We start from the raw sequence: 56,187 nt of genomic DNA on the forward strand, positions 1-56,187 counted from the left end.
ACGCTCGATGCCACGCTGGTGAGCTGATTCGCGTTACTGTTGCACTCGATGGCCCGCAATTGCGGGCCATCTTCGTTATGGACGCGCCAGAACCGGCGTGCGCCCCCACGGTCACATGCTAGGCCGATGCGTATCGCACGGTGCCGAAGGAGTCGAATATGAAACGTATCGCCGCAATCCTGATTCTTGGTGCTCTGACCACCAGTGCCTTCGCTGCGCCCAAGCCGTGTGAAGAGCTTAAAGCTGAAATCGAAACGAAGATCCAGGCTCAGAGCGTCAGCTCATATACGTTGGAGATCGTGGCCAATAAAGATGTCACCGACCAGAGCATGGTCGTCGGTACTTGCGAAAACGACACGAAAAAAATCATCTACCAGAATAACGGTCGCTAGTCCGGGCGTGAGCTGAAGTAGTTCGTAGGCTGTGTGTAAGCCATCTTGTGTGGGTGGCGAGGCCGAGATAACGCGTCACGGAATACAGAAAATGTCCCCCTCCTCCGCGAGCACGTTGCGTTGCTCGTCCCGCAACTGTGCGTCGATGCTGTTGGTAATATTGCGCACGTCGAGACGGTAGCGGTGGCCGGCTTCGAAGCGGTCGTAGTTGATCGTTACGTAGCAGGTTCGCTCGTTGTAGATGTCCATCGACAAGCCCATCGCGCCGGGAGCGTAGTCGTAGTCATACCGCACTTCGAGCTTGTGTTTGCCGGGCGTCACCTGAAAGAAGCGTCCGTCGTAGGTGCGCACGCCGTCCAGCTTGTCCGCCATCAGGGTTTTGCCGGTAAAGGTATGCAGATCGACCCACGCCTGCTGGGGATCAACCGCAGGCAGCGGCCCCGCGCATCCGGCCAGAAGACTCAGGGCAACGAGGGACAGAGGCAAGCGCATGATGAACTCCGCAGCAGGACAAATGGCGATGATGGTTGCGTCAGAGGCAGGCTGTCCGGCATAACGCTGAATGTTTGGACTTCATGAATATCGACGTTAAGGCTGCTGCATGATTCGATCGAAAAAGGCCTGGTTGCAACGCGGCCTGCCGGTGCTGGCGACTTTACTCCTCGGCGGCTGCTCCAGTCTTTCCTATTACTTGCAACTGGCCGGCGGCCAAATGGCCCTGTTGCGGGCGCGCGAGCCGGTTGCCGAAGTCATCGCTGACCCGAATCGCGACCCTACGCTGCGCGATCATCTGCGCACATCTCAGCAGGCCCGTGCCTTTGCCACCGAGCATCTGCATCTGCCGGATAACCGCAGCTATCGCCTTTACGCCGATATCCATCGGCCGTTTGTCGTCTGGAACGTATTCGCGACCGGCGAATTTTCCCTTGATCCTGTCACCCATTGCTTCCCCATCGCCGGGTGCGTGGCCTATCGCGGCTACTACACCCAGGGCGCCGCGCGGGGGGATGCGGCTGTTCAGAAGCTTGAGGGTAAAGACGTGTATGTCAGCGGCGTGGAAGCGTATTCGACGCTCGGCTGGTTCGATGACCCGATCATCAGCTCGATGATGAACTGGGGCGATGAGCGACTGGCCACGCTGATCTTCCACGAGCTGGCGCACCAGCGGTTTTACGTGAAGGACGACAGCGAGTTCAACGAGTCCTACGCCAGTTTCGTGGAGCAGGAAGGCACACGTCAGTGGCGCGCGGCGCGGGGTTTGCCTGCGGACGGCGGGTCTTCGGAAGCGCAACGACGCGATCAACTCACACAGTTGGCGCTCGACACCCGGGATCGGCTGAAGGCGCTGTACGCCGAGCCGCTGAGTCCGCAGGTCATGCGCGCACGCAAGGCCGCTGAGTTCGAGCGTCTGCGTAGCGAGTATCGGCAGCTGCGCGACAGTCAGTGGGGCGGCGACAAGCGCTTTGACGGCTGGGTGTATGCACCGATGAACAACGCCCGGCTGCTGCCCATTGGTTTGTATGATCAATGGGTGCCGGCGTTTGAAGCGTTGTTCAGGCAGGTGAACGGCGATTGGCCCGCATTCTATTCGGCGGTGGAAAAGCTGGGCGGACTGCCCAAGGATGAACGCAAGGCGGCGCTGCAGCGGCTGGCCCAAAAAGCCTAAGCGTAATGATCGTTCCCCTGCTCCGCGTGGGAACGATCATCGCTTGCCTGATTGAGTGCTCTCAGCTTTTGAGAAACGCCTGATGCAGTGCGCTCACCGAATCAAAATGATAGGTCGGCGCCTCGGCCTCCAGCTCTTCGCGACTGCCAAACCCGTAACCCACCGCTACCACATCCAACCCGTTGCGCTTGCCGCCAATCAAATCGTGTTTGCGGTCGCCGATCATCAGAGTCTGTTTCGGGTCGAGCTGCTCTTCATCCAGCAAATGCCGAATCAGCTCAACCTTGTCAGTGCGGGTACCGTCCAGCTCGCTGCCGTAGATCAGCTTGAAATGGCGCGCGAAATCGAAATGCCGGGCTATTTCATGGGCGAACACCCAGGGTTTGGACGTCGCGATAAACAACGTCCGGCCCTGATCCGAGAGCATGTCCAGCAATTCGAGCACGCCATCAAACACCAGATTCTCGTAAAGGCCCGTCACCTTGAAACGCTCGCGGTAAAAGCCCACGGCCTCCCAGGCCTTCGCTTCGTCGAAGTCGTAGGCGCGCATGAATTGCTGCAACAGCGGCGGGCCAATGAAGTGCTCAAGCCGGGTGATGTCGGGTTCGTCGATGCCCAGCTTGCTCAAGGCAAACTGGATGGACCGGGTGATGCCTTCGCGCGGATCGGTCAGGGTGCCGTCCAGGTCGAACAGAATATTCTGGTAATGCATGGGTGCTCTCAGCAGGGTTTGTCGAAGCCTTCGGCCAGGTGCTGGTCTTTCAGCTTTACGTAATTGGTCGCGCTGTAGGGGAAGAAGGCGATCTCTTTCTCGGTCAGCGGACGCATTTGTTTCACCGGACGCCCGACGTAGAGGAACCCGCTCTCAAGGCGTTTGCCGGGCGGCACCAGACTGCCCGCGCCGATGATCACCTCGTCCTCCACCACCGCACCGTCCATGATCGTGGTGCCCATGCCGATCAGGATGCGATTGCCGACGGTGCAGCCGTGCAGCATGACTTTATGGCCGATGGTCACTTCGTCGCCGATCAACAGCGGAAAACCGTCCGGGTTGAACGGCCCGGCGTGGGTGATGTGCAGCACGCTGCCGTCCTGCACGCTGGTGCGCGCGCCGATGCGGATGCGGTGCATGTCGCCACGGATGACGGTCAGCGGCCAGACCGAACTGTCGACGCCGATTTCGACATCGCCGATCACAACCGCCGAATGGTCGACAAACGCCCGCTCGCCAAAGGTCGGGGTGTGTTGCTGGAACGTGCGAATGGCCACGATAGGCTCCTTCTCTGGCGCCGATAGCTGCGGCCGACGCCGATTGTAATTAAGATGCGTGGGTGTTTCTTTTAGCCAAGGTGCCAAACCGTGAGCGCGAACAACCCTCTGTTGCAATCCTACGACCTGCCACCTTTCTCGGCGATTCGCGCCGAGCATGTAAAACCTGCCATCGAACAGATTCTCGCCGACAACCGCGCCGCGATTGCCGACATCCTCGCCAAGCAAGGTTCTCAGCCTACATGGGCTGGCCTGGTGCTGGCGATGGACGAACTCAATGATCGCCTGGGCGCCGCCTGGAGCCCGGTCAGCCACCTGAATGCCGTGTGCAACAGCCCGGAACTGCGCGAGGCCTATGAGTCTTGCCTGCCGGCACTGAGCGCCTATTCGACCGAAATGGGCCAGAACCGCGAACTGTTCCAGGCCTTCGAAGCCTTGGCCAACAGCCCGGAAGCGGCCAATTTCGACGTTGCCCAGAAGACCATTCTTGAACAATCGCTGCGTGATTTCCGCCTGTCGGGCATCGACCTGCCGCCAGAACAGCAAAAACGCTACGCCGAGGTGCAGAGCAAGCTGTCCGAGCTGGGCAGCCAGTTCTCTAACCAACTGCTCGACGCGACCCAAGCCTGGAGCAAGCACGTCACTGACGAAGCTGCCCTCACCGGCCTGACCGATTCGGCCAGGGCGCAAATGGCCGCCGCTGCCCTGGCGAAAGATCTCGAAGGCTACCTGATCACGCTCGAGTTCCCGAGCTACTACGCCGTCATGACTTACGCCGAAGACCGCGCGCTGCGCGAAGAAGTCTACGCCGCGTACTGCACCCGCGCGTCTGACCAGGGCCCGAACGCTGGCAAAAACGACAACGGCCCGATCATGGAGCAGATTCTCGATCTGCGTCAGGAACTGGCCAAACTGCTGGGTTTCGCCAGCTTCTCCGAGCTGAGCCTGGCCACCAAAATGGCCGAGTCCAGCGATCAGGTCCTCAGCTTCCTGCGTGATCTGGCCAAGCGCAGCAAGCCCTTTGCTGTTCAGGATCTGCAGCAGCTGAAAGCCTATGCTGCCGAACAAGGCTGCCCGGACCTGCAAAGCTGGGACAGCGGTTTCTACGGCGAGAAGCTGCGCGAACAGCGCTACAGCGTTTCCCAGGAAGCGCTGCGCGCCTACTTCCCGGTCGACAAAGTGCTGACCGGCCTGTTCGCGATCGTACAAAAACTGTACGGCATCGAAATCGCCGAGCAGAAGGGCTTCGACACCTGGCACCCGGACGTCCGCCTGTTCGAAATCAAGGAAAACGGCCAGCACGTCGGGCGCTTCTTCTTCGATCTCTACGCCCGCGCCAACAAGCGTGGCGGTGCGTGGATGGACGGTGCCCGCGATCGTCGTCGCACCGCTGAAGGCACGTTGCAAAGCCCGGTGGCCAATCTGGTCTGTAACTTCACCCCGGCGGTCAGCGGCAAGCCGGCGCTGCTCACCCACGATGAAGTCACCACCCTGTTCCACGAATTTGGTCATGGCCTGCATCACCTGCTGACCCGCGTCGAACACGCGGGCGCGTCGGGCATCAATGGCGTAGCGTGGGATGCGGTCGAGCTGCCGAGCCAGTTCATGGAAAACTGGTGCTGGGAGCCGGAAGGCCTGGCGCTGATCTCCGGCCATTACGAAACCGGTGAGCCGCTGCCTCAGGACCTGTTGGAGAAAATGCTCGCGGCGAAAAACTTCCAGTCCGGCCTGATGATGGTCCGCCAGCTGGAATTCTCGCTGTTCGACTTCGAACTGCACGCCACCCACGGCGACGGCCGCACCACGCTGCAAGTGCTGGAAGGCGTGCGTGACGAGGTGTCGGTGATGCGTCCGCCTGCGTACAACCGCTTCCCGAACAGCTTTGCCCACATCTTTGCCGGCGGTTACGCGGCGGGCTACTACAGCTACAAATGGGCCGAAGTGCTGTCTGCCGATGCATTCTCGAAGTTCGAGGAAGAGGGCGTGTTCAACGAGCAGACCGGCCGGGCGTTCCGTGAAGCCATTCTGGCGCGGGGCGGGTCACAGGCGCCGATGGTGCTGTTCGTCGACTTCCGCGGACGCGAGCCTTCGATTGACGCACTCTTGCGCCATTCGGGCTTGAGTGAGGAAGCGGCAGCATGACCGAGACACTACGGGTGATTACCAAGAAGCGCTTCATCGCCGGGGCGGTCTGCCCGGCGTGCAGCGAGCCTGACAAGTTGATGATGTGGAACGAAGACGACGTGCCGCACCGTGAGTGCGTGCACTGTGGTTATTCCGACACCCTCAATGCACAGGGGCAATCGATCCCGACAGAACTTGGCACCCGGGTGAACAAGCCTGTGGTAAAGCCGGCCGATCCCAAGGTGCAGGGCGTGCAGTTCTTCCCGAATCCGAAGCTGAAGAAGCCGGTTGATCCAAGCTGATATCGCTGCATTTCAGTGGGACCGGCTTTAGCCGGGAAGAGGCCGGTGCGAACACCCTCAATTTTGCGGCGTGGCGCGCGACGTCTTCCCGGCTAAAGCTGGTCCTACAAAATGCCTGCTAACGCCAGCCATACAATGTGCAAACTGTCCGGCTTCACAACCGCCACAGGATCGTCTGCACTCCCACCCCATCGGTTTTCTCGAACCAGCCCTTGACCGAGCACCGGGCAAACACGCTGGTGCTGCATGCGCCCGTGTCCATTGCCGACTTCAGCGCCGCCACATCGACGTTGTTGATGTAGGCAATCCCGCGCTTGAGGCTGTCTTCGTCGCCGTAACCGCCATGCTCCATCTCATCCAGCGCCGCCTGTTTGCTCCAGCCCTGAGCGACGATGCGGTACATCGCCGCCACCAGACCGGTCCGGTCCAGGCCATGCTTGCAGTGAATCAGCACCGGTCCGTTTTGCTGGGCCGCCTGGATGGCGCGCAGGCTTTCGATCACGTCCGCGTCGTCGATGTGGACCACCTGCAACGGAATCTGCACTTGCACGACGGAGGCGTCGGACAGCCATTTGCTGTCACTCTCCTTAAGGAAGTTGATCACCGTGTGAACGCCAAGCCGCTGCAGAAGCGGCTGTGCTGCGGCGTCCGGCTGGCGACTGCGGTAAAGCGTCGGCGTGATCTGGTAGAGGTTGTAGTGCGGGTCGACGAGTTGTGCCCACTGCGCCGGGCGTGACGATTGCGCCGGTGAAACATCCTCGGCTTGAGCGAGAGAGGCAGATGACACGACCAGCAGCAGGAGGAGTTGAGCAGCGAGCGGGCGAAGGCGCATGGAAGACGTACCGTGGAAACCAGCCATTTATCGATGGCGCAAGTTTTCGCTCCCCAGGGTCAAGGCGCTGTGAGGCGCGTGTCAAAAGTTGGTGAAAGCCATTGATCGGCGCCGAGGTGTTTTTCCGAATCCGCGCGTGAAGGCCATGAGTATTTCGCGATACTGTATGCATAACCAGTTATCAAGGAGTCGTCATGTCCAGTCAGTTGCCCCCACGCGGGCGCGGCACCGCGACCAATCCGCATAACCGCTTTGCGCCCAACCGATCAGTCGCCGAAGACGACGGCTGGTATCAGGAAGTGCCGCTGACCCAGGGCACCACCGTCACGCTGGAAACCGCCAAGAGCATCATCGCGCGCAACTCATCGCCCGACATTCCCTTCGACCGCTCCATCAATCCGTACCGGGGTTGCGAGCACGGTTGTATTTATTGCTACGCCCGGCCGAGCCACGCGTATTGGGACATGTCGCCGGGGCTGGATTTCGAGACCAAGCTAATCGCCAAAACCAATGCTGCTGCCCTCCTGGAGCAGCAGCTGTCCAAGCCTGGCTACACCGTTGCGCCGATCACCCTGGGCGCGAACACCGATCCGTATCAGCCCATCGAGCGCGAATACACATTGAGCCGGGCGACGCTGGAAGTGCTGCTGCGGTATCGCCATCCGGTGACGATCATCACCAAAGGCTCGCTGATTCTTCGGGATCTGGACCTGCTGGCCGAGCTGGCAAAGCTACGGCTGGTGTCGGTGTTCATCAGCCTGACGACGCTGGACGATGAGCTCAAGCGCATCCTTGAGCCCCGGGCTGCCGCGCCCAAGGCCAGGCTGCGGGCGATCAAGGTTCTGCGTGATGCCGGTGTGCCGGTAGGCGTTTTGCTGGCGCCGATGATTCCAATGATCAATGACATGGAGCTGGAGAAGCTGATGGCCGAGGCCAAGGCCGCCGGCGCGTTGAGTGCGAGCTACGTGATGCTGCGTCTGCCGCTGGAGGTCGCCCCGTTGTTCGAAGAGTGGCTCCAGGCGCATTATCCGCAGAGGGCCGAGCATGTAATGAGTCTGGTACGGCAGAGCCGCGGCGGGGAGGTGTACGACAGCCGCTTTGGCTCGCGAATGCGCGGTGAGGGGGTGTTCGCTGAACTGCTGGCCCAGCGTTACAGCCTCGCGATCAAGAAGCACGGCTTGAACCGGCGGGAAAGTTTTCAGCTGGACTGCACCGCGTTTTGCCCGCCTGGCGGTCAGATGTCGCTGTTGTGACTTGAGCGGCGTCTTAAGGGTGTTACGCCACGACAGGCGCTTGCGCTTTAGATTTTCTAACGCAAGAGCCCCGATCTAGAGCCACGCATTCAGTTTCAATTAAGTTTGCGTCGTTAAGGTGAGTCGGAAGTGACCGATTGGTCTTGTAGGAAAATTAACGCAAGAAGACCAGAAAAAAGTGGGTCATCCACAGGATTCGCCGGAAAATCCACTTAAATCCGTCAGAGAGGATGAAACATGAGTGACCAGGATAAGCAGCCCAAGGCTGCGACGACAGGCGTAACGCCTCAGGTGGAAACCGCCGAAATGGCGCTGAAGCAAATTGTTGATGGCTTCAAGCATTTCCGCCATGACGTCTTCCCTCAGCAGGAAGAACTGTTCAAGAAACTCGCCACCGCCCAACATCCCCGGGCCATGTTCATCACCTGCGCCGACTCGCGCATCGTCCCGGAACTCATCACGCAAAGCTCGCCAGGCGACCTGTTCGTCACCCGTAACGTGGGCAACGTCGTCCCGCCTTATGGCCCCATGAATGGCGGCGTTTCGACGGCCATTGAATATGCCGTCCTGGCCCTTGGCGTCCAGCACATCATCGTTTGCGGCCACTCCGATTGCGGGGCGATGCGCGCCGTTCTCAACCCCGACACCCTGGAAAAGATGCCGACGGTCAAAGCCTGGCTGCGCCATGCCGAGGTCGCCAAGACCGTTGTGCAGGACAACTGCAACTGCACCGGCGAGCACGAAACCATGCACGTGCTCACCGAAGAAAACGTCATCGCGCAGCTGCAACACCTGCGCACGCACCCTTCCGTGGCGTCCAAACTGGCCAGCGGTCAGTTGTTCATTCATGGTTGGGTCTACGACATCGAGACCAGCGAAATCCGCGCCTACGATGCCGAGCAGGACTGCTTCCTGCCGTTGGATGGCGACCATCCGGTGCCGATGGCGTCGATCCCTCGCGGTCGATATTGATCGCTGGCTGACCCGCTGCGCCTGAGTGCAGCGGCGTCGGCCCTGACGCTTCCACCCTCATACAAGCTCGTAGCGGCCGCGTTCAGCGCGTGCCGCCGGGCGTTGTCACGTCTGAATTCCGGAGAGTCGTCATGGCTACTACTGATCTGAAAGCGTTGTTACCACGGGAGCTGCTGGCTTCCGTGGTGGTTTTTCTGGTGGCCCTGCCGCTGTGCATGGGGATCGCCATTGCGTCCGGCATGCCGCCGTCCAAGGGTTTGATCACCGGCATCATCGGCGGTCTGGTGGTGGGCTGGCTGGCAGGTTCGCCGCTTCAGGTCAGCGGCCCGGCGGCAGGTCTGGCGGTGCTGGTGTTCGAGCTGGTCCGTGAACACGGCATGGCCATGCTCGGGCCGATTTTGCTGCTCGCCGGTGCGCTGCAGTTGCTGGCCGGTCGCTTGAAGCTCGGCTGCTGGTTTCGCGTCACGGCGCCGGCGGTGGTGTACGGCATGCTGGCGGGCATCGGCGTACTGATCGTGCTTTCCCAGGTCCACGTCATGTTCGACAGCGGGCCCAAGCCTTCCGGGCTGGACAATCTAGTGGCGTTCCCGCAGACCGTTATCGGTGCGATGGGGATGGGCAGTGCCATGCAGGCCGGTCTTCTCGGGCTGGGCACCATCGCCGTCATGTGGCTGTGGGAAAAGCGTCGGCCCCATGCACTGCGGTTCGTGCCAGGCGCGTTGCTCGGCGTCGGTATCGCGACGGTGGTGAGTCTGGTGATGAGCTTGCAGGTCAAGCGCGTCGAGGTCCCGGCGAACCTTGCCGAGGCCATCGACTGGCTGCGCCCTGCAGACCTGCTGAACCTGGCGGACCCTGCCATCCTGATCGCGGCCATTGCCGTGGCCTTCATTGCCAGCGCTGAAACCCTATTGTCAGCAGCGGCGGTGGATCGCATGCACGACGGCCAGCGTTCGGACTTCGACAAAGAGCTCAGCGCCCAGGGCGTGGGTAACATGTTGTGCGGTCTGGTCGGCGCGCTGCCGATGACGGGCGTGATCGTGCGCAGTTCGGCCAACGTGCAGGCGGGTGCGAAGACGCGGCTGTCGGCGATGTTCCACGGTCTGTGGCTGCTGGCGTTCGTACTGTTGCTGTCCAGCGTGTTGCAGAGCATTCCTGTGGCCAGCCTGGCCGGCGTGCTGGTCTACACCGGCGTGAAGCTGGTAAATATTCAGGCGCTCAAGGGGCTGGGGCGTTATGGCCGCATGCCAATGTTCATCTATGGCGCGACCGCCAGTGCGATTGTCCTGACCGACTTGCTGACGGGCGTGTTGATCGGCTTTGGCCTGACCCTGGTGAAGCTGGCGCTGAGCGCATCGCGCCTGAAGATCAATCTGGTCGACCTGCCAGCCGAGGGGGAAATGGAGCTGCGCCTCAATGGTTCTGCCACGTTCCTCAAGGTGCCGGCGCTGACGCAGACTCTGGAAACCGTGCCGCCTGGCACTACGCTGCATGTGCCGCTGGGCAACCTGAGGTATATCGACCATTCCTGCCTGGAGCTGCTGGAGGAATGGGGCCGTGCCAATGCCGCGCAGGGCTCGCGTTTGCTGCTGGAGCAACGGCTGCTCAAACGTCGCGTGGAAGGGCGGATCCGCACGTCGATCGGAGGGGCAGCGTTGCACTGAGGCGGGTGAAGGGGGTGCGGGGTCAGTCTTTCCCGCGCTCCAGTTCCAGCCCTACGCCCAACTGACGTGACAGGCTAGGCCAGCGTTTCCACGCCGCATCGGTGTCCGGGCTGGCGAGGCGCTCGCGGTAGGCTTCCACCGATTCCAGCGAGAAGCTGTCGTCATTGAGCATTTCGTCGATGGCGTGATGCACCACTTCGTCCAGCTGATTGGCAAACGATTCGCCGATCAGTTGGTGGGCGATGACGCTCGCCACCGTGGTGTTCATCGGGATCAGCGGCTGGCCGAAATGCTTGATGTACAGATCATTCACTTCTTCCACCAGCCGGTGGGCCAGATAGGCTTCGTCCAGCAGACCGTCCAGCCCTTCGTGGCCCGCCATGATGGCGGGAGGCGCGCTGAAGAATTGCTCGGCGATTTTCAGGACCGGCTTGATCTGGCTTTCAATGCCCGCCTGCAACGCCACGTCATGGGCGGCGTCAAGCAAGTCCGGCACCTGACCGATGTAGGCAATGACGAAACGCGTCAGCACGCCTCGCGCGTCTACGTCAGGCAGGTGAATGGAGGGGTGCAGATGAGGAAGTTGCGACTCCAACTGGCGCGCTAGCTGACCGGATTGGTTTTCGTGTTCCTGAGCTCGGGTGATCTGCTCGCGCAATGCGGCGGTGTTCATGGATGCTCCATAGGCAGTAAAACCAGACGGTGATTATAGGGAAGTCCATACCTTAGCTTGCCCACAAATGACGCTAAGACGTATTTGTCATAACAGTTTCATGGTTATGTGCATAATCGCGCGACCGTGGAACACTCATTGTGCTGAAGTCATGACCCGAACCCAGAAAACCGTTTTCATCCTGGCGGCCATCGTGGCGCTGGTGCTTGGCCTGACCGTCTACCGTGTGCTGTCCGGTCCCGATCAGGGCGACCAGACCGCGCTCGTCGACGCAGGCATTATCCTTCTCCCGCAGAGCCGCACTGTGCCGGATCTCTCGCTCACCGATCAGGACGCCCAACCCCTTTCACTGAGCCAATTGAAGGGCAAATGGACGGTGCTGTTCTTCGGTTACACCTTCTGCCCGGACATCTGCCCGACCACCCTCGCCCAGTTGCGTCAGATCAAAAGCGAGCTGCCCAGTGAGGCCGTCGACAAACTGCGCATTGTGCTGGTCAGCGTCGATCCCGATCGCGACACCCCGCAACAGCTCAAGCAATACCTGGGGTATTTCGACAAGCAGTTCATCGGCCTGAGGGCGCCGGTGGATACGCTGCAGAAGCTGGCGAATGCCGTGAGCATCCCGTACATCCCGGCGGACACCAGCAAGCCGGGCTATACGGTCGACCACAGCGGCAACCTCGCCCTCCTGGGCCCCGACGGTACCCAGCGCGGCTTCATCCGCGCGCCGCTGAACAGTCAGAAGCTGGTAGCGCAGTTGCCGGGGCTGGTTGAGAGAAAGTAAGGACTGATGATCTCGGCGTTGCGCCGAGATCATTGGTGTGTGGCGATCAGAACGCCGGAACCACGGCGCCTTTGTACTTATCAACGATGAATGCCTTGGTTTCCGGGCTGTGCAGCGCGGCGACCAGTTTCTGGATGGCCGGGGCATCCTTGTTGTCTTCGCGGGTCACCAGGATGTTCGCGTATGGCGATTCCGCCCCTTCGATGATCAGCGCATCCTTGGTCGGATCAAGCTTGGCGGTCAGGGCGTAGTTGGTGTTGATCAGCGCCAGGTCCACCTGCGTCAGTACCCGTGGCAGGGTCGCGGCTTCGAGTTCGCGGAATTTCAAATTCTTCGGATTCTGCTGCACGTCGCTCGGCTTGGCGGTGATGCTGGTCGGATCCTTCAGGGTAATCAGACCAGCCTTGACCAGCAGCAACAGCGCGCGGCCCTCGTTGGTGGCGTCATTCGGGATGGCGACATTGGCGCCATCCGGCAGCTCGGCCAGGCTCTTGAGCTTGTCCGAGTACGCGCCAAACGGCTCGATGTGAACCTTGGCCACGCTCACCAGATGGGTGCCCTTGCCCTTGTTGAACTCATCCAGATATGGCTGATGCTGGAAGAAGTTGGCGTCCATGCGGTTCTGGTCGACCTGCACGTTCGGCTGAATGTAATCGTTGAACACCTTCACGTTCAGCGTCACGCCTTCCTTCGCCAGCATCGGCTTCACGAACTCGAGAATCTCGGCGTGTGGCACGGCGGAGGCCGCGACGGTCAAGGTCTCATCAGCATGGGCAGACAGCGCCGCCACAGCCGCAAATACAGCCAACAACTTCTTCATTTCTACTACTCCTGAAATGCACGCGCAGCGGCGTGCACCTGCCGGTCAGTGACCGGCGAATTCGGTTAACGGTGTGAAAAGTGCGCGACCAGTCTGTCGCCAACGGTTTGCAGGATCTGCACCAGCACCAGCAGCAATACGACCGTCACAAACATCACATCGTTCTGGAAGCGTTGATAGCCGTAGCGAATCGCCAGATCGCCCAGACCACCGGCGCCGACCGCACCGGCCATGGCCGTGAACGACACCAGCGCAATCGCAGTCACAGTGATCGCCGCGAGGATGCCCGGGCGTGCTTCAGGCAACAGCGCCTTGATCACGATCTGTCGAGTCGTGGCGCCCATCGCCTGAGTAGCCTCGATGATGCCGCGATCCACTTCCCGCAGGGCGGTTTCCACCAGGCGCGCGAAGAACGGCGTAGCGCCTGCGATCAATGGCGGCAGCGTGCCGAGAATGCCCAGCGAGGTGCCGGTGATGACTTCCGTCAGCGGCATCATCACGATCAGCAGGATGATGAACGGCAGCGCTCGCAGCATGTTCACGATCAAGCCGACGGTGGTGTAGACCGGCTTGTTCTCAAGCAACTGACGCGGCGAGGTCAGGAACATCAGCACGCCGAGCGGCAAGCCCAGCAATACGGTGAAGGCAAGCGAGACACCAAGCATGATCAGGGTGTCGCCGGTCGCCAGCCAGATTTCGTACCAGTCGACGTTGGAAAACAGGTTGAGAAAAGTGTCCATCAGCGCAGGACCTCCATGTGAACGTCGGCTGCGGTGAAGCGGGCGAACGCGGCGTCCATGTCACCACCGGTGATGGCCAGCGTCAGTTGCCCGTAAGGCGTGTCTTTGATGCGGTCGATACGGCCGGCCAGAATGCTGTAGTCCACGCCGGTTTCCCGCGCGACCGTTCCCAGCAATGGCGCGTAGGTCGCGTCGCCCTGAAACGTCAGGCGCACGATACGGCCCTGAACATGGGCGAAATCGCTGTTCAGCTGGTTTTCGTCGACTTCTTCGTCTTCCTGCACAAACCGGCGAGTGGTCGGGTGCTTGGGATGCAGAAACACATCGGCCACAGCGCCCTGTTCGACGATCACGCCCGCATCCATGACCGCCACCTGATCGCAGACGCGACGGATCACGTCCATTTCGTGAGTGATCAGTACGATGGTCAGCTGCAGTTCGCGATTGATCTCGGCCAGCAGCTGCAGCACCGATGCCGTGGTTTGTGGGTCGAGGGCGCTGGTGGCCTCGTCGCACAGCAGAATCTTTGGCTTGGTCGCCAGCGCTCGGGCGATGCCGACCCGCTGCTTCTGACCGCCAGATAACTGCGCTGGGTATTTTTTGGCGTGATCGGAAAGACCCACGCGGGCGAGCAGCTCGGCCACGCGCTGATCGATCAGCGCGCGGGACATGTCCCCGGCCAGCGTCAGCGGCATGGCGACGTTATCGGCCACCGTCTTGGACGACAGCAGATTGAAGTGCTGGAAGATCATGCCGACCTGGCGGCGGAAGCCGCGCAGACCGTCGGCGTCCAGTGCGGTGACATCGACGTCATCGACCAGGATCTTGCCGCCGCTCGGCGCTTCAAGGCGGTTGATCAGGCGCAGCATCGTGCTTTTGCCGGCGCCGGAGTGGCCGATCAGGCCAAACACCTGGCCGTTTTCGATGCGCAGGCTGGTGGGGTGCAGCGCGGGAATTTCCCGGTCGGCGACCCGATAGATTTTGTGGACGTTTTGGAACTCGATCACGGAGCGAACCTTGTGGGGCGCGTTGAAAAATCAGCGTGGAGACTCGGGCCTTCATCACGCTGCTGAGCGATGCCATTTCGGCTTCGGCTGGGTAAACCGGGCGCGCATTTTAGCCTGTGAAATCCGGGTTGGGCCCAGCCTTCTTAGCATTTATTTCGCACTGCACCTGCCGAATGGTCATATGGATGGCCGCCTGTCAGTCTGGCGATGGAAATCGAAGAATCGGAAAAACAAACGGAACGGCTGATTTCATCGTCAGTCATTTACTTAGCGCCTGAATATTGCCTGGCTGCATGTCAGGCATTTCCGCCTACGAGCTTCTGCTGCCTCCACGTCGTTGGAGGCTAAAAAAGGAGCCGTCCGAACTGAGGAGTTTTGCCTGATGAGTAAGAACACCAATCCACCTGTTAGCCCCAACGGCAACAGTGAACTGGCTGGCACTGACACGCTGGACCGTGGCAACACCAACGCCAAGATCGAAAGTCTTGAAACGTTCCGCTCCGACGCTACCGGCGAGGCTTTGCGCACCAATCAGGGCGTTAAGATCTCCGACAACCAGAACACGCTGAAAGTCGGATCGCGCGGCCCTTCGCTGCTCGAAGACTTCATCATGCGCGAGAAGATCACCCACTTTGACCATGAACGCATTCCGGAGCGCATTGTTCACGCGCGCGGTACCGCGGCCCACGGTTACTTCCAGACCTACGAGAACCATTCGGCGCTGTCCAAGGCGGAATTCCTGCGTGACCCGGGCAAGAAAACCCCGGTGTTCGTACGCTTTTCCACCGTTCAAGGCCCACGTGGCTCCGGCGATACCGTCCGTGACGTACGTGGCTTCGCGGTCAAGTTCTACACCGGCGAAGGCAACTACGACTTGGTCGGCAACAACATGCCGGTCTTCTTCATCCAGGACGCCATCAAGTTTCCCGATTTCGTACATGCCGTGAAGCCAGAGCCTCACAACGAAATCCCTACCGGCGGCTCGGCCCACGACACCTTCTGGGACTTCGTTTCCCTGGTGCCGGAATCCGCGCACATGGTGCTGTGGACCATGTCGGACCGTGCGATCCCGAAAAGCCTGCGCTCCATGCAGGGTTTCGGCATCCACACCTTCCGCATGATCAACACCGAAGGTAAGTCCTCGTTCGTCAAATTCCACTGGAAGCCCAAGTACGGCACCTGCTCCCTGGTGTGGGACGAAGCGCAAAAGCTTGCCGGCAAGGACACCGACTTCCATCGCCGCGACCTGTGGGAGTCCATTGAGATGGGCGACTACCCGGAATGGGAACTGGGCGTACAGATCGTCGCCGAGGAAGATGAGCACAAGTTCGACTTCGACCTTCTGGACCCGACCAAGATCATCCCGGAAGAGTTGGTGCCGGTAACGCCGCTGGGCAAAATGGTGCTTAACCGCAACCCGGACAACTACTTCGCCGAAACCGAGCAGGTTGCGTTCTGCCCAGGCCACGTCGTGCCGGGTATCGACTTCTCCAACGATCCACTGCTGCAGGGTCGTCTGTTTTCCTACACGGATACGCAGATCAGCCGATTGGGTGGGCCGAACTTCCACGAGATCCCGATCAACCGTCCGGTGTCGCCGAACCACAACAACCAGCGTGATGCGCAACACCGCACCACCATTGACAAGGGCCGTGCTTCCTACGAGCCTAACTCGATCGACGGCGGCTGGCCGAAAGAAACCCCTGCGGGTCCGCAGGATGGTGGCTTCGAGACTTATCACGAGCGCGTCTCGGCAGAGAAGGTGCGTGAGCGCAGCCCTTCATTTGGCGATCACTTCTCCCAGGCCACGCTGTTCTTCAACAGCATGAGCGAGCACGAGAAAGAGCACATCATCGCGGCGTACAGCTTCGAGCTGGGCAAGGTTGAGCGTGAGCATATCCGCGCACGTCAGGTGAACGAGATTCTCGCGAATATCGACCTCACCCTGGCTGCACGTGTGGCTGAAAACCTTGGCTTGCCGGCGCCGAAAGCAGCGACTGTTCAAGCGCAAAGCAACGGCAAGCTGAGCGTCGACAAGTCGCCGCTGCTGAGCCAGGCGAACCTGCTGCCTGCCGACATCGCTTCGCGCAAAGTTGCCATCCTGGTCGCCAATGGCGTCGACGACAAAGCGGTAGCGGCGATGAAAGCGGCGGTGGAAGCCGAAGGCGCACACGCCAAGGTGCTGGGTCCTACCTCCGCGCCGGTCAAGACCGCAGGCGGCGCGTCCCTGGCCGTTGACGCTTCGATGGAAGGTTTGCCATCGGTTGCGTTCGATGCCGTGTTCATCCCGGGCGGCGACGCTTCGATCAAAGCCCTGAGCGGCGACGGCGTGGCACTGCATTACGTGCTTGAGGCGTACAAGCACCTCAAAGCCATTGCTTACGCGGGTGATGCACAGAAACTGATCGACCTGCTGCGTCTGGAAGCCGATGCCGGCTTGCTGCCCGTTTCGGACAGCGCCTCGTTCAAGGCGTTTTTCGATGCGATCCAGCAGCACCGCGTCTGGGCTCGTGAGCTAAAAGCGAAGGCCATTCCTGCGTAATCTGCAGGACTAGCTGCAACAAAAAAGGCGTTGCCCGCGAGGGCAACGCCTTTTCTTTTGATCAAAAATCGATCAGAGCTGAGCGGGTTTCAGCACGATCTTCGCAGGCTCGGTTCGCTCGATTTCACGCTGCATCTGCAATTCGAAATCGGGGTTGATCTTCGTGACACGCTTGGTCAGCAAGGTCGCCAGCCAAGGGTAGTCGTCGGTGCGCGGCACCTGCACAGTGACGTCGCAATTGAAGGCTGTCACGTCTTCAGCGATGTCGCTCAGCTGACGTCGCAGCTGTTTCATGTCGCTGAGCTTCAGCTCGATGGTCGTGCTCTCGGCGCTCGGGTCGATTACTTTCGCCTTGCGCTTGGCTTCGGCAGCCCGCAGATCGGCTTCTGCCTTCTCCAGCTCGGCTTTACGGGCGTGGGCGATGGCACCGTTGACGCCGCTGGTCAGCGCCGGGGCTTTTGGCATCAAGGCACGGGCGCGGCTGAGCGCGGTGGCGGCAGCGTTCATGTCGCCCTTTTGCAGCACGATCTGGCTACGGCTCAGGTACGCCTCGGCCAATTGACGCTGGTACTGCTCGAGTCGGGGATCGTCCGGGGATTTGCTTTGCAGCGCGGCGAGTTGATCTTCGGCGGTCGCCAACTCGCTACTGGCGATATTCTGTTCCAGCTGCTGATAGGCATCGGGCGCAGCCACAGGCGCGGGCTGCTCGACGGGCTTGCTCTGGCAAGCGCTCAACAGAACGGAAAATGCAGCAAGCAGCAGATAACGGGATGCGAACGGCTTCATTCCTGCGATTCTCTATTTGCGCAAAAAACGAGCAAGTCTACACACAAGTGACTTGCACCGAAAATAACTGATGACTATCGGTGGGCGCGCAAGGAGTCATTGCACATTGCCGCCATTGGATTATTGCGGAGTATGACTCTACCCGCCACCCAAGGTTCTACCGCTTGGGCAAAAGGAAGCTGAGCAGAAACAACGCCGCTGCCGAGACCACGATGGACGGGCCTGCCGGGGTGTCCTTGAACCATGACAACGCCAGACCCGCGCACACCGCAATGACGCCGATGATGCTTGCCCCCAGGGCCATTTGCTCCGGCGAGCGGGCGTGACGCTGTGCCGCAGCGGCGGGGATGATCAACAGCGAGGTAATCAGCAACACGCCGACGATCTTCATGGCCACCGCGATGACCACCGCGATCAGCAGCATCAAGGTCATGCGCAGTGTCGCCACCGGCAGACCTTCAACCGTCGCGAGTTCTTCATGCACGGTGATGGCCAGCAGCGGTCGCCACAGCGCACAGATCAACACCAGCACCAACGCGCTGCCCGCGAGAATCCACGCCAGATCGTTCGGGCTGATGGCGAGCAGGTCGCCGAACAGATAGCCCATCAGGTCAATGCGCACGTCACGCATAAAGCTCAACACCACCAGCCCGAGGGACAAGGTGCTTGGCGCCAGAATGCCCAGCAGCGTGTCGGAGGCCAGCGGTTGACGCTGCTGCAGGGTCACCAGCAAAACCGCCAATAGCAGGCAACCCACGGTGACGGCGATCGTCGGACTGATGTCCAGCAGAAAGCCCAGCGCCACGCCGAGCAGCGCGGCATGGGACAGCGTGTCGCCGAAATAAGCCATGCGCCGCCAGACCACGAAGGACCCCAAAGGGCCTGCCACTACCGCTAACGCGAGGCCTGCGAGCAAGGCGTAAAGAAGAAAATCAGCCATGCTTGCAGCTGTCCCCGTGGTCGTGAGTGTGGGTATGAACGTGATCGTGGACTTGAGCGGGTTGGCAGACTTCGCCATGCAGGTCGTGCGCATGATCGTGATGGTGGTGATAGATCGCCAGGCTCGGCGCGTTCAGGCCGAACAGCTCAACGAAAGCCGGATCGTTACTGACCTGCTCGGGGTGACCGGAGCAGCACACGTGGCGATTGAGGCAGACCACTTGATCGGTGGTGCTCATCACAAGGTGCAGGTCATGGGAAACCATCAGCACACCGCATTGGTGCCGATTGCGCAGCTGAGTGATCAGCGCGTACAGCTCGGCCTGTCCGGCGACATCCACGCCCTGCACCGGCTCGTCGAGCACCAGCAGCTCCGGTTTGCGCAATAGCGCTCGCGCCAGCAGCACGCGCTGCATCTCGCCACCGGAGATCCCTTGCAGCGGGCTGTCGATGACTTTCTCGGCGCCGACCTCGACCAGCGCTGCCCGAGCGGTGTCGCGATCAACGCCGGGCACCAGCCGCAGGAAGCGCAGGACCGACAACGGGAGCGTGGCATCAATGTGCAGCTTTTGCGGCATGTAACCGACGCGCAGTTTCGGCTTGCGCCAGATCTCCCCCGAGTCAGCCTTGAGCAGCCCGAGCACGGCGCGCACCAGCGTGGTCTTGCCCGCCCCATTGGGGCCGATCAGGGTGACGATTTCGCCCGAGCTGACGCTCAGCTGAATGTTTTCCAGCACGCTCTGGCCGGCGCGGGTCACGCTGACGTCCTTCAGGCGGATCAGTGCATCGCTCATCAGGCGGCCTTGCATCCGGCACACACGCCAACGACTTCGACGGTCTGGGCTTCAACGTCAAAGCCCACCTCGTTGGCAGCGTCGACGATGGCGGCGCTGATGGTGGCGTGCTGCAACTCGATGGCGGCGTGACACTCGCGACAGATCAGGAACTGGCCCTGATGCGCGTGGGTGGGGTGATTGCAACCTGCGAAGGCGTTCAGCGACGCGATGCGGTGAACCAGACCGTTTTCCAGCAAGAAGTCCAGCGCGCGGTACACAGTAGGCGGCGCGGCGCGGCGGCCATCTTCTTCGCTGAGCACGGCGAGGATGTCGTAGGCGCCCAGCGGCTTGTGGCTCTGCCAGACCAGCTCCAGCACGCGACGACGCAGGGCCGTCAGGCGCAGGCCTTTGCCCGCGCACAGCGTGTCGGCTTCAGTGAGCGCACTGTGCACGCAGTGGGAGTGATCGTGGGGGCGACTGGCCAGGGGTGTTTTAGACATGAGCGGCGACGGCCTTTGAGAGAGACGTTATTATGTTACCCGTTCCTGCCCCCATGAGTGGTTATCGTGTCCCGACTTTTTTTACTTTTTGTCGTATTTATTACCGGTTTTTCAACCATCACTGCCGCTGAAGCAAACGTCCGCGTCCTGACCAGCATCAAGCCGCTTCAGCTGATCGCCGCGGCTGTGCAGGACGGAGTCGCGGTGCCGGAAGTCCTGCTTCCGCCGGGCGCATCCCCTCATAACTACGCGCTACGGCCGTCCGACGTACGGCGCGTACAGGAAGCCGATTTGCTCTACTGGATTGGCCCGGACATGGAGACGTTCCTGCCTCGCGTGTTGTCCGGGCGCAGCAAAGCCTCGGTCCCGGTCGAGTCGTTGCCCGGCATGCACCTGCGTCATTTCACCGCCAGCGCCGAGCATCACGATGATGACGAAGACGAGCATGACCACGATCATCGCCCGGGCAGCGTCGATGCGCACTTGTGGCTGTCGTCAGTCAATGCGCGGGTAATTGCGGCGAAGATGGCCGCTGACTTGAGCCAGGCCGATCCGGCCAATGCGGCGCGTTATGAGAGCAACGTCAAAGCCTTCAGCGCACGCCTTGACGCGCTGGACGCCAAAATCAAACAGCGGGTCGCCGGTATTTCAGGCAAGCAGTATTTCGTGTTCCACGAGGCGTTTGATTATTTCGAAGAAGCTTATGGGTTGAAGCATGCGGGCGTCTTTGCCGTCAGCAGCGAGGTTCAGCCGGGTGCTCAGCACGTCGCTGCCATGCGCGCGCGGTTGACCGAATTCGGCAAGACCTGCGTGTTCAGCGAGCCGCCTCTTCGCCCGCGTCTGGCCGACACGTTGAGTGCGGGTCTGCCGGTCAAACTGGCCGAGCTGGACGGATTGGGCGGCTATACACCCGCCACCGCCCAGGGTTATGAGCAATTGCTGAGCAAACTGGCGGATGATCTGGCGGGGTGTCTGGAAGGTTTGTAAGTGCTGGGCCGATGCCTTCGCGAGCAAGCTCACTCCTACAGTTGAACGCGGTCCCTGTGAGAGTGAGCTTGCTCACGAAGCTTTCTGATGTCTACAACGCAAACGGCAACGGGATATGGGTTTCCTGCCGCTGTTCCAGGCGTTTGCGGAATTCGTCCGGATCATGGATCAGCACGTCCTGGCCGGCGAAGGTTTCGGCGGCAATGAGGCGTGACAGCCAGAAGCGCACGCAACCCACACGCAGCATCGTCGACCACAGCTCGGCTTCGGCGGCTGTAAACGGCCTCAGCGCGGCATACGCACCCAGAAACGCCCGGGCGCGCGGCGCATCGATGGTGCCGTTCTCAAACGAGCACCAGTCATTCACCGCAATCGCCACGTCGTACAGCATCGGCCCGGAACAGGCGTTGTAGAAATCGATCACGCCCGTCAGGTGGGTGCCTTCGAACAGCGTGTTGTCGCGGAACAGGTCGGCGTGCAGATTGGCCCGCGGCAGCGCCATGATGGCCGCCTTGCGACGCTGAATTTCCTCGACGGCTTTGGTCAGCAGCGCGCCCTGCGCCTCGTCCAGGTGAGAGATGAAATTACCGCCCTCCTCCAGCATCCAGTCCAGACCACGGTCGGTTTTACGCTCGATAGTCGCGCTGCGTGTGGCCATGTGCATGTGCGCCATGAACTCGCCAATTTGCACGCAGTGCTGGGTGTTGGGTTCGGCCGGGTGCTTGCCGGACAGACGCGGTTGCAGCAGCGCCGGTTTGCCTTTCAGCTCGCGCAGGGCCTGGCCGTCGGTGGTGCGCAACGCGTAGGGCACGGGTAAGGTGGCGTCGTGAAGAACGTCCAGCAGCTCGATGAAAAACGGCATTTCCTGAACCGGGCCGCGCTCGACCAGGGTCAGCACGAACTCGCCCTGCTCCAGGCTGATGAAGAAATTGGTGTTTTCACTTCCAGCGGCAATGCCCTGAAAATCACGCAGGGCGCCAAGCCCGTACGGGGCGAGAAAAGCTTCCAGCTCGGGCCGAGCCAGGGGAGTAAAAACGGACATAGAAGACTGCCAGCAAGAGAGTGAATGTAGGGCGTTACCAGCTGAATAGTACCCATTGGGGTATCAGCATGTCCGGTTGATCCGAACGTATGAATTGACCACTTGTGCCGTCGGCGCGCACCAGATAATAAGGCTTGCCGTGTTTGGGCGTGATCTTCACGGCGTACACGAATCCGTTCGCACGATACTCCTTGATGAAGCCGTCGCTGTCCTGACGGATGGTCACATCAGGCTCTGCCGATGGCGCTTCGTCATCCGCCGCGACCGCCAGCCACGAACAGGCCAGCAACCCGCCGAGCAGTAACAGGCGATTCAGCGCGCGCATGATAACCTTGTGCCTTTGTCGTCAACGGTCCGCGCATTCTAGCGCCGACCCCGCCGAAAAGGTTGATCTTGCACATGAGTCTTGCGCCCCTCGTCCTGGTGGACGGTTCTTCTTATCTTTACCGCGCGTTCCATGCGCTGCCGCCGCTCATGACCTCCAAAGGCCTGCCCACCGGTGCGGTCAAGGGCGTGCTGAACATGCTCAAAAGCCTGCGCAGGCAATATCCTGAAAGCCCGTTTGCCGTGGTGTTCGACGCCAAGGGCGGGACGTTTCGCGACGCGCTCTACGGCGAATACAAAGCCAACCGCCCCAGCATGCCGGACGACATGCGCGTGCAGATCGACTTCCTGCACAACTGCGTGCGAGGCCTCGGCTACCCGCTGTTGTGCGTTGAAGGCGTGGAGGCCGATGACGTGATCGGCACATTGGCGCGCAGCAGCGCTGCCGCCGATCGCCCGGTGGTGATCTCCACCGGTGACAAGGACATGGCGCAGCTGGTCGACGGCCACATCACGCTGGTCAACACCATGACCGGCAGCGTGCTGGATGTCGCCGGCGTGAAAGAAAAGTTCGGCGTCGGCCCGGAACACATCATCGATTACCTGGCGCTGATGGGCGACAAGGTCGACAACATCCCCGGCGTGCCCGGTGTCGGTGAGAAAACCGCAGCAGGCCTGCTGGTGGGCATCAACGGCGGCCTGAAAGAGCTTTACGCGAACCTCGACAAAGTGGCAGCGCTGCCGCTTCGGGGCGCCAAATCCCTGCCGGCCAAGCTCGAAGAACACAAGGAGATGGCCTTCCTGTCCTACGAGCTGGCGACCATCAAGATCGACGTGCCGCTGGACATCGAGCTCGACGCTTTGCACTGCGGCGAGCCTGATCGTGAAGCGCTGATGGCGCTGTACACCGAGCTGGAATTCAAAAGCTGGATCACCGATCTGCAGCGTGATGCCCGCCAGGAAGGCGCGGAAGTCGTCCCCGCTGCCGAGCCGGCGCCGATCATCGAAGCCACGTACGAGCTCATTCTTGAGCAAACCCAATTCGACGACTGGCTGAAGAAGCTCAACGCCGCGCAGTTGTTCGCCTTCGTGGTGCAGAGCAACGGCACCGACGCCCAGCGCGCGCAGATCGTCGGCCTGTCATTTGCGATCAAGACCCACGAAGCCTGCTACATCCCACTGACCCATTCCTATATGGGGGTGCAGCAGCAACTGGATCGCGACGCGGTGCTGAAAGCGGTCAAGCCCATCCTGGAGGACGCGAGCAAAATCAAGGTCGGCCAGCACGCCAAGTTTGCGATCAACCTGCTGGCCAACTGCGCCATTGACGGCGACCAGAGCCAGGGCATCAACGTGCAGGGCGTCAAGTTCGACACGATGCTCGAATCCTACGTGCTCGACTCCACCGCGACGCGCCACGACCGTGACAGCCTGGTCGCCAAGTACCTGGATCACACGCCGGTCAATTTCCAGGACATCGCGGGCAAGGGTGCGAAACAGCTGAGTTTCGATCAGATCGCGCTGGAGCAGGCCGGCACCTATGCGGCTGAAGAGGCTGACCTGACGCTGCGCCTGCACGAGGTGCTGCAGGACAGGCTGGCGAAGACGCCGAGTCTGGCGCCGGTGCTGAACGACATCGAAATGCCGCTCATGCCCGTGTTGGCGCGCATCGAGCGTCAAGGCGCGCTGGTCGATGCCAATCTGCTGGGCAATCAGAGCGTCGAGCTGGGCAACAAAATGACCGAGCTTGAGCGCGAAGCGTTCGCCATCGCCGGTGAGGAATTCAATCTCGGCTCGCCCAAGCAGCTCGGGGTGATTCTCTATGAAAAGCTCGGCATGCCGATCATCAGCAAGACCGCCACCGGCCAGCCGTCCACGGCTGAAGCGGTGCTCGCTGAACTGGCCGAGCAGGAATATCCGCTGCCGAAAGTGCTGATGCAGTACCGCTCGATGAGCAAACTGAAGAGCACCTACACCGATCGCCTGCCTGAGCAGATCAACCCGCGCACCGGGCGAATTCACACCTCCTACCATCAGGCGGTGGCGGTGACCGGACGTTTGTCCTCCAGCGACCCGAACCTGCAGAACATCCCCATCCGGACCGCCGAGGGTCGTCGCATTCGTCAGGCGTTTGTCGCCCCCCAAGGCTACAAACTGCTGGCGGCGGACTACTCGCAGATCGAGCTGCGGATCATGGCGCATCTGGCCAAGGACGAAGGCTTGCTGCACGCCTTCCGCAACGACCTGGACGTGCACCGCGCAACGGCGGGTGAAGTGTTCGGTGTCGAACTGCCGGACGTGACCAACGACATGCGCCGCAGCGCCAAAGCGATCAACTTCGGCCTGATCTACGGCATGAGCGCGTTCGGGCTGGCCAAGCAGATTGGTGTTGATCGCAAGCAATCCCAGGCGTACGTGGATCGCTACTTCGCGCGCTATCCCGGCGTGCTGGATTACATGGAGCGCACCCGTGCGCAGGCGGCGGAACAAGGGTATGTCGAGACCATCTTCGGTCGTCGCCTGTACCTGCCGGACATCAACGCGAAGAATCAGGCGCTGCGCAAAGGTGCCGAACGCATGGCGATCAACGCGCCGATGCAAGGCACGGCGGCGGACATCATCAAACGGGCGATGGTCGCGGTGAACGGCTGGCTGGAAGACTCAGGTCTGGATGCTCGCGTCATCCTGCAGGTTCACGATGAACTGGTGCTGGAGGTGCATGAGGATCTGGTCGAGCAGATCAGCAAGGACATCCGCGTGCACATGAGCGGTGCCGCCGAGCTGGATGTTCCGCTGTTGGTTGAAGTGGGTGTGGGGAACAACTGGGACGAGGCCCATTGATACTGGTTTGCCGTTCCGATTCTGCAGGGAGTCGGAACCGCGCCATCATTAAATTTCCGCCGGTTTTGAACTTCGGCGGACAAAACCCGGTCTGAGTTTGCGAATGGCTGACGTAGCCATTCATGCTCCTATGTTGTGTTAAGTGTTGGCAGATATCCGGACCCCTTCCGAGAGGTCTGGACTTGGACCCCGAACTTCCCCTCCCCACATGAAGTCCGGGGTTTTTTTTGCCTGCGATTCAGGCCGCCGGTGCCTTGTCTTCCAGTTCCATCCAGTCCGCCAGCACGGTGTAAGCCTCTTCCAGGCCCATGCGCTTGGGTGCCGAGAACAGCTGGATGGTGATTGCGTCACCCCAACCGCGATGGATTTCCGACTGGACTTTGAGCAGCGTGTTTTTCGCCGCGCCGAAGGTCAGCTTGTCGGCTTTGGTCAGCAGAATATGCATCGGCATACCACTGGCGATGGCCCAGTCGAGCATCAAAAGGTCGAAGTCGGTCATCGGGTGGCGAATGTCCATCATCAGGATCAGCCCCTTCAGACTTTCACGGCCGCCCAGATAGGCTTCGAGGTGGCGCTGCCAGTGCAGCTTCAGCGGAATCGGCACTTTCGCGTAACCATAGCCAGGCAAGTCGACCAGACGGCGGTCGTCGTCCAGGCTGAAGAAGTTCAGCAGCTGGGTGCGGCCAGGGGTTTTCGACGTGCGCGCCAGGCTGGCGTGAGTCAGGGTGTTCAGCGCGCTGGATTTACCGGCGTTGGAGCGGCCGGCGAACGCGACTTCAAAGCCTTCGTCATCCGGGCATTGGTCGACTTTGGCAGCGCTGAGCATGAACTTGGCTTGTTGGCACAGGCCGAGAATAGGGTTCTTGAGTTGCATGGGATATCCGGTGAGGGCGTTGCGACGTGCGCGGCAACGGCGTGTCTTTTTCCGTTCAATGGGCGCGAGTATATAATGCCGCGGATTTTCATGTGTGCCTTGTCCTGCCCCCGCAAGGGTGTTGTCGACGCAAGAGCCCGCCCGGCATCTGCACTGAAACGTCCAAAAACAGGCCGCTTCTTCTCAAGCCAGCCCATCATGAGGGCCGTACTTTCAGCCGCATCGGATCAACCCATGAACGCATTTCTGTCGAGCCTGCTGTTGACCCTGAGCCTGAATGGCGTCGTGCAGGCCGCTGACTCGCCCGTGGGCGATCCGCTCGCCGGCCAAGGGAAAACAGCAGTCTGCGGCGCCTGCCATGGGCCCGACGGTAACAGCCTGGTGCCCATCTTTCCGAAGCTCGCCGGCCAGGGTGAGCGTTATCTGCTCAAGCAGCTGCACGACATCAAGGACGGCAAGCGGGTCGTGCTGGAAATGACTGGACAACTTAATCCGCTCACGGATCAGGACCTGGCCGATATCGCGGCTTACTACGCTGGTCAGAAAGGCAGTGTCGGCACTGCCGATCCCGATCTCGCCGCCCGAGGTGAAGCGCTGTTTCGCGGCGGCAAGCTCGATGAGGGCATGCCGGCCTGCATCGGCTGCCATTCTCCAGACGGCGCGGGCATTGCAACGGCAGGCTTTCCGCACGTGAGCGGGCAGCACGCCGATTACATCAAGAAACAGCTCACGGCGTTCCGCGAAGGTGACCGCACCAACGACGGCGACACGCGGGTCATGCGCACCATCGCCGCGAAGCTGAGCGACGAGGATATCGACGCGCTCGCGGCTTACATTCAAGGGCTGCATTGAGCGTCAGGACCGCGATCCTGACGGACACGGTTGGTAAAACAAATTGCCGACAGACCTGCCCGGACGGGCCAAAAAGGGTAGCGAACGGCTGCCCTTTTTTGTGGCTGCAGGCGTTACACTTGCGAACTCATATCACCTCGGCCGGTCGAACTGCGGCCACCGAAGTGACCTTCCATGCCCAGGAGTTAAGCATGCGTAATCTGATTCTCAGCGCCGCTCTGATTTTCACCAGCCTGTTCGGTCTGACCGCTCAAGCAGCAGAGCCCATCGAAGCCGGCAAGCAATATGTCGAGCTGAAAAGCGCTGTTCCTGTTTCCGAGCCGGGCAAGATCGAAGTCGTCGAAATGTTCTGGTACGGCTGCCCGCACTGCTACGCCTTCGAACCGGTCATCAACCCATGGGTCGAAAAACTTCCCGCTGACGTCCACTTCATCCGCGTTCCCGCCATGTTCGGCGGCCCTTGGGACGCTCACGGCCAGCTATTCATTACCCTCGACACCATGGGGGTGGAGAAGAAAGTCCACACCGCCGTGTTCGACGCGATTCAAAAAGGCGGCAAGCGTCTGACCGACCCGAACGACATGGCTGACTTCGTTGCCACCCAGGGCGTCGACAAGACCAAGTTCCTCGAAACCTTCAACTCGTTCGCTGTGAAGGGCAAGATCGCCCAATACAAGGAACTGGCCAAGAAGTATGAAATCACTGGCGTTCCTACCATGATCGTCAACGGCAAGTACCGCTTTGATCTCGGCACTGCCGGTGGTCCTGAGCAAGCGCTGCAAGTGGCCGATCAGCTGATCGCCAAAGAGCGCGCGACGCTGACCGCCAAGTAAGCGCTGACCATGGCGCGCTGGGGAACTACTGAACGGGTCGTTGCCCGGCACAAGCCGAAGGTCAACGAGCATCATCTTCACGAAACAGGGTTGCCGGCCGACGGTCGGCTTCGCCTGCTCAGCTTCAATATCCAGGTGGGTAACAGCACCGAACGCTACCGGCACTACCTGACCCGGGGTTGGCAGCATCTGCTGCCCCACAATGGCAGAGCCGGGAATCTGCAGAAGATCGGCGATCTGCTGCGCGACTATGATCTGGTCGCGTTACAGGAAGCTGATGGCGGCAGCCTGCGCTCGGGCTACATCAATCAGGTCGAACACCTCGCCCAGCTCGGTTCTTTTCCGTACTGGCACCAGCAACTCAATCGAAACCTCGGACGCCTCGCCCAGCACAGCAATGGCGTGCTCAGCCGTTTGCGTCCGTGGGACATCGAAGACCATCCGCTGCCAGGCCCCGCCGGGCGTGGCGCCATTCTCGTTCGCTTCGGCGAAGGTCCGGACGCGCTGGTCGTAGTAGTCATGCACCTGGCACTGGGCGCGCGGACCCGTACACGGCAGCTCGCGTACATTCGCGAGCTGATTGGCGGGTATCGCCATCAGGTGCTGATGGGCGACATGAACACCCACGCCAATGACCTGCTGCAAACCTCGCCACTGCGCGATCTCGGCCTGCTCGCCCCGCAGATCGAAGCGACTTTTCCGAGCTGGCGTCCGCAGCGATGCCTGGACCACATCCTTCTGAGCCCGACCCTGACCCTTGAAAAAGTGCAGGTACTGGCGCAGCCCATTTCCGATCATCTGCCCGTCGCGGTGGAGATTCGCTTGCCGGCCTCATTAATCGGTGACTCGCTGCCGATAACAAGCACATCTCCTCGCGGACCTGTGGAATGACCGACGAAGCGCAGCGCTGGAAAGAAAAGTACCTCAAGAGCATCGAGCAGCAAGACAAACTGGAGCGGCGCTGGAACGCGCGGCTCGACTTGCTGCGTCGAGGCCTCGTGCGCAGCAGCCTGGCGGCCGAAGGTGCCGACAAGGCGGTTGATGCGTGCATGAAGGAAATGCGCGAAATCGTTCGCAAGGACGACATGGACGCAGGCCTGGCAGCCTTGATTCCGCGCCTGGAAAAAGCGGTGCTGGACTCCGAACAGCGTCGCGAGCAGCGCGTCGAGCAGATGGGCACGGCGTTGACCTCGTTGGTCACGCAGCTGCAGGCGTTGCCGCTGCCAAAGGACGTGAGCAAGCCGCTGAAGCGATTCGCCAAGAGCCTGGAAGATCGCATTACCCAAGCCCGTGAGCTACCGCTGTTATTGAGCGAGTTGAGCGGACTTCAGGGGCAGGCGCTGTCGCAGATCGAACACCCGGATGAAGCGTCCCGCCCGGGTTTCCTGCAGCGATTGTTTGGCAGTCACCGTGAGGCTGGCGGCGAAGGTGATGAGTCGGCCCCGTTGCCCCATTCCGTTACCGAGCCGGCCGGGCTGCAGGCTTCCGATGATGCGCCTCAGCATCCAGCCGCCGTGCCGGAAGCTGCCCCAGAGAACACTGAGCTGGAGGCTGAACTTCGCAGCACCGTCCCGCCGGTCCCTCAGCCTGTCGCCGAAGAGCCCGAGCGCTCCATCCCGACGCCCCCCTTGGAAGTTGCAGTCCAGCCGGTAATGCCCGAGCCCGAGCCCGAGCCGGCCCGGCCAGACGAAGAGCCCGAGATCCCGCTCCACACCGCTGATGTCCCACAGGCCTCCGCCGCCGAGTCTCCCCACGACGAAGCATCCGAGACTGCGGCTGAAGCGCCCTCTCCCGATCCCGAAGAGATTGCTGAAGCCGTTGTTATTGCCGACCATATCGAAGTCGTCGCTGAAGACGAAGAGCCTGACGAGACCATCGCTGAAGAGGACAGCTCCTACGCGCTGCCCTCCTCGCCCGAGCCGAGTTACAGCTCGGTCGCCGCCCATATCGAAGAAACACTGCTGGGCCTGCTCGACGAACTGACGCTGCCTGAACACCATCGGCCGCAAGCCGAAGCCATGCGCGCCCGGCTTGAACATGGGCTGAACTGGTACGAACTGCTGCCGATCCTCGACGATCTCGCCGTGCTGATGCTCGCCATCACCGACAGCGGCCAGCACGAATTCGAGGCTTATCTCAAGCAGCTCAACGAGCGCCTTGAGTCGTTTCAGAGCGGCTTGCTGGCTGCCAGCGAAGACCACGCCGATCAGCATTCGGCGTCGCGTCAACTGGATCATCAGTTGCGTGAACACGTCGACGATCTGCAAACCAGTGTGCAGCAGGCGGCCGATCTGGACAGCCTGAAGCACGTGTTGGAAAGCCGTCTCGAAGGGCTGATTGGCACCATGGATCATCATCAGCAGCAACGCGATCAGCGCGAACAGGAAGTCGCCACCCGCCTGCAAGCCCTCTCCAGCCGCGTGGCAACGATGGAGCAGGAAGCGCTGGGCTTCCGGGTTCATCTGGAAGAACAACGGCAGAAGGCGCTGATCGACACACTGACAGGCCTGCCGAACCGCGCGGCGTGGAACGAGCGGCTGGAGCATGAGATCGATCAGTTGCAGAGGAAGCGTTCAAGCCTGCTGCTCGGCATTCTCGACCTGGATCACTTCAAGCGCATCAATGACGGTTACGGCCATCTGGCGGGCGACAAGGTCTTGAAGATCATCGCCGGTCAGCTGCGAAAGCGGTTACGGGCTTCGGATTTCATTGCGCGTTTCGGCGGAGAAGAGTTCGTGATTCTGCTGCCGACCACGCCGATGGATGAGGGGCTGGCGCTGTTGGAGCGTCTGCGGGAGGGCATCGAACAATGCCCGTTTCACTTCAAGGGCGAGCGGGTGACGGTCACGGTGTCCATGGGCATCACGCTGTTCGCTCCGGGTGAGCGCAGTGATGTGGTGCTCAAACGTGCGGATCAGGCGCTGTACCGCGCCAAGCACGAAGGGCGTAACCGTATCGAGCAGGGCTGAACGCTTCGTCTGGTTGGCTGCGTAGGCTTGATGCATTTTTGAATGCGCCGCCGACGTTACGTTACACTGTTGCATTATTTGCCTACACGTCGTGCCGCCATGAAGTCTATTTCCGCCCTGTTTCTGTTGTTGCTGCTGACCGCTTGCAGCAGCGGTCCGAATATCGACACCAGCCACCCTTCCGTCAATTTCGACAGCCGCGTGCAGTTCGTGGTGGTTCATTACACCTCTGCTTCCCTCGACCGGTCACTGGCCTTGCTGACCCACGGTGAGGTCAGCGCGCACTACCTGATCGGCGACGGTCCGGCCACCACCTACAAGCTGGTCGACGAATCCCAGCGCGCATGGCACGCCGGTGAAAGCGAATGGGACGGGCGCACCTGGCTCAACTCAAGCAGCATCGGCATCGAGATCGTCAATCCGGGCTATCGCGACACGCCTACGGGTCGGCTTTGGTATCCTTACAGCGAAGCGCAGATTCAGGCGCTGATCGTTCTGCTCAAAGACATCGTTAAACGCAACCACATCGAACCCCGTCACGTCATTGGTCACAGCGACATCGCGCCGTTGCGCAAGCTCGATCCGGGACCGTTGTTCCCGTGGAAGCGGCTGGCCCAGGAAGGCCTGGGCATCTGGCCGGATGAACAGCAGGTCGCACAGCGTCAAACCCAGTTGATGGGCGTCGTGCCAAATATCGTGTGGTTCCAGCAGCAACTGGCGCTGCTGGGTTACCCGACGCCGCAGACCGGTGAGCTGGACATCGCAACACGTCACACGCTGGCTGCGTTTCAGATGCACTACCGACCACAAAAATTTGACGGTGAGCCGGATCTGCAAAGTGCAGCTATGCTGCAAGTACTTAACTTCAGGCAATAAATTCCGCTAATCGCCGGTTTTTTTTTCGGACTATTTCTGCGCTTGTTGCTATACCTCAGTGGTTATGGAAATACCACCATCTGGATGACTGCCGATGTTCACGGCGACGCCGCGACTGCGCTCTTTACTTTATCGTCCCTGGCTTCTGGCATTAGTGGCCGCGCTGTTAAGCGCGGCCGTCTTGCTGGCGGGCAGCTTCGGGCTGGCGATGCATCAGGCCCGGCAGGACGAACGTGCCCAAATGAATGCACAGGGCGAGCGCTTTCTGGTGCGATTGGAGCAATTATTCGGTCAGTTGAGGGCCGGGCTCGATCAACTTGAAGTGCAGCCGTTGCGCGGTTGCAGCCCCGCAATGATCGAGCAGTTACGTCAGGTGAACTCGCGCTACCGTTTTATCTACGAAGTGGCGTACGTCAGCGAAAGTCAGTTCTGTTCAAGCTGGACGCGGCAGAGCCTGATTGGCAAGCCCAGGCCGCCGGACATTCGCGGCCCCACTTATGATTACTGGCTGAATACCTCCACCCAGCCTGACGACAACCTGGCTTCACTGATGCTTGGGCGCGGGGAGTTTCGTGTTTCCACCTCCCGCGGCCATTTGACTGACGTCGTTGACCTGCCGGCGGGCGGCAGCCTGGTGGTGGTGTTAGATCGTGGCTCCAAGGCAGTCCCGGTCCTGGGCCCGCCTCAGACATGGCCGCCCACGCCGGACTGGTCGCCGACCTCCACCGAAACGCTGATGTCCACCCAAGACAAACTCGTCTACCGGATGCCGACCCAGAGCCCGGAATATCAACTGGTCCTGATTACCCCGCGCAGTGCCTTGCAACAGAAGATCACCGGTGCGTGGTGGCTGCTGGTCCCGGCCAGCCTGTTGATTTCGTTGTTCATCGGCATTCTCGTCCTGCAACTGGTGCGTCAACGGCAGTCATTGGGCGGTGAGCTGCACGGGGCATTGCGCCGCGGAGAGCTGAAGGTTTTGTATCAGCCGATTTTCGACCTCAACACGCGGCTGTGCGTGGGCGCCGAGGCGTTGGTGCGCTGGCGGCGACCGGACGGCACGTTGACCAGTCCTGACCTTTTTATCCCGCTGGCGGAAAACACCGGGCAGATCCGTCAGATCACCGATTTCGTGCTCCAGCAATTGCTGGAGCAGCTCGGCCAGCTTTTACGCGCCAATCCGCACCTGTACGTGTCAGTCAATCTGGCAGCGTGCGATGTCATGGCCCCACGCATCGGCCGAGTGACGGCGAAGCTGCTGGCGTTACACCGGGTGGCGCCTCGGCAGATTGCGTTTGAAGTCACTGAGCGTGGCCTCGTGGACGTGGTAGTCGCGCGCAATCATCTTCAGGCGCTGCGCGATCGGGGCCATCAGGTGTTGATCGATGACTTCGGCACCGGCTATTGCAGCCTCGCCTATCTGCAGACGCTGCCGGTGGACTGTTTGAAAATCGACAAGGCGTTTATTGACGCCCTCGGCCACGATGCCGCCAGCAGTGGCGTGGCGCCGCATATCATTCGGATGGCCCATGCGCTGCAACTACGGGTGATCGCCGAGGGCATCGAGTTCGAGTCACAGGCGATGCTGCTGAAAAGCGAAGGGGTGATGTATGGCCAGGGCTGGCTGTTCGCCCGGCCCCTGAGCGCGACCAAGTTCACTGAACTGGTGACCGGCGGCAGACGCAGCGCCGGGCGGCGTGCGGATGATGTGGCGTAGCGCAGCAATGCCGGTCTAGAGCGGCAGCGCCATGTAGAACTGCGTGCCCTGCCCAGGTCGGGAATAGACGCCCATTCGCCCGCCGTGCAGTTGAACGATTTCCTTGCACAGGGCCAGCCCCAGGCCTGCACCACCTTTCTTGCGTCCAACCTGAACGAAAGGCTCGAAGATTCGGGCTTGCTGGCCGTAGGCAATGCCCTCGCCGTTGTCTTCCACGCTGATGATCAACCGCTCGCCATGACGGCGCGCCTGCAACCGGATCAGGCCGGATTTCGGGGTATGGCGCAAAGCGTTATCAAGCAGGTTGTCGAGCACGCGGTCCAGCTGCGCCTTGTCCGCCTGTACCCGCGGCAGTGGCTCCTGGGTTTCCAGCAGCACCATGACGTCCTGATCGTGGGCGGTATCGGCAAAGCGCTGACGCGCCGCTTCGAGTAATTCGTTGATGTCACAGGGCTCGAGCGTCAGCTTCTGCAGGCCGTTCTGGTAGCGCGAGAAGTTGAGCAGGTCGTTGATCAACTGCATCAGGCGCTGCATTTCTTCATTGACGGTGTCGAGCAGGTCCTTCTCTCGCGAATCCGGCGGGAAATGCACGCGCTCCTGAAGCAGGCCGAAAGCCATGTGCATGCCGGTGACAGGCGTGCGCAACTCGTGGGAAGCGCGCAGCACGAACTCGCTGCGTACCCGTTCGAATGCCCGCTGCTCGGTGACGTCGTGCAGCACCATCACGGCGCCGACGATGTGCCCTTTGGTGTGGCTGACCGGCGTGAGGCTGTAGGTCAGCAGGCGGACTTCACCGTCGATCTCGATGGAAAGGTCATCGGGTGCCCGTTCCAGCGTGCCGCCGCGCAACACCAGATACAGCTGCTCGTCCAGTTCCGGGCGTTGCAACGCTTCGCCGAGCCCTTGGCCCAAGCGACTTTCTTCCCAGCCCAACTGTCGTTGCGCGACCGGGTTCAGGTGCTCAAGCCGCCCTTGTCTATCAATCATCAGCAAACCGTCGTCAATGCTGTCCAGCACCGCCTGCAAGCGCTGTTGGCCGGCGAGCAGTTCATCGACATTGGTTTTCTGATGCTGGCGCAATGCGTCGGCCATCATGCCGAAACGGTGAGTCAGCAGATTCATTTCATCCGACGAGGATGTGGGCAGCGTAACGTCGAAATCCCCTTGGGCAATCCGGTCCGCCGCCTTGGCCAGCTGCTCGATGGGGCCGCCGAAACGCCGGGCGATGCCGTGGGCGGTGACGAAGCCGATAACCAGCACAGCCAGCCCCACCAGTCCCAGCAGCGCGGAAACCCAGAGCGCTCGCGATCTTGACGCGGTTTCAGCCTGGCTGATGTTCTCAAGCGCCTGACGATGGGCGTCGAGCAAGCCGTTACGCAACGTGTTGAACGCCTCTGTCACGGCCTCATCGTCGCGGATCGCGTCACCATGTTCGCTGGATTGCTCAATGGTTTTGACGAAGCGGGCGTAGTTCACCCGTGCCGCTTCGAATCCGCTGGGAACGCCGGTCTGCTGATCATGATCAATGCCCTGATCGAGCAGGTTCTGGAACTCCTCCTGATTGCGCTTGATCGCCGCTTGATCGGGGTTGTCCTGGAGCATCAAGACCAATTGGTCGCCCAGGTTCTGTCGCAGCTTCAGGCCGATATCGAGGGTGATGAAGTTGTGCCGAATTGATGATTCCTGAGATTTGGCCATCTGCATGACGCTGACGAGCCCCAGCACCAGCCCCAGCAGGGCAACGGTGATAAGCGCGGAAATACTCAGGAAGAGTCGGGTGCGCAACTTCATCGCAAACATCATCGGCGCCCTGTCACAGGTTGTACTGCTTGCGTTTTCGGTACAGCGTCGAGGCGTCGATGCCCAGCGTGCGCGCGGCCTGATCCAGCGTATCGCTGGTGGCCAGTACTGCGCCGATGTGGGCTTTCTCCAGCTCATCCAGGCTCAACGCTGCGCCGACACGCGGGGCATTGTTGACCGGTTGTTCTGCCATGCCCAGATGCGTGATTTCGACTTTTTCCTGTGGGCAGATAATGCTCGCCCGCTCGATCACGTTACGCAGCTCTCGGATGTTGCCGGGCCAGCGGTAGTTGAGCAGCGCACTGCGCGCCTGTTCGCTGAAGCCACGCGCCGGGCGGCTGTATTCCTTGACGAAGCGCGCCAGAAAGCGGTCCGCCAGCGTCAGGATGTCTTCGCTTCGTTCGCGCAGCGGCGGCAGGTTCAGGGTGATCACGTTCAGGCGATACAACAGGTCCTCGCGGAAACGCCCTTCGCGGACCATGTCTTCGAGGTTCAGGTTGGTCGCCGCCAGGATGCGCACGTCGGCACGACGGGTGACCGGGTCACCGACGCGTTCGTATTCCTTGTCCTGAATAAAGCGCAGCAGTTTCGGTTGCAACGTGAGCGGGAAGTCGCCGATTTCATCAAGGAACAATGTACCGCCGTCTGCCTGACTCACCCGACCGAGGGTGCTTTCGCTGGCGCCGGTGAAGGCGCCACGGCTATGGCCGAACAGTTCGCTTTCCATCAATTCGGCGGTGAGCGACGGACAGTTGATGGTCACGCAGGCCTTCTTGGCGCGCTTGCTCCAGCCGTGAATCGCCCGCGCCAACTCACCTTTACCCGTACCGGATTCGCCGAGGATAAGGATGTTCGCGTCAGTGTTGGCGACCTGGCGGGCGGTTTCGAGGATCGCCATCATCGACGGGCTGTGTGAATCAAGGCCGTCCTTCGGTTTGCGTACTTCGCCTTCCAGCGCTTCAAGTCGCGCGGACAACTGGCGGACTTCAAGCTGCTTGGCAGTGGCGAGGCGCAGTTGATCCGGGCTGCAGGGTTTGACCAGGTAATCGGCAGCGCCGGCCTGTATCGCATCCACGGCGGTGTCGACCGCTGAGTGCGCAGTCACTATCACCACGCGCATCCAGGGCGCCTGCACGCGCATTTGCGCCAAAACGTCCAGCCCGTTGTCCTCGCCCAGACGCAGGTCGAGGAAGCACACATCGAATACCTGACGCTGCAGCAGCGATTCCGCCTGCGCCGCGCTGTTGGCGGTGGCTACGCTGTAGCCCTCGTCTTCCAGGCAATAACGGAAGGTGCGAAGGATGGCGGATTCATCATCCACGAGCAGAATACGGCCCTGATTCTCAGCGGCTGCTTCCATTTTTCCTACGCTCCTTAATGAATAGTCTGTGTTAGTCCCGGAAACATCGGGCAAGTTGCATGGTTCATTCTGATTGATTCTTTACGCTGCATGGTAGCGATCTTCTGAAAAAAGCCGTTATGCGCTGATCCATGGCAGGGCACGTGGGATTACCGTTGCCCCGAATCTCCATGTGGGCAAAATCAGGCCGCGCCGAACATCTGGGCGAAAGACCAGTCTGTCCAGAGGTACCTTTTGCAATTGTCTGGAGATTCCCATGCCCCCGTTGAAGAAGATCGCCCTGGCCATCACTACCGCCAGCCTGCTCGGACTGACGCCCGTCATCGCTCACGCCGCAGCCGCCGATCTGCCGACCCAACTGGCCGAAGCGCGCCAAGAGGGGTCGATCTGGACCGCCTTTGCCCTGAACCGGCATTTGAGTCCCTTCAAGATCAGCGTGGATGTGGAACAGGGCACGGCAATCCTCAAAGGGAAGGTCGAAAACCAGGTCGACAAGGATCTGGCCGCGCAGATAGCGGGCGACATCCAGGGCATCAACAAGGTCGATAATCAGCTTGAGATCGATCCGCAGGTCGCGGCCGATCCGGGCACCAAAGCCACCATGGCCCAGCGTTTCGACGACGCAACGCTGATAGCAACCATCAAATCCAAGCTGCTGTGGAACAGCGTGACCGAGGCATTGAATATCGATGTCAGCGCTGCTCAGGGTGTCGTCACCCTTAAGGGACAGGCGAAAGACGCAGATGCCAAGCAGCTGGCCGGAAGCCTGGCCACCAATACGGACGGCGTGACGGAGGTGAACAACCTCATCAGCGTCAGTGCGCGAGATACCCAGGCCATCAAAGAGCAGAGCGAACTCCAGGCCAACGCCGTTCGCGAGGAATTCAGCGATGCATGGATAACCAGCAAGGTGAAATCCAGCCTTATATATAGCCGCACCCTCGATGGCTTGAACATCAAGGTTGAGACCAAAAACGGAGTAGTCACGCTGGACGGTGTGGTGGCCAATTACGCCGAGAAGGAACTCACGGTCGAAATCGCGCGCAACATTCGCGGGGTTAAAGGCGTCGATGCCGACACGCTGCGCGTCACGGCGCGCAGCGCAGGCTAGAGCGTTACGCGGCGGTCGAATGACGGTTCTGAGATTAGAAATTACATCCTGAATGAATTCGGCCGCCAACGTGGTGTCAGGCGGTTCGTGCATTCCGCACGATGGCAAATGTTCAATCGTGCAGCTTGCGCGTAAGACGCTTCCGGGTGGTAGTTATAAGTCATTGATTTATAAAGGTTTATTGGCCCGCAGAAAGCTGGCACACAGCGTGCAATACCCTTGGTAACAAAGGCCCGAACAGACGGCCGACAAGATTGCCAGGAGTCCGCTGAATGAACGCTCAACATCTCGCCAACAAACTGCGTATCTCACCTCTGCATTTGCAGCAGGTTTTGTTTGCGAGTCTGGCGCTGATGATCACGCTCATTGCTGTGCAGCAGTTCAATCACTGGAATCAGAAGCAGGAAGTGACTCAGGTCCACTACTCCCATGCCCACACCGTACCGTTTGCCAAGGCAAGTGCGCTGAAAGCCTCGGATGTCGCCCTGAGCATGCAAGTTGATGACGCGACCGCTACTCCTGATGAAGCGCCACGTCAGCAAAGCTGGGTTTTCTGAACTTCCAGGTCGAAGACGCGATCTACCCCGAGGGTCATTCCGACGCCTCGACGTAGCAAAAAAATCAATAAACAGTAAGGAGATTCACCATGTTGAGTTGGGCAATCACATTTCTGATCATCGCTATCGTTGCAGCCGTCCTTGGTTTTGGTGGTATCGCAGGTACTGCTACCGGCATTGCCAAGATCCTGTTCGTGGTCTTCCTGGTTATGTTCGTGGTGTCGTTCTTCTTTGGCCGTCGCGGCCGAGGCTGAATATGGGCTTCAAGCATTTCCATGCACTGACATTGGCGCTCCTTGGGAGCGCCAGCGTTACAGCTATGGCGGCCAACGACGGTCAGTCTCGGGCGAACGAGCTTTTGAGCTCCAATCCCGAGTACCGCGAGACGTGGTCGAGCGTCGTGAAGAAGGAAGAGCGACTGCCCGACTGGGTGATCAATCTCTCGGGTGCCGCGGAGCAAATGAACGCCGTGACCGAAGACGGTGACAAGTATCTGGTAGGGCCGCTCTGCGAAACCCAGGACACTTGCCGCAACAAGCGTCTCATCGTCGCTTTCAGTCTCGACAAATCCCGTGCTTACGCCATGTTGGTCGAGGTGCCGGCGGGACTTCCCGCAGACAAATCGCCGACGCGTCATGCGGATTACCGGTTTTTGGGCAAACCGGACGAAGGCATGCAAGGCCTTCTGAAAGAGCAGCTCAAGAAAGACCCGAACTGGTACTGATTTGAATGAGGGGAGACCTGTCCCTGACAGACCTTCCTAATAGGCGCGCAGCCCGAAGACGGTGCGCGTATGACCAAGGGGCCGGGGCGTTACGATCAACGGAGTGATTGAAGCGTCCTAGGTGTACAAGGAGTACTCCCACACGTGGGCCGGGTCAGGCAAGCCGCAACGCAAGTCCATCGTCCGATACGGTTTTAGCCTTTATCCGACAGTGGACTTGTGAGGCGCAAATATCCTCTATTTCCTCAAAGGTCTCCGGTCTTCAAGAGTCCTACAGAGCTGCTTCTACGTTTCCTACGACCGTATATCGCCAAAAATCCCCCGCTTAAATGGCTTGTCGGCCACCTTTGACCAATCTGTCATATTGCCATCGCGCCTCGCGTAAATCGGCTGCAGACGACGTTTTAGCCACTTCTCAGCATTCTCCAGTCATCTAAGTTCGCCCTCTTTTGGCGCACTGCAACGTAAGTGATTGATTTACATCATGCCGATTCGGCATGGGGTAGTCATTTACGGCATTAGACGATGACAGTCACCGTGGGAATAGTTGCGCCTTTTTCGCCTGCTCAGAGCTCGGATGCTCGCCTGCGGCCACTTACGAGACAGTCCTGACGGCGACCGCGGCGTCGCGCTTGCTGGCAAGCGCAATGATGAACGTGTGGTTGGGGGATGTCCCGGCAATGACAACAAGGTAATGACATGAAGAAGGCAAAACTGAGCCTCGCCTGGCAGATCCTCATCGGCCTGGTCCTGGGTATCGCCATCGGCGCCGTCCTGAACCACTTCAGCACCGAGAAGGCCTGGTGGATCAGCAACATCCTGCAGCCAGCGGGCGACATCTTTATCCGCCTGATCAAAATGATCGTTATCCCGATTGTGATCTCCTCCCTGGTTGTAGGCATTGCGGGCGTTGGCGACGCCAAGAAGCTTGGCCGCATCGGCCTGAAGACCATTCTCTATTTTGAAGCCGTCACCACGATTGCCATCGTTGTGGGTCTGCTGCTGGCCAACGTCTTCCATCCCGGTACCGGCATCGACATGAGCACGCTGGGCACGGTGGACATCTCGCAGTACGAGAAGACCACCTCCGAAGTGCAGCATGACCATGCTTTCGTCGCGACGATCCTCAATCTCATCCCGTCGAACATCTTCGCGGCGGTTGCCCGTGGCGACATGCTGCCGATCATCTTCTTCTCGGTGTTCTTCGGGCTTGGCCTGTCGAGCCTGAACGCGGAAGTGCGTGATCCGCTGGTGAAGGTCTTCCAGGGCGTGTCGGAGACCATGTTCAAGGTCACCCACATGATCATGAATTACGCGCCGATTGGCGTGTTCGCCCTGATCGCCGTGACCGTCGCCAACTTTGGCTTTGCCTCGTTGCTGCCATTGGCCAAGCTGGTGATTCTGGTTTACGTCGCCATCGCCTTCTTCGCCTTTGTGGTGCTGGGCCTGATTGCGCGCCTGTTTGGCTTTTCGGTGCTCAAGCTGATGCGCATCTTCAAAGATGAATTGGTGCTGGCCTATTCCACCGCCAGCTCCGAGACCGTGCTGCCGCGCGTGATCGAGAAGATGGAAGCGTACGGGGCGCCAAAAGCGATCAGCAGCTTCGTGGTGCCGACCGGTTACTCGTTCAACCTCGACGGTTCGACGCTGTACCAAAGCATCGCGGCGCTGTTCATCGCGCAGCTGTATGGCATTGATCTGTCAATCGGCCAGCAGTTGATGTTGGTCCTGACCCTGATGGTGACGTCCAAGGGCATTGCCGGTGTGCCGGGCGTATCGTTTGTCGTGCTGCTGGCGACCCTGGGCAGCGTAGGCATTCCGCTGGAAGGCCTGGCATTCATTGCCGGCGTCGACCGCATCATGGACATGGCGCGCACCGCGCTGAACGTGATCGGCAACGCGCTTGCGGTGTTGGTCATCTCGCGCTGGGAAGGCATGTACGACGACGCCAAGGGCGAGCGCTACTGGAACTCCCTGCCGCACTGGCGTGGCAAGGACCCTCTGCCGGCGGGTCAATCGACGGTGGAGTAATCACTGTCTGGCGTGAATCATCAAACCCTGGCCCCGGCCGGGGTTTGTTGTTTCTGCCCCCGCCGTTATCATCGCCGCATCTTGCGAGGGGATTTGTATGCTGAACGGCCTATGGCTTGGTTTTTTTGTGGTCGCGGCGATTTCTGCGCTGGCGCAGTGGCTGGTCGGGGGCAACGCTGGCGTTTTTGCCGCCATGGTCGAGAGCATCTTCGCCATGGCCAAGCTGTCTGTGGAAGTCATGGTGCTGTTGTTCGGCACCCTGACCCTGTGGCTGGGCTTTCTCAACATTGCCGAAAAGGCCGGAATCGTCGACTGGCTGGGCAAAGTCCTGGCGCCGCTCTTTCATCGCCTCATGCCCGAAGTGCCGCGCGGCCACCCGGCGTTGGGCTTGATCACCCTCAACTTCGCCGCCAACGCGCTCGGTCTGGACAACGCCGCCACGCCCATCGGTCTCAAAGCCATGCGCTCACTGCAAGAGCTCAACCCCAGCCAGACCATCGCCAGCAACGCGCAGATCCTCTTTCTGGTGCTCAATGCCTCTTCGCTGACGCTGCTGCCAGTGACCATTTTCATGTACCGCGCCCAGCAAGGCGCCGCCGATCCCACCATGGTCTTTCTGCCGATCCTGCTCGCCACCAGCGCCTCGACGCTGGTCGGTCTGCTGTCAGTGGCCTTTATGCAGCGCCTGAAGTTATGGGACCCGGTGGTGCTCGCTTATCTGATTCCCGGCGCGTTGCTGCTGGGCGGCTTCATGGCGGTACTGGCCGGGCTGTCCGCTGCTGCGCTGTCGAGCCTCTCGTCGGTGCTGGGCAACGTGACGCTGTTCGGCATCATCATGCTGTTCTTGGTGGTTGGCGCGCTGCGCAAGGTCAAGGTGTACGAAACCTTCGTCGAGGGCGCGAAAGAAGGCTTCGACGTTGCCAAGAACCTGCTGCCGTATCTGGTCGCAATGCTCTGCGCTGTTGGGGTACTGCGAGCGTCGGGCGCGCTGGATCTGATTCTTGAGGGCATTCGTCACGGGATTCAGTGGGTCGGCCTGGACACGCGCTTCGTTGATGCGCTGCCGACGGCGCTGGTCAAGCCGTTCTCCGGCAGCGCAGCGCGGGCGATGCTGATCGAAACCATGAAAACCCAGGGCGTCGACAGCTTCCCGGCCCTCGTCGCGGCGACGATTCAAGGCAGCACGGAAACCACGTTCTACGTCCTGGCCGTGTATTTCGGAGCGGTAGGGATTCAGCGCGCGCGACACGCAGTGGGCTGCGCGCTGCTGGCGGAATTCGCCGGTGTGGTCGCCGCGATCGCCGTCTGTTACTGGTTCTTCGGCGCGACGGTGTAACGCTTCTCGCCCTGCTCGACGGTCCATTGCAACACTTGGGCAGCCAGCGCATCGCTGGCCTGGCCGAACGCCGAGACCACCGCCGACACCTGCTTGTCGGCCACCGGCTGATGCACCTCAAAACGCCGGCTCGTCACAATCCGCTGGCGATCATCAGCGAGCCGCGCATCCAGGCGAATCACCACTTCAATGGCGGCCCCGCGATACTCGCTCTGAAACGCCTGCAGCTCCCCGCCCAATTCAAAATCAGCCTGCAGATTACTGTCGTCGGTGCTGATCGACTGCACTCGCCCGTCACGGTAGAAAGCATCAGTCAGTCGGTTGCGCAGCAGAACCGGCGCTGGATCACTCCATCGCGCGCCTTTGTAGCTGCTGATGACATTGCCCTCGGGGATAACGGCAATGCGCGGGCTGTCCAGGGTCTCGCTGGATTTGGGCCGCACCACCCGCAACGACCACGCTACCGGCGCCGCCCCTTTGCTGGCGGGCGATGCCGTCGGCAAACGGTAAACGTCTGACGGCGCCTGCTCGGGGAGGATCGAGCAGGCGCCGAGGGACAGCACGGCGGCCGCCAATAACAGCCGAGTGATGGACTGACCGACAAGCCTCATGGCTCGAACTCCTTATTCTTCTCGCTGCCCAGCAAGTAGCCGCTCGGGTTGGCGTTCAGGCTGCGCGAGATGGTTTTCAATGAGCTGAGGGTTTCACGCAGCTCGCGAATCGCCGGGCCCAGTTCGCCCAGCCCTTGCAGGCCATCGTTCACCGAATTCTGGTTGTTCTTGAGCAGCGTATTGATGGTCTGGCTGCTTTGTTCGAGGGACTTCATCGCCTGTTGCGCACTGGCGATGGTTTGCCTGCCATCGCTGGTCAGCAGCTGGTTTGCATTGCGCATCAGTGTTGAGGTTTGCTCCAGCGTCGCACCGGCCTGCTTGCTCAGCAGCGTCATCTGCTTCAACGCCTGACGAATGTCGTCGCGCTGATCGGAGATCGCTCCGGTGGTCTGTTCAAGGTGTTGCAGCGTGCGCGACAGCGTTTCCACGTTGTTCGACGAAAACATCGCGTTGGCGTTGTGCAGCAATGCAGTGCTGCCACTGAGCAAATCATCGCTGTCGTTCAACAGGCGCGAGATGGGCGACGGCGAAGCAATGATCACTGGCAGGTTGCCGCCCTCGCCTTTCAGCGCCTCGCTTTGCGGTGTGCCGCCGCTGAGCTGAATGAGCGATGTACCGGTGATGCCGGCCAATGCCAGCTTGGCAAAGGTGTCGCGCTTGATCGGGGTTTCACCGGCCACACGGATTTGCGCCAGCACGCGGCGAGGGTCCTGGGGATCGAGGCGCAGCTGCACGACGTCACCCACCTTGATCCCGCTGTACTGTACCGGACTGCCGCGAGACAGACCGGTGACCGCCTCGTTAAACACAACCTGATAGTCCTTGAAAGCCGAGTCGACGCTAGATTTGGCAAGCCACAGACCGAACAGCAGCGCGGCAGCGACCACGATGACCGTGAACAGGCCGATCAGAACGTGATGGGCGCGGGTTTCCATCATGAGACCTCGTGTGGGTGGGTGGCCGCCGAATAGGCCGAGCGGCCGCGCGGGCCATGAAAGTATTCGTGAATCCAGGCGTCCTTGGTCGCCGACACCCTGTCGATGTTGTCCGCAACCAGCACGCGCTTCTGCGCCAGCACGGCGACGCGGTCGGTGATTGTATAAAGCGTGTCGAGGTCGTGGGTGACCATGAAAACGCTCAACCCCAAGGCGTCGCGCAGGGTTAGGATCAACTGGTCGAACGCGCCGGCGCCAATTGGATCAAGTCCGGCAGTGGGCTCGTCAAGAAACAGAATGTCCGGATCCAGCGCCAGCGCTCGCGCCAGTGCCGCGCGTTTGATCATGCCGCCGGAGAGCGACGCGGGGTATTTATGCGCCGCCGACAACGGCAGCCCGGCCAACGCCATTTTGATCCCGGCCAGATGCTCTGCTTCCTCGCGGCTCAGGCCGGCGTGTTCGATCAGCGGTAGCGCGACGTTCTCCGTGATGGTCAGCGAGGAGAACAGCGCGCCCTTCTGAAACAGCACCCCGAAACGTCGTTCAACCTGGGAGCGCGCTTTGTCGGACAGATTCAGCAAATCCTGACCCAAGACGCGGACGCTTCCTGCGGCAGGCCTTTGCAGCCCGACAATGCTGCGCAGCAACACAGATTTGCCGGCGCCGGAACCGCCCACCACGCCAAGGATCTCCCCGCGATACAGGCCCAGATCGAGGTTCTCGTGCACCACCTGCGGGCCGAACCGATTGCTCAGGCCGCGGACCTCAATCACCGTCTCGACGGGCTGTACGCAACGGCGGGTCACCAGCCGATCTCCATGCAGAACATCGCGACCAATGCGTCCAGTACGATGACCACGAAAATGGACTGCACCACGCTCGACGTCGTGTGTGCCCCAACGGACTCAGCGCTGCCCTCGACCTTGAAGCCCTCCAGGCAACCGATCGCTGCGATGAAGAATGCAAAGATCGGCGCCTTGGCGATGCCGACGAGAAAGTGTTGCACGCCGATGTCGGCCTGCATCAACGACAGAAACATCGCCGGCGATATGCCCAGCGACAACGCGCAGACCACGCCGCCACCGACGATGCCGCAGATCATCGCGAGAAAGGTCAGCATGGGCAGCGAGATAAGCAACGCGATCACGCGGGGCAATACCAGCAGTTCTGTAGGACTTAGCCCCAGGGTTTGCAGCGCGTCCAATTCTTCGTTGGCTTTCATCGAGCCGATCTGCGCGGTGAAGGCGCTGGCCGTGCGACCGGCCAGCAGGATGGCGGTCAACAGCACGGCGAATTCCCGCAGGAACGAGAAGCCGATCAGGTCAACGGTGAAAATCGTCGCGCCAAAAGCTTTCAGCACCGTGGCGCCGAGAAAGGCTACCACCGCGCCAACCATGAACGTCAGGAGCGCCACAATGGGCGCGGCGTCCAGGCCGATTTGCTCGATGTGGGCGATGACGGACGTGGTGCGCCAGCGTTTGGGGCGAAACAGGGTGGACGCGAAGGTCTGCAGGATGAGACCGATGAAGCCGAGCAGCTGCAGCGTGTCCTTCCAGATAACCTCCACTGCCGAGCCAATTCGCGACAGCAGCTGCATGCCCACGGCCGCCTCGGGCTCTCGGACTGGCTGGCAATAGTCTGCCAGTGCGCTCTGGATGGTCTGCATCAGCGCGCGGCTGGATTCCGGCAGGTTGGGCGCTTGCACGGCCAGTAGGCGCAGGCGCTGTACGCCGAGCAGTTCCACGAGCAGCGACGCACCGGCGGTATCGAGGGCGCCGAGTTCGTCCATGTCCACGAGGGTGGCTGGACCAAATCCGGCGCTCAGCGCATCGGTCTGGCGCTTGAGTTCGCGGTAATGGGCAAGCGTCCAGTCTCCGGCAATCCGCAGTTGCACGGGATTGATCGAAGTGTCCAGTAAGACGCGTCCTGGAACCTTGGGCGCGGAGGAAGCCTGCGTGGTCAGTGGGGTCATAGCGACGAGCTTAGTTGGTTTTGGCCGGGGCAGATGGGCTCTCGGCTGGCGCACTGTCCGCAGGTTTTTTCGCCTCCGAATCATCCGGATCCGCAGCGTCGGTGCCTGGCTTCAGGCCTGCCGGCTTGATCTTGTTGCGCGTGACGGCAGGCTGGTCGCGCTCGGTGACGTCAAAGCGCAGCACACCAATCATCTGCCCGTCCTCAGTGAGCACCCTCACCTGCCATTTACCCAACACGTCCGGCGGAAAATTCTGTTTGTGCGTCCAGGCCCGGTAGCCTTCCTCACGACCGCCCTTGATGTCTAGAGCAATGCGCTCTATTTCCTCGCCGTTATGGCGCCACACATGATAAATCCGTTCATTCAGGCCGCGCGGGGCGTTGATCGAGGTGTAGGCGTAGAGCCCGGCGCTGCGCAGCTGGTTGACGCCGATCTCCTGAATGCTCTCGCCGGGGGTGCGATTCTGGTTATCGAAGCGCGTGCTGATCGCCGCCTCGGTCAGCCAGAGCGTCGCCGGCGGCACCCAGAATCGCGCCATCCAGCCCACCCCTCCGATGGCCAGTGTCATGGCCACCACACCGAGGCCGCGTTTCCAGTTGTTGATCGGGTAGCCCGATGCCAGGCTCGGGAACGACAGCAGCATCGCAATGCCCAGTGCCAGCTTGTAGCTCTCGGCCGTGGTCAGGTGAACGATGATCGGCAGCGCCGTGAGCAGTGCGGCGAACAGCGTCAGGGTATGCAGGGCCATGAACAGCCAGCGGCGCGGCGCCAGCCATTTGTAGTACAGCGGGTCGATGATCGAAATCAGGCCTGCCGCCCCGAGCAGCCCGGTGAACGCCAGCTGGCCGCTGTACCACGTGGTGGTGACGAAGAAGAACGGCAGTACGAAAAACAGGCTTTCCTGATGAATCATCTGAGTGCCGTAGCGCAATAGCGGCTGCGGGATCTCGCGTTTGAACAGCTTCGCGAACAGGGCGACGGCGCTGTTTTCAACCATCAGCCAGATCCAGCTCACCAGCAGAATGACCGCAATCCAGGTCGCCAGCTTGGCCTGGCGATCCACCAGAATGAAGCTGCCGATGCCTGAGCAGAACCCGAAGAACGCAATCAGCCCGGGGTAGCGCTTGATGAACTCCAGCACGCGCTGTACCAGCGAGTGCTGAATGATTGCGTTAATGTCTGGCATCTCGGGGCGTCGCTCTTCGTGGGTGAGTCTTGGTGTTGGAGTATGGATGTACGGAGCTGGGTGTATAAAAAATAACCAAGCCGGACTGCGCCCACTTCGTCGAAATATTGAAACGCCAAGCGCCTCGCTTACAACGGTCTCTTCTTGTATACCCGCCACCGCCAGAGGATCAGCAACGCCACCAGTGCCGTCAGAAGGCATCCGACTGCGTACAGCTCGTCGTAGCTGAGCAGTGGCTCCTCAACGCGAAGATACCCGGGTTGCGCCAGCAATTGACGCATCGCCTGATTGGCCAGATCCAGACTCACGCCTCGGGTCCTCTTGGCCGGATCCTCAAAGCGGCCATCATCGTAATCATTCAGCGCACCCCAGTAATAGTCGGCCAACGCGCTGTTGCCTTGAACCGCCCAGGCCTGCTTGGCAATGGACGCCTGCTGTAGCCGAGCAAAGGTCGCCGGGTCCATACCTTCCTTGCGCAGCCGCTGGAGCATCGAGCGTACCGCCGACGTGGCCGAATCGACGTCTTCGCGGTTGAGATCAGCGTTCAGGCTGAGAAAACCGGTGTCCCCAAATGCTTCGCGATCGGCCCATGGCCCGTAGGAATAACCCTTGTCCAGACGCAGTTCGCTGTACAGCGCCCAGTCCAGATACGCTTTCACCAGATCCCAGGTTTGATCGTGCTGCTCGCCCATGTCTGGCTCGGGGAACAGCAGATGCAGCTTCGCGCCATCGCCCAACGCGCCCCGCACTAGCGTGCGCTCAGGATCGGCCTTTTCAGTGATCGAGCGCAGCGGCGGATGTTCCGTAGGATCCACCGCATTGAGCTGACCGAAGGTGCGCTCAAGGTAGGCAGGCAGCAGTTTGTCGAGGTCGCCCACGATAATCAGCGTCATGTTGTTGGAGGCGTACCAGTTGTCGTGGATATTCTCGATCTGCTCCAGCGTCAGGTGATCGACCTCAGGCCGCTCCGGGCACTTGAGGCCAAGCTCCACGGCAAGCTGGCTGCTGGCGCCGTGGCCCAGGTCGCGTTTGTCCAGCCAGCGTTGCAAATGCGAATAATGGCCCCCGTCTTCACGGGCGACGATGCGCTTGGCGGTGTCCAGATTGGCTTGATTGATTTGCGTGTGGGTCAGCAGATTGAGCAGCAGGTCGAGCACCTTGCGCTGATTCTGCGCCGGCGCCTCGATGACGAAGGTGGTGTCGGTGTTGCTGGTGAACGCGTTCCACTCCCCGCCCAACGCCTGCATCTGCTGCTCTAGGCCGCCCTCACCGCTGTTGTCGATCCCGCTGAACAGCAGATGCTCAAGCAGGTGCGGCAGTTCTTTGTCTTCGCATTTGAAGTCATCGAAGCCAATGCCCACGACCAAGCGAATGGCGACGTGACCTTTGTCCGCAGGCTTGAGCAGCAACTGCAAACCGTTGGGCAGCACGTAGCCCTCGACCTGAAACCGGTCGAGGGCCATGGAAGAAAGGGATGTCAGAATCAGACAAACGAACAGCAGGCAACGCATAAAATCGGGCTTCCTTGCGGGCCGGTATGTGTAACAGACTTCGCAGAGGCCCCTGCGTTCACCACGACTAATCCGCGTTGCCCTCGCTGGACAAGGCGCCTGTGTCGGTGGTTTCAAGGACCGCGTAGGCGCTGCTGCAGAACAGCGAGTTCAGGCGTTTCATGTCGGAAATCAGCTCAAGGTGCAGAGAACTGGTCTCGATGCTCTGCACGATCTTGCGTTGCAGTCTGCTGACATGGGCGTGGGCCAGACGCCGCTCCTGTGCCCGAAAACGACGTTTCTCGCGCAACAGCTGGCGCGCGCTTTCCGGGTCACCGCTGAGGAAGACCGACAGGCCAAGACGCAGGTTCGCCATCAGTTGCTCGTGCAGCCCTGAGAGTTCTTCCAGGCCGACGTCGGAAAACGACCGTCGCTGCGACGTTTTCTGCTGCTGGACCTTGCGCAGCATGCGCTCGATCAGCCCGCTGGCCAGCTCCAGATTGATCGCCAGTTCGATGATCTCGGCCCAGCGGCGATTGTCCTGATCGCTGAGGTCGTCGCGCGGCATCTGCGCCAGGTACAACTTGATGGCGTTGTAGAGCACCTCGACATCGTCGTTGAGCCGGCGCACTTCCTGAGTGACCGCCGTCTGGTTGCCACGCAGTACTTCTTGCATGGCATTGAGCATGCTGTCGATCAGATCACCCATGCGCAAGGTTTCGCGCACCGCGTTTGCCAGCGCCAGGCTTGGTGTGGCGAGTGCGGTCAGGTCCAGATGGCGAGGCTTGGTCTGGCCGTTGATCTCGGCCTGCTGCGGCAGAATCGACGCGCACAGACGCCCCATCGGCCCCACCGTCGGCAGCATGATCAGGCAGCGCAGGGAGTTGTAGATGACATGAAAGCTGATGACCAAGCTCGACGGACTGACATTCAGCGTGTCCATCCACGCCACCAGCGGGGTCAGCACCGGGGTGATCAGCAGCAGGCCGATCAGCTTGTACAGCAGGCTGCCCAGCGCCACTTGTCGACCGGCCACGTTTTGCATGCTGGTGCTAAGGAACGCCAGCAGACCACTGCCGATGTTGGCGCCGATCACCAGACCAATCGCCACCGGCAGGCTGATGATTTCCGCGCCTGCGAGGGTCGCCGTCAGCAGCACGGCCGCAAGGCTTGAGTAGGAAATCAGCGCGAACATGGCGCCGACCAATGCGTCGAGCAGAAGATCGCCCGTCAGTGACGCAAACAGCACCTTCACACCTGCAGCCTGGGTAATCGGCGCGGCGGCAGTGACGATCAGTTGCAAAGCGAGAATGATCAGGCCCAGGCCAATGCCGACACGACCCAATTGGCCCACACGGGTTTGTTTGCGCGACAGAAAGAAGATCACGCCCAGAAAGATCAGCAGCGGCGACAGCCACGACAGGTCGAACGTCAGTATTCGCGACATCACCGCTGTACCGACGTCGGCACCGAGCATGATGGCCAGCGCGGGCGTCAGGCCCATCAAGCCCTGGCCAACGAACGACGTCACCAGCATTGCCGTGGCGTTACTGCTCTGCACCAGCGCGGTGACGAGTATCCCCGCGACAAATGCCAGCGGGCGTTTGGACATGTTCTGGCCAATGACTCGGCGCAGCTGCGAGCCGTAGACACGCAGAATGCCGGTCCGAACGATGTGTGTGCCCCAGATCAACAGCGCGACGGCGGAAAGCAAATCGAGCAGGGTCAGCATACGGAGAGCCCCCTGTTGGTTGCCCATTGGGCAAAGTTAAAAGGTCCAGCGTGTAGCGAGCGTAAGCGCTTGAGGTGCATCGAACAGCGCGCTCAACTAAAGCTTTAGTCGGCCTGTGGCCTTAATGCCAGCATGGCACAGCGGATTATTTCTTGAAACAAATCTGTCATAAATCAGGTGTTTGAACGCCACACTTTTGCGCTCTGCCAATAAAAAACGGGGCATTCACAGCCCCGTTGTTTTCACGTCTGTGCGGCGGACGTTATTGACCCGGCACGTCCTTGTGAAGTTTCACAGGGTCCTGCATCGCACGTTTTTTAGCCATCGACGTGCGCATCTTGATGTTGATCGCTTCGACTGCCAGCGAGAACGCCATGGCGAAGTAGACGTAGCCCTTCGGCACATGCACATCGAATGACTCGGCAATCAGGACCGTACCGACGACGATCAGGAACGACAGCGCCAGCATTTTCAGCGACGGGTGCTTCTCGATGAAGTCGCTGATGACGCCCGCGCATAGCATCATGATCAGCACCGCCACGATGATCGCCGCCACCATCACCGGTACGTGGGACACCATGCCGACAGCAGTGATGACCGAGTCCAGCGAGAATACGATGTCGATGATTGCAATCTGAATGATGGTGTACAGAAACATGCCGCCCTTGCCTTTCGGCTCGTCCAGCGTCTCTTCTTCGCCTTCCATGCCGTGGTAGATCTCTTGCGAGCTCTTCCACAACAGAAACAGGCCACCGAAAAACAGAATCAGGTCGCGTCCGGAAATGCCCTGGCCCCACACCACGAACAGGTCGTCGGTGAGGCGCATGACCCAGGTGATCGACAGCAGCAGCAGAATCCGCGTCACCATCGCCAGCGCCAGGCCGAAGATACGGGTGCGCGGCTGCATTGCCTTGGGCATGCGGCTGACCAGGATCGAGATCATGATGATGTTGTCGATGCCCAGCACGATTTCCAGGGCGGTCAGCGTGAAGAAAGCAACCCAGATCTCAGGGTTGGTCAGCCATTCCATTACGTATTCCTTTGAGCGTTCGTTTTCCCTCCGGCACGGTTGCGCCAGAGGGAGCGTTGAGTTGCGTTTATAGGCTGCTGAAGAACGGGAAGATTCCCATCAGCAGCGCGGCGATCAGAATGCACACGCACACCAGCACGGCCCATTTGAGGGTAAAGCGCTGGTGATCCCCGAATTCGATGCCCGCCAGTGCTACCAGCAGATACGTCGACGGCACCAACGGACTCAACAGGTGGACGGGCTGGCCGACGATCGAGGCACGTGCCATTTCCACCGGGCTGATGCCGTAATGCGAAGCGGCTTCGGCCAGTACCGGCAGCACGCCATAGTAGAACGCGTCGTTGGACATGAAGAAGGTGAACGGCATGCTGACCACCGCTGTGATCACGGCCAGATAAGGGCCCATCGCTTCAGGGATCACGGCCAGCAGGCTCTTCGACATCGCGTCGACCATTCCGGTGCCGGACAGGATACCGGTAAAGATCCCCGCAGCAAAAATCAGTCCGACCACTGCCAGCACGCTGCCGGCGTGGGCAGCGACGCGGTCTTTCTGTGCTTGCAGGCACGGGTAGTTGACGATCATGGCGATACTGAACGCAATCATGAACAGCACCGGCAGCGGCAACAGGCCCATGATCAGTGCCACCATCAGCGCCAGCGTCAGTGCGGCGTTGAACCAAATCAGCTTGGGACGGCGGGCTTCAGGAAACTGGGAAACGCTGATGTCGCTGTGATCGCCTTCGTCACCGGGCAAGTGCAGTTCGCCCAGGCGCGCACGTTCACGTTTGCCGTAGAAGTAGGCAATCACCAGAATCGCCACAACGCCCGCCAGCATCGCCGGAATCATAGGCACAAAGATGTCGGATGGATCGACATGCAGGGCACTCGCCGCACGCGCGGTCGGGCCGCCCCATGGGGTCATGTTCATCACGCCGCCGGCCAGAATGATCAGGCCCGCCATGATGCGCGGGCTCATGCCCAGACGGCTGTACAGCGGCAGCATGGCGGCCACGCAGATCATGTACGTCGTGGCGCCATCACCGTCCAGCGAGACAACCAGCGCCAGCACCGCTGTACCGACCGACACTTTGACGGGGTCGCCTTTCACCAGCTTGAGGATCTTGCGCACGGCCGGGTCGAACAGCCCGGAGTCGATCATCAGCGCGAAATAAAGGATGGCGAACATCAGCATCACGCCCGTTGGCGCAAGTTTGGTGATGCCGGCCAGCATCATCGGGCCGATTTCGGAGGCAAAACCACCGAACAGAGCGAAAACAATAGGAACGATGATCAAGGCAATCAGCGCTGACAGGCGCTTGCTCATGATCAGGTACATGAAGGCGACGACCATGGCGAAGCCGAGGAAGGTCAACATAGCAATACTCCAGCGTTACGCGGCGGGGAACGGACGAGACGAATCGATCAGCTCAAAACGAGCGGCGCGTGGAGTCGGGGATTACGGAGGGGGTACTGCAGGGCACATGCAAGCATCGGGAATCACCTAATTGTTGTTGTAGATGGGCCGGAGAACGTCAAGCGCGTTCGTCTGGCCGACCGGTCTGTCGCCGGCGGTGAGGTGATGCTAAACGGGGAAGCTTTCAGCCAGCTTTCGTTGCACTTCTGAAGTTGACGAGCGGGAGTTTGAGTTATCGACCCCAGGATGCGGTCAGACCCCTACATAACCTGGAGATTGCTCATGAGTGAATTGCATACCGGCGGATGCCATTGCGGCAATCTGCGTTACCAGATCGATGGGCCCGTGGATGACGTTGCCCACTGCCACTGTACGATTTGTCGGCGCACGTCAGGGGGGATCGTCATGACGTGGACCAGCGTGCCGGTCGAGGCTTTCAAATGGTTGGCGGGAAGTCCGACCCCCTATGATTCAGGGCCGACGTGCGTCAGGTATTTTTGCAATAACTGTGGGGCGCAGGTCGCGCTGTTCAGCCGCAACAGCCCGGAGACTATGGACGTGACTATCGCCACCCTTGATCGCCCGGAGCTCACGCCTGCCGATCGGCATATCTGGACCGACAGCCGCCTGCCCTGGCTGCACCTGGACGAGCATCTGCCGGGTGAGCCTGGGGAAACTGACTGAATCATCGCGGGGCGTGCAGTTGCGCAACGATCAAGGCAGCTCCAGGCCGCCGGCTGCTTTGTGCAATGCCCGCAGATGATCACCGACCTGCTTGAGATTGTCTTCGGTCGCAGCAATCTCGGCGGCGCGGTCGGGATCAAGCAGCGCCCTCACCTCTTTATCCAGATCACCGCTGAGCCGCTGCAGTTGTTTCTGGCGCTGGCTACTTTCGTCTTCCAGACGCTGCCACTCGCCTTCCTGCGGCAGACCGTAGCCGCCGCTGCCGAGCAATTCCGCCGGGCGACTCAGGAATCCGCTGTTGGCCAGAATGTCCTGCAATGTGCCGGTCGCCTTGGAAACGCCGTTATCCTTTTGCTCCACAGCACTTAGATAACGCTGTTTCACCTCATCCTGCGCGAGCAATAGTTGACGACGCAGTCCGGCCTGTTCCAGCAGCAGCATTGCCGCGCTGGTACGCAGGTCAGCCTGAGCGAAATACGGACGCCGTTCCTGCGGCGTCAGTGCCAGCCAGTCTTCAACGGTGGTCTGCTTGACGTTGGTGGTCTTGCGCAGCACATCGAACATCGCCTGATAACGGTCGCGGTACGAGTCGAAGCGGTAGCCCATGCGCAGCGCCTTCTTGGGATCGTCCAGCACGCTGGTATCCGCCAGCCCCCTGCCCTTCAGCACTTCCAGCAGCCCGTTGGGCATGATGCTGTCCAGCCCGACAAGCCGCGGATCGTTAGTGCCACTGCGCAGCAGCTTCAGGTTTTCCACCGCGCAGTTATTGGACAGGAACCAGTAATCCCCGTCATAGGCCCAGTGCATCTCGGCTGCGTGCTGAACCAGACCGTTGATCTCCTCACGGGAGAGTTTCAGCGGGACCGAGGCCAGGCCGCGCAGTTCGGTCTTGGTGTACTCATCGATCACCTGACCCAGTGGCAGGACAAACAGGCGCGACGGATATTTGCCGGTCAGGCCGCTCCAGCTGGACAGCTGGAGATCATTGACGAACGCGCGATACGAAAGCACCAAGTGCTGATCCAGGTCCAGCCGGCAGTCAGGGCCGCGTGGGCGACCGGGCTTGCAGATCACCAGCCGCAGCATGCTGTGACCCCAACGGCTCGCCAGATTCTGGTTGGCCTCAGCCAGCAGGTAATCGACCTCATACACCCGCTCGGGGTCGAGCTTGCCCAGTGGCTTTCGGGCAAAGTCGTTACCGGCGTTGAGATAAGGATAGGACGTCGGGCACTGATCCTTCGTCGCTGGCGCCCAGTCGAACCGAGCCTTGTAATAGTCGTACAGCGCCGGACGGCGGCAGGCGTAGGCCGGATCGAGGAGGAAGTACTCCATGTTCACCGCAACGAATTCCAGCGGGCTGCTGATTTCGTAGATATCCGGGCTGCGCGCGACCTGGCCATTGCGCTCTTCCCTGTCACCGCGGCGGCCGACGTACTGCGGCCATCCCGCCAGATCCAGAAGGCGCGGATCATCACTCAGCGTGAAACGTCGGTCGGTCTGCCCCCGGCAGCTGTCACGCAGGCCAACCTTCCCCACGCTCTTGCCCTGCCGGGCACACGCAACGATCAGCTTGCGGTCTTCAGGGGACCAGAGCTGCGCGTGATCATAAATATGGGTCAGCTCATGCAGGACCGTGGCGAGCATTTCCTCCCGCACGGTGCCGTGAGGACGGCTGGTTCGTGTCGTTGCGGCGCTGCCGTCGGTCAGGCCTGCGAGCAGGTGCTCATTCAGGTCCAGACGGTAGGGACCGTCTGCACGGCCGTAGGCATTGGACGGCATGTCGTCGGTCCAATGCACTTCCACCTTGCGATCAAGCTTGCTGACGAACAATGGCGGCAGGTGCGCCATGGCTTCGTCGAGCAACGTCTGGCTGGCCTTTTGTTGCGCAGGACTGAGCCCGTCGTTATGCAGCGACAGGCTGAGGTCGGCGAAAGCGCTCGTGCAAATCAGCGAGAGCGCCGACGTCAGCAGCCAGACAGCGAGGCGTTTCACAGTGCGAGGATGGCCTCGGCGAGGTCCTGATCACTGGCATTACGGGCTTCAGGCAGGCGGTCACGCAGTGTGATGAACGCAGCGTCGAGCAGTGCGCCATGGATGTCACCGTTACTGGCGACATAGCTGGCGGCGTCGTCGCGCGCTTCGAGCACGAGTTTCCAGTTGCGCACGGATGAGGTGGTGTCGGAGGTGAAATCGATGCTGCGGCCGAGGGCGCGAACGACGATGTTACTGGTGGCCTTCAGGGTTTGTGCCTGTGCCATATCAGTCAGCAAGAGCAGGCCAAGGGCGGCAGCGATCAACGGGGTACGCATGGAACGTCTCCAAAATACGGTAGTTACAAAAAAAGTGACTATTGGACGAGGATTGCCTGCGCCAGTTCAAGGTCGCTTGCATGAAGTTTTGGGCGGGTTTGACGCAGGTACGCCAGCGCAGACTCCAGCCGTGCTCCTCGCAGTTGGCCGTCACTGGCGACAAACACTGCAGCATCATCCTGGGCGGCAATTATCAACTTGCTATCGAAAGGCCCGGTTGTCACCTGGCTGGTGGCGTATCCGGTTTTAACCAGGCTCTGTGTTGTCACGTCGAACGCCAGAACCTGAGTTGAAATACTCAAGGCTGCGGTGACGGCAAGCACGAGGCGAGACAACGAATGCATGGCTATTCAGGGCTGTTCAGGTTCGGCGAAACGAGTCGCAAGGCTAGCGCAACACCCGGGCCAGAGCTAGTGCAAAGACCCGGGCTCGCGTTTGAGAAACCTGTCGCGAAGCTGAATCAGATGGCAAGAATCGCTTGCGCGAGTTGCGCGTCCGACGCTTGCAGGCCCGGTGCAACCTCGCGGATGTGTTGCAAGGCGCCCTGGAGCTTCA

General features: G+C 60.6%; 55 protein-coding genes and 1 pseudogene (2 of these 56 only partly in view). 25 read left to right on the forward strand and 31 right to left on the reverse strand.

Annotated elements, in window-relative coordinates; translation table 11 throughout:
• Together AC07RO_RS14150 and AC07RO_RS14155 are read left to right on the forward strand one after the other, a co-directional pair.
• A protein-coding gene (locus AC07RO_RS14150; RefSeq protein WP_037017022.1) for an OsmC family protein crosses the window boundary here: on the forward strand, positions 1-27 show its final stretch. The gene continues 405 nt to the left of window position 1, outside the view; only the last 27 of its 432 coding nucleotides appear in the window; its start codon lies off the left edge, out of view; it ends in the stop codon at positions 25-27.
• 131 nt (positions 28-158) lie between these two features.
• Positions 159-392 carry a DUF1161 domain-containing protein gene (locus AC07RO_RS14155; RefSeq protein WP_192174420.1) on the forward strand — a complete coding sequence of 78 codons (234 nt, stop codon included), beginning with the start codon at positions 159-161 and terminating at the stop codon, positions 390-392.
• A gap of 75 nt (positions 393-467) precedes the next feature.
• On the opposite strand, the gene AC07RO_RS14160 is transcribed toward AC07RO_RS14155, so the two are convergent.
• Positions 468-884 (reverse strand): PA0061/PA0062 family lipoprotein, encoded by a 417-nt coding sequence (locus tag AC07RO_RS14160; protein WP_346631430.1) that lies wholly within the window; start codon positions 882-884, stop codon positions 468-470.
• A 109-nt stretch (positions 885-993) separates the two neighbouring features.
• Between AC07RO_RS14160 and AC07RO_RS14165 the strand changes: the two genes are divergently transcribed.
• Positions 994-2,058, forward strand: a complete 1,065-nt coding sequence (locus AC07RO_RS14165) for an aminopeptidase (RefSeq protein ID WP_495086311.1) — start codon at positions 994-996, stop codon at positions 2,056-2,058.
• Between the two features lie 61 nt (positions 2,059-2,119).
• Here AC07RO_RS14165 and AC07RO_RS14170 read toward each other — a convergent pair whose 3' ends face one another.
• Together AC07RO_RS14170 and AC07RO_RS14175 are read right to left on the reverse strand one after the other, a co-directional pair.
• Positions 2,120-2,770, reverse strand: coding sequence for an HAD family hydrolase (locus AC07RO_RS14170; RefSeq protein WP_495086312.1), 651 nt, complete (start codon positions 2,768-2,770; stop codon positions 2,120-2,122).
• 8 nt (positions 2,771-2,778) lie between these two features.
• Complete coding sequence (locus AC07RO_RS14175; RefSeq protein ID WP_495086313.1) at positions 2,779-3,327, reverse strand: gamma carbonic anhydrase family protein; 549 nt, start codon at positions 3,325-3,327, stop codon at positions 2,779-2,781.
• 90 nt (positions 3,328-3,417) lie between these two features.
• On the opposite strand from AC07RO_RS14175, the gene prlC reads away from it, so the two are divergent.
• Together prlC and AC07RO_RS14185 are read left to right on the forward strand one after the other, a co-directional pair.
• The gene (gene prlC, locus AC07RO_RS14180; RefSeq protein WP_495086314.1) at positions 3,418-5,469 is read left to right on the forward strand and encodes an oligopeptidase A; all 2,052 of its coding nucleotides are present in this window, start codon (positions 3,418-3,420) and stop codon (positions 5,467-5,469) included.
• Complete coding sequence (locus AC07RO_RS14185) at positions 5,466-5,753, forward strand: YheV family putative zinc ribbon protein (RefSeq protein WP_495086315.1); 288 nt, start codon at positions 5,466-5,468, stop codon at positions 5,751-5,753. The genes prlC and AC07RO_RS14185 overlap by 4 nt, the downstream gene beginning before the upstream one ends.
• Positions 5,754-5,907: 154 nt before the next feature.
• Here the strand turns inward: AC07RO_RS14185 and AC07RO_RS14190 are convergent, their stop codons facing one another.
• Positions 5,908-6,585, reverse strand: coding sequence for a dual specificity protein phosphatase family protein (locus AC07RO_RS14190; protein WP_495086316.1), 678 nt, complete (start codon positions 6,583-6,585; stop codon positions 5,908-5,910).
• A 194-nt stretch (positions 6,586-6,779) separates the two neighbouring features.
• Here AC07RO_RS14190 and AC07RO_RS14195 point away from each other — a divergent pair, with 194 nt between their 5' ends.
• The 3 genes from AC07RO_RS14195 (at position 6,780) to AC07RO_RS14205 (ending at position 10,471) form a co-directional block, all read left to right on the forward strand.
• Positions 6,780-7,838: a PA0069 family radical SAM protein gene (locus AC07RO_RS14195; protein ID WP_495086317.1), complete on the forward strand. Its 1,059-nt coding sequence runs from the start codon at positions 6,780-6,782 to the stop codon at positions 7,836-7,838.
• A 306-nt stretch (positions 7,839-8,144) separates the two neighbouring features.
• Positions 8,145-8,810: a carbonic anhydrase gene (locus AC07RO_RS14200; RefSeq protein WP_407073260.1), complete on the forward strand. Its 666-nt coding sequence runs from the start codon at positions 8,145-8,147 to the stop codon at positions 8,808-8,810.
• Between the two features lie 131 nt (positions 8,811-8,941).
• Positions 8,942-10,471, forward strand: a complete 1,530-nt coding sequence (locus AC07RO_RS14205; protein WP_192174430.1) for a SulP family inorganic anion transporter — start codon at positions 8,942-8,944, stop codon at positions 10,469-10,471.
• Between the two features lie 22 nt (positions 10,472-10,493).
• Here AC07RO_RS14205 and AC07RO_RS14210 read toward each other — a convergent pair whose 3' ends face one another.
• Entirely contained in the window at positions 10,494-11,144 is a 651-nt protein-coding gene (locus AC07RO_RS14210; protein ID WP_192174431.1) for a hypothetical protein, read from the reverse strand.
• Between the two features lie 151 nt (positions 11,145-11,295).
• Between AC07RO_RS14210 and AC07RO_RS14215 the strand changes: the two genes are divergently transcribed.
• A complete protein-coding gene (locus AC07RO_RS14215) occupies positions 11,296-11,928 on the forward strand; it encodes an SCO family protein (RefSeq protein ID WP_346627327.1) in 633 nt (210 codons plus the stop codon).
• A 46-nt stretch (positions 11,929-11,974) separates the two neighbouring features.
• Here AC07RO_RS14215 and AC07RO_RS14220 read toward each other — a convergent pair whose 3' ends face one another.
• From AC07RO_RS14220 to AC07RO_RS14230, 3 genes are all read right to left on the reverse strand, one after another.
• The gene (locus tag AC07RO_RS14220) at positions 11,975-12,748 is read right to left on the reverse strand and encodes a MetQ/NlpA family ABC transporter substrate-binding protein (protein ID WP_495086318.1); all 774 of its coding nucleotides are present in this window, start codon (positions 12,746-12,748) and stop codon (positions 11,975-11,977) included.
• Positions 12,749-12,813: 65 nt separating this feature from the next.
• On the reverse strand, positions 12,814-13,488 hold the full coding sequence (locus tag AC07RO_RS14225; RefSeq protein ID WP_192174434.1) for a methionine ABC transporter permease: 675 nt from the start codon (positions 13,486-13,488) through the stop codon (positions 12,814-12,816).
• Complete coding sequence (locus AC07RO_RS14230; protein WP_495086319.1) at positions 13,488-14,495, reverse strand: methionine ABC transporter ATP-binding protein; 1,008 nt, start codon at positions 14,493-14,495, stop codon at positions 13,488-13,490. Before AC07RO_RS14230 ends, AC07RO_RS14225 begins: the two co-directional genes overlap by 1 nt.
• A 382-nt stretch (positions 14,496-14,877) precedes the next feature.
• Here AC07RO_RS14230 and katE point away from each other — a divergent pair, with 382 nt between their 5' ends.
• A complete protein-coding gene (katE, locus tag AC07RO_RS14235; protein WP_495086320.1) occupies positions 14,878-17,037 on the forward strand; it encodes a catalase HPII in 2,160 nt (719 codons plus the stop codon).
• 72 nt (positions 17,038-17,109) lie between these two features.
• Here the strand turns inward: katE and AC07RO_RS14240 are convergent, their stop codons facing one another.
• From AC07RO_RS14240 to AC07RO_RS14255, 4 genes are all read right to left on the reverse strand, one after another.
• A complete protein-coding gene (locus tag AC07RO_RS14240) occupies positions 17,110-17,823 on the reverse strand; it encodes a PA5502 family lipoprotein (RefSeq protein ID WP_282365480.1) in 714 nt (237 codons plus the stop codon).
• A 157-nt stretch (positions 17,824-17,980) separates the two neighbouring features.
• Positions 17,981-18,763, reverse strand: a complete 783-nt coding sequence (znuB, locus tag AC07RO_RS14245; RefSeq protein WP_172610143.1) for a zinc ABC transporter permease subunit ZnuB — start codon at positions 18,761-18,763, stop codon at positions 17,981-17,983.
• Entirely contained in the window at positions 18,756-19,556 is an 801-nt protein-coding gene (gene znuC, locus AC07RO_RS14250) for a zinc ABC transporter ATP-binding protein ZnuC (protein ID WP_495086321.1), read from the reverse strand. Before znuC ends, znuB begins: the two co-directional genes overlap by 8 nt.
• Positions 19,556-20,038, reverse strand: coding sequence for a Fur family transcriptional regulator (locus tag AC07RO_RS14255; RefSeq protein WP_122534313.1), 483 nt, complete (start codon positions 20,036-20,038; stop codon positions 19,556-19,558). The genes znuC and AC07RO_RS14255 overlap by 1 nt, the downstream gene beginning before the upstream one ends.
• A gap of 57 nt (positions 20,039-20,095) precedes the next feature.
• Between AC07RO_RS14255 and znuA the strand changes: the two genes are divergently transcribed.
• Positions 20,096-21,025: a zinc ABC transporter substrate-binding protein ZnuA gene (znuA, locus tag AC07RO_RS14260; RefSeq protein ID WP_192174439.1), complete on the forward strand. Its 930-nt coding sequence runs from the start codon at positions 20,096-20,098 to the stop codon at positions 21,023-21,025.
• Between the two features lie 91 nt (positions 21,026-21,116).
• Here the strand turns inward: znuA and AC07RO_RS14265 are convergent, their stop codons facing one another.
• Positions 21,117-22,067 carry a homoserine kinase gene (locus tag AC07RO_RS14265; protein WP_495086322.1) on the reverse strand — a complete coding sequence of 317 codons (951 nt, stop codon included), beginning with the start codon at positions 22,065-22,067 and terminating at the stop codon, positions 21,117-21,119.
• A gap of 34 nt (positions 22,068-22,101) precedes the next feature.
• The gene (locus AC07RO_RS14270) at positions 22,102-22,392 is read right to left on the reverse strand and encodes a DUF2782 domain-containing protein (RefSeq protein WP_346628445.1); all 291 of its coding nucleotides are present in this window, start codon (positions 22,390-22,392) and stop codon (positions 22,102-22,104) included.
• A 74-nt stretch (positions 22,393-22,466) separates the two neighbouring features.
• On the opposite strand from AC07RO_RS14270, the gene polA reads away from it, so the two are divergent.
• Positions 22,467-25,232 (forward strand): DNA polymerase I, encoded by a 2,766-nt coding sequence (polA, locus tag AC07RO_RS14275; RefSeq protein ID WP_282365484.1) that lies wholly within the window; start codon positions 22,467-22,469, stop codon positions 25,230-25,232.
• Positions 25,233-25,470: 238 nt separating this feature from the next.
• Here the strand turns inward: polA and yihA are convergent, their stop codons facing one another.
• Positions 25,471-26,106 carry a ribosome biogenesis GTP-binding protein YihA/YsxC gene (gene yihA / locus AC07RO_RS14280; RefSeq protein ID WP_065987940.1) on the reverse strand — a complete coding sequence of 212 codons (636 nt, stop codon included), beginning with the start codon at positions 26,104-26,106 and terminating at the stop codon, positions 25,471-25,473.
• A 234-nt stretch (positions 26,107-26,340) separates the two neighbouring features.
• Between yihA and AC07RO_RS14285 the strand changes: the two genes are divergently transcribed.
• From AC07RO_RS14285 to AC07RO_RS14310, 6 genes are all read left to right on the forward strand, one after another.
• Entirely contained in the window at positions 26,341-26,958 is a 618-nt protein-coding gene (locus AC07RO_RS14285; protein WP_495086323.1) for a c-type cytochrome, read from the forward strand.
• A gap of 191 nt (positions 26,959-27,149) precedes the next feature.
• The gene (locus AC07RO_RS14290; RefSeq protein WP_192174444.1) at positions 27,150-27,791 is read left to right on the forward strand and encodes a thiol:disulfide interchange protein DsbA/DsbL; all 642 of its coding nucleotides are present in this window, start codon (positions 27,150-27,152) and stop codon (positions 27,789-27,791) included.
• A gap of 9 nt (positions 27,792-27,800) precedes the next feature.
• Entirely contained in the window at positions 27,801-28,682 is an 882-nt protein-coding gene (locus tag AC07RO_RS14295) for an endonuclease/exonuclease/phosphatase family protein (RefSeq protein WP_192174445.1), read from the forward strand.
• Positions 28,679-30,760 (forward strand): GGDEF domain-containing protein, encoded by a 2,082-nt coding sequence (locus AC07RO_RS14300; RefSeq protein ID WP_495086324.1) that lies wholly within the window; start codon positions 28,679-28,681, stop codon positions 30,758-30,760. The genes AC07RO_RS14295 and AC07RO_RS14300 overlap by 4 nt, the downstream gene beginning before the upstream one ends.
• 99 nt (positions 30,761-30,859) lie before the next feature.
• Positions 30,860-31,636, forward strand: coding sequence for an N-acetylmuramoyl-L-alanine amidase (locus AC07RO_RS14305; RefSeq protein ID WP_495008293.1), 777 nt, complete (start codon positions 30,860-30,862; stop codon positions 31,634-31,636).
• Positions 31,637-31,730: 94 nt separating this feature from the next.
• Entirely contained in the window at positions 31,731-33,350 is a 1,620-nt protein-coding gene (locus tag AC07RO_RS14310) for an EAL domain-containing protein (protein WP_346631479.1), read from the forward strand.
• 15 nt (positions 33,351-33,365) lie between these two features.
• On the opposite strand, the gene AC07RO_RS14315 is transcribed toward AC07RO_RS14310, so the two are convergent.
• The 3 genes and pseudogenes from AC07RO_RS14315 to algB all read right to left on the reverse strand — a co-directional run bounded on the left by AC07RO_RS14315 (position 33,366) and on the right by algB (position 36,510).
• Positions 33,366-33,731, reverse strand: a complete 366-nt coding sequence (locus tag AC07RO_RS14315) for a sensor histidine kinase (protein ID WP_407073261.1) — start codon at positions 33,729-33,731, stop codon at positions 33,366-33,368.
• 20 nt (positions 33,732-33,751) lie between these two features.
• Positions 33,752-35,153, reverse strand: a pseudogene (locus AC07RO_RS14320) (KinB sensor domain-containing domain); the annotation flags it as partial.
• Between the two features lie 10 nt (positions 35,154-35,163).
• Positions 35,164-36,510, reverse strand: coding sequence for a sigma-54-dependent response regulator transcription factor AlgB (gene algB, locus AC07RO_RS14325; RefSeq protein ID WP_495086325.1), 1,347 nt, complete (start codon positions 36,508-36,510; stop codon positions 35,164-35,166).
• A gap of 256 nt (positions 36,511-36,766) precedes the next feature.
• On the opposite strand from algB, the gene AC07RO_RS14330 reads away from it, so the two are divergent.
• The 6 genes from AC07RO_RS14330 to AC07RO_RS14355 all read left to right on the forward strand — a co-directional run bounded on the left by AC07RO_RS14330 (position 36,767) and on the right by AC07RO_RS14355 (position 42,269).
• The gene (locus AC07RO_RS14330) at positions 36,767-37,621 is read left to right on the forward strand and encodes a BON domain-containing protein (RefSeq protein WP_495086326.1); all 855 of its coding nucleotides are present in this window, start codon (positions 36,767-36,769) and stop codon (positions 37,619-37,621) included.
• A 272-nt stretch (positions 37,622-37,893) separates the two neighbouring features.
• A complete protein-coding gene (locus AC07RO_RS14335; RefSeq protein WP_495086327.1) occupies positions 37,894-38,178 on the forward strand; it encodes a hypothetical protein in 285 nt (94 codons plus the stop codon).
• 89 nt (positions 38,179-38,267) lie between these two features.
• A complete protein-coding gene (locus AC07RO_RS14340) occupies positions 38,268-38,432 on the forward strand; it encodes a DUF1328 domain-containing protein (RefSeq protein WP_002555679.1) in 165 nt (54 codons plus the stop codon).
• Between the two features lie 2 nt (positions 38,433-38,434).
• Positions 38,435-38,902 carry an inhibitor of vertebrate lysozyme family protein gene (locus AC07RO_RS14345; RefSeq protein ID WP_495086328.1) on the forward strand — a complete coding sequence of 156 codons (468 nt, stop codon included), beginning with the start codon at positions 38,435-38,437 and terminating at the stop codon, positions 38,900-38,902.
• A 699-nt stretch (positions 38,903-39,601) separates the two neighbouring features.
• Positions 39,602-40,933, forward strand: coding sequence for a glutamate/aspartate:proton symporter GltP (gltP, locus tag AC07RO_RS14350; protein WP_463584390.1), 1,332 nt, complete (start codon positions 39,602-39,604; stop codon positions 40,931-40,933).
• A gap of 97 nt (positions 40,934-41,030) precedes the next feature.
• Complete coding sequence (locus AC07RO_RS14355) at positions 41,031-42,269, forward strand: nucleoside recognition domain-containing protein (RefSeq protein ID WP_192174455.1); 1,239 nt, start codon at positions 41,031-41,033, stop codon at positions 42,267-42,269.
• Here AC07RO_RS14355 and AC07RO_RS14360 read toward each other — a convergent pair.
• The 9 genes from AC07RO_RS14360 to AC07RO_RS14400 all read right to left on the reverse strand — a co-directional run bounded on the left by AC07RO_RS14360 (position 42,242) and on the right by AC07RO_RS14400 (position 52,600).
• Entirely contained in the window at positions 42,242-42,880 is a 639-nt protein-coding gene (locus AC07RO_RS14360) for an ABC-type transport auxiliary lipoprotein family protein (protein ID WP_495086329.1), read from the reverse strand. The two genes, AC07RO_RS14355 and AC07RO_RS14360, sit on opposite strands and share 28 nt — an antisense overlap.
• Entirely contained in the window at positions 42,877-43,815 is a 939-nt protein-coding gene (locus AC07RO_RS14365) for an MlaD family protein (protein ID WP_495086345.1), read from the reverse strand. Before AC07RO_RS14365 ends, AC07RO_RS14360 begins: the two co-directional genes overlap by 4 nt.
• Positions 43,815-44,621, reverse strand: coding sequence for an ABC transporter ATP-binding protein (locus AC07RO_RS14370; RefSeq protein WP_495086330.1), 807 nt, complete (start codon positions 44,619-44,621; stop codon positions 43,815-43,817). The genes AC07RO_RS14365 and AC07RO_RS14370 overlap by 1 nt, the downstream gene beginning before the upstream one ends.
• The gene (locus AC07RO_RS14375; protein ID WP_192174458.1) at positions 44,618-45,787 is read right to left on the reverse strand and encodes an ABC transporter permease; all 1,170 of its coding nucleotides are present in this window, start codon (positions 45,785-45,787) and stop codon (positions 44,618-44,620) included. Before AC07RO_RS14375 ends, AC07RO_RS14370 begins: the two co-directional genes overlap by 4 nt.
• Positions 45,788-45,797: 10 nt before the next feature.
• Positions 45,798-46,973 carry a DUF5924 family protein gene (locus AC07RO_RS14380; RefSeq protein ID WP_192174459.1) on the reverse strand — a complete coding sequence of 392 codons (1,176 nt, stop codon included), beginning with the start codon at positions 46,971-46,973 and terminating at the stop codon, positions 45,798-45,800.
• Between the two features lie 128 nt (positions 46,974-47,101).
• Positions 47,102-48,484, reverse strand: a complete 1,383-nt coding sequence (locus AC07RO_RS14385) for a M16 family metallopeptidase (RefSeq protein ID WP_495086331.1) — start codon at positions 48,482-48,484, stop codon at positions 47,102-47,104.
• Between the two features lie 67 nt (positions 48,485-48,551).
• Complete coding sequence (locus tag AC07RO_RS14390; protein WP_192174461.1) at positions 48,552-50,195, reverse strand: Na/Pi cotransporter family protein; 1,644 nt, start codon at positions 50,193-50,195, stop codon at positions 48,552-48,554.
• 262 nt (positions 50,196-50,457) lie between these two features.
• Positions 50,458-51,225 carry a TerC family protein gene (locus AC07RO_RS14395; protein ID WP_192174462.1) on the reverse strand — a complete coding sequence of 256 codons (768 nt, stop codon included), beginning with the start codon at positions 51,223-51,225 and terminating at the stop codon, positions 50,458-50,460.
• Between the two features lie 67 nt (positions 51,226-51,292).
• On the reverse strand, positions 51,293-52,600 hold the full coding sequence (locus AC07RO_RS14400) for a CitMHS family transporter (protein ID WP_192174463.1): 1,308 nt from the start codon (positions 52,598-52,600) through the stop codon (positions 51,293-51,295).
• A 321-nt stretch (positions 52,601-52,921) separates the two neighbouring features.
• On the opposite strand from AC07RO_RS14400, the gene AC07RO_RS14405 reads away from it, so the two are divergent.
• Positions 52,922-53,323, forward strand: a complete 402-nt coding sequence (locus tag AC07RO_RS14405) for a GFA family protein (RefSeq protein WP_192174464.1) — start codon at positions 52,922-52,924, stop codon at positions 53,321-53,323.
• A 30-nt stretch (positions 53,324-53,353) separates the two neighbouring features.
• Here AC07RO_RS14405 and AC07RO_RS14410 read toward each other — a convergent pair whose 3' ends face one another.
• The 4 genes from AC07RO_RS14410 to AC07RO_RS14425 all read right to left on the reverse strand — a co-directional run.
• Positions 53,354-55,315, reverse strand: coding sequence for a DUF7844 domain-containing protein (locus AC07RO_RS14410; protein WP_495086332.1), 1,962 nt, complete (start codon positions 55,313-55,315; stop codon positions 53,354-53,356).
• The gene (locus tag AC07RO_RS14415) at positions 55,312-55,632 is read right to left on the reverse strand and encodes a DUF2388 domain-containing protein (protein ID WP_037017155.1); all 321 of its coding nucleotides are present in this window, start codon (positions 55,630-55,632) and stop codon (positions 55,312-55,314) included. Before AC07RO_RS14415 ends, AC07RO_RS14410 begins: the two co-directional genes overlap by 4 nt.
• A gap of 38 nt (positions 55,633-55,670) precedes the next feature.
• The gene (locus AC07RO_RS14420; protein WP_423572138.1) at positions 55,671-55,976 is read right to left on the reverse strand and encodes a DUF2388 domain-containing protein; all 306 of its coding nucleotides are present in this window, start codon (positions 55,974-55,976) and stop codon (positions 55,671-55,673) included.
• Positions 55,977-56,092: 116 nt separating this feature from the next.
• A protein-coding gene (locus AC07RO_RS14425) for a DUF2388 domain-containing protein (protein ID WP_133774179.1) crosses the window boundary here: on the reverse strand, positions 56,093-56,187 show its 3' portion. The gene runs 223 nt beyond the window's last position; only the last 95 of its 318 coding nucleotides appear in the window; the start codon falls outside the window, past its right edge; it ends in the stop codon at positions 56,093-56,095.

The sequence above is a fragment of the Pseudomonas sp. GW821-FHT07F05 genome, assembly GCF_059418765.1.

Bases quoted from the DNA above. Each gene is read 5' to 3' on its own strand.
- AC07RO_RS14420 (WP_423572138.1), bottom strand. From the start codon at position 55,976: ATGCATTCGTTGTCTCGCCTCGTGCTTGCCGTCACCGCAGCCTTGAGT.
- AC07RO_RS14215 (WP_346627327.1), top strand. From the start codon at position 11,296: ATGACCCGAACCCAGAAAACCGTTTTCATCCTGGCGGCCATCGTGGCG.
- AC07RO_RS14270 (WP_346628445.1), bottom strand. From the start codon at position 22,392: ATGCGCGCGCTGAATCGCCTGTTACTGCTCGGCGGGTTGCTGGCCTGT.
- AC07RO_RS14190 (WP_495086316.1), bottom strand. From the start codon at position 6,585: ATGCGCCTTCGCCCGCTCGCTGCTCAACTCCTCCTGCTGCTGGTCGTG.
- AC07RO_RS14255 (WP_122534313.1), bottom strand. From the start codon at position 20,038: ATGTCTAAAACACCCCTGGCCAGTCGCCCCCACGATCACTCCCACTGC.
- AC07RO_RS14360 (WP_495086329.1), bottom strand. From the start codon at position 42,880: ATGAGGCTTGTCGGTCAGTCCATCACTCGGCTGTTATTGGCGGCCGCC.
- AC07RO_RS14205 (WP_192174430.1), top strand. From the start codon at position 8,942: ATGGCTACTACTGATCTGAAAGCGTTGTTACCACGGGAGCTGCTGGCT.
- AC07RO_RS14160 (WP_346631430.1), bottom strand. From the start codon at position 884: ATGCGCTTGCCTCTGTCCCTCGTTGCCCTGAGTCTTCTGGCCGGATGC.
- AC07RO_RS14330 (WP_495086326.1), top strand. From the start codon at position 36,767: ATGCCCCCGTTGAAGAAGATCGCCCTGGCCATCACTACCGCCAGCCTG.
- AC07RO_RS14395 (WP_192174462.1), bottom strand. From the start codon at position 51,225: ATGGAATGGCTGACCAACCCTGAGATCTGGGTTGCTTTCTTCACGCTG.
- AC07RO_RS14380 (WP_192174459.1), bottom strand. From the start codon at position 46,973: ATGCCAGACATTAACGCAATCATTCAGCACTCGCTGGTACAGCGCGTG.
- AC07RO_RS14295 (WP_192174445.1), top strand. From the start codon at position 27,801: ATGGCGCGCTGGGGAACTACTGAACGGGTCGTTGCCCGGCACAAGCCG.
- gltP (WP_463584390.1), top strand. From the start codon at position 39,602: ATGAAGAAGGCAAAACTGAGCCTCGCCTGGCAGATCCTCATCGGCCTG.
- AC07RO_RS14365 (WP_495086345.1), bottom strand. From the start codon at position 43,815: ATGGAAACCCGCGCCCATCACGTTCTGATCGGCCTGTTCACGGTCATC.
- AC07RO_RS14315 (WP_407073261.1), bottom strand. From the start codon at position 33,731: ATGGTGCTGCTGGAAACCCAGGAGCCACTGCCGCGGGTACAGGCGGAC.
- AC07RO_RS14185 (WP_495086315.1), top strand. From the start codon at position 5,466: ATGACCGAGACACTACGGGTGATTACCAAGAAGCGCTTCATCGCCGGG.
- algB (WP_495086325.1), bottom strand. From the start codon at position 36,510: ATGGAAGCAGCCGCTGAGAATCAGGGCCGTATTCTGCTCGTGGATGAT.
- AC07RO_RS14170 (WP_495086312.1), bottom strand. From the start codon at position 2,770: ATGCATTACCAGAATATTCTGTTCGACCTGGACGGCACCCTGACCGAT.
- AC07RO_RS14385 (WP_495086331.1), bottom strand. From the start codon at position 48,484: ATGCGTTGCCTGCTGTTCGTTTGTCTGATTCTGACATCCCTTTCTTCC.
- polA (WP_282365484.1), top strand. From the start codon at position 22,467: ATGAGTCTTGCGCCCCTCGTCCTGGTGGACGGTTCTTCTTATCTTTAC.
- AC07RO_RS14285 (WP_495086323.1), top strand. From the start codon at position 26,341: ATGAACGCATTTCTGTCGAGCCTGCTGTTGACCCTGAGCCTGAATGGC.
- yihA (WP_065987940.1), bottom strand. From the start codon at position 26,106: ATGCAACTCAAGAACCCTATTCTCGGCCTGTGCCAACAAGCCAAGTTC.
- AC07RO_RS14345 (WP_495086328.1), top strand. From the start codon at position 38,435: ATGGGCTTCAAGCATTTCCATGCACTGACATTGGCGCTCCTTGGGAGC.
- AC07RO_RS14200 (WP_407073260.1), top strand. From the start codon at position 8,145: ATGGCGCTGAAGCAAATTGTTGATGGCTTCAAGCATTTCCGCCATGAC.
- AC07RO_RS14300 (WP_495086324.1), top strand. From the start codon at position 28,679: ATGACCGACGAAGCGCAGCGCTGGAAAGAAAAGTACCTCAAGAGCATC.
- AC07RO_RS14310 (WP_346631479.1), top strand. From the start codon at position 31,731: ATGTTCACGGCGACGCCGCGACTGCGCTCTTTACTTTATCGTCCCTGG.
- AC07RO_RS14165 (WP_495086311.1), top strand. From the start codon at position 994: ATGATTCGATCGAAAAAGGCCTGGTTGCAACGCGGCCTGCCGGTGCTG.
- AC07RO_RS14195 (WP_495086317.1), top strand. From the start codon at position 6,780: ATGTCCAGTCAGTTGCCCCCACGCGGGCGCGGCACCGCGACCAATCCG.
- AC07RO_RS14225 (WP_192174434.1), bottom strand. From the start codon at position 13,488: ATGGACACTTTTCTCAACCTGTTTTCCAACGTCGACTGGTACGAAATC.
- AC07RO_RS14405 (WP_192174464.1), top strand. From the start codon at position 52,922: ATGAGTGAATTGCATACCGGCGGATGCCATTGCGGCAATCTGCGTTAC.
- AC07RO_RS14335 (WP_495086327.1), top strand. From the start codon at position 37,894: ATGAACGCTCAACATCTCGCCAACAAACTGCGTATCTCACCTCTGCAT.
- AC07RO_RS14210 (WP_192174431.1), bottom strand. From the start codon at position 11,144: ATGAACACCGCCGCATTGCGCGAGCAGATCACCCGAGCTCAGGAACAC.
- AC07RO_RS14355 (WP_192174455.1), top strand. From the start codon at position 41,031: ATGCTGAACGGCCTATGGCTTGGTTTTTTTGTGGTCGCGGCGATTTCT.
- AC07RO_RS14290 (WP_192174444.1), top strand. From the start codon at position 27,150: ATGCGTAATCTGATTCTCAGCGCCGCTCTGATTTTCACCAGCCTGTTC.
- AC07RO_RS14415 (WP_037017155.1), bottom strand. From the start codon at position 55,632: ATGCGTACCCCGTTGATCGCTGCCGCCCTTGGCCTGCTCTTGCTGACT.
- AC07RO_RS14340 (WP_002555679.1), top strand. From the start codon at position 38,268: ATGTTGAGTTGGGCAATCACATTTCTGATCATCGCTATCGTTGCAGCC.
- AC07RO_RS14155 (WP_192174420.1), top strand. From the start codon at position 159: ATGAAACGTATCGCCGCAATCCTGATTCTTGGTGCTCTGACCACCAGT.
- AC07RO_RS14305 (WP_495008293.1), top strand. From the start codon at position 30,860: ATGAAGTCTATTTCCGCCCTGTTTCTGTTGTTGCTGCTGACCGCTTGC.
- znuB (WP_172610143.1), bottom strand. From the start codon at position 18,763: ATGGCTGATTTTCTTCTTTACGCCTTGCTCGCAGGCCTCGCGTTAGCG.
- katE (WP_495086320.1), top strand. From the start codon at position 14,878: ATGAGTAAGAACACCAATCCACCTGTTAGCCCCAACGGCAACAGTGAA.
- AC07RO_RS14220 (WP_495086318.1), bottom strand. From the start codon at position 12,748: ATGAAGAAGTTGTTGGCTGTATTTGCGGCTGTGGCGGCGCTGTCTGCC.
- AC07RO_RS14390 (WP_192174461.1), bottom strand. From the start codon at position 50,195: ATGCTGACCCTGCTCGATTTGCTTTCCGCCGTCGCGCTGTTGATCTGG.
- AC07RO_RS14375 (WP_192174458.1), bottom strand. From the start codon at position 45,787: ATGACCCCACTGACCACGCAGGCTTCCTCCGCGCCCAAGGTTCCAGGA.
- AC07RO_RS14265 (WP_495086322.1), bottom strand. From the start codon at position 22,067: ATGTCCGTTTTTACTCCCCTGGCTCGGCCCGAGCTGGAAGCTTTTCTC.
- AC07RO_RS14240 (WP_282365480.1), bottom strand. From the start codon at position 17,823: ATGAAGCCGTTCGCATCCCGTTATCTGCTGCTTGCTGCATTTTCCGTT.
- AC07RO_RS14400 (WP_192174463.1), bottom strand. From the start codon at position 52,600: ATGTTGACCTTCCTCGGCTTCGCCATGGTCGTCGCCTTCATGTACCTG.
- znuC (WP_495086321.1), bottom strand. From the start codon at position 19,556: ATGAGCGATGCACTGATCCGCCTGAAGGACGTCAGCGTGACCCGCGCC.